Below are 57,671 nucleotides of genomic sequence, written 5' to 3' on the forward strand. Positions count from 1 at the left end.
TATTTTTTCTGTCTATATTTTGAAAAACAGTATTTGATAAGTCAGAAGAAGGAGTATCTATAGATTCACTTTCTGATTGAATGTCAATAATATTATTTTTTATTCCATTGGTAAACGAAGGAAAAATAACAGTATGTCCTTCTGATAACCCACCATCTCCAATACCTGTATTGTCTATAAAATGTTTTATTTGATTCCCATCCCAACTATAGATTGTGTCTCCTCCAGTTTCTCCACAGCTTTCTGCATAATGACAGCCTCCAATTAGTTCTTGAACCTCAGGAATACCTAGGTTGCCTAAAGGAACTAGGTTGTCTATAGAGGCTTTGATTTTGTCTAGAATCTCGCCATTTTTTATTGCCCATATATGGTTGTTATATGCAAGAAACAACAATCCTTTGGTTTTTGTGCTTTCTATGCCATACGTAGAAATAAAATTCCTCCATACATAAGCCTTTTGATTATTATGCTTAATTTGAGTCCAATATCCTTTTTTACCGTTTATTGTATCTAACTGATGTTGTATGTCTAATACTTCAAATTTATCCTGGATATTGCTGTTTTTTACAATCTGAGAAGTTATAGATGGAGCTGAACGAATATTTACATTATTGGCAGTGATAAACCCCCATTGTTTGTTAGATAAAAAGGGTAGAGGTAGATCTTTGGTAAAAGGAATTAGTTTTTTGTTATGCCATTGGTATAGTAAAGCAGTGTTGTTTGTAAATGTAAAAATAATAATCTCCTTGTTGTTGCTATTATATGTTGACCCGATACTAAATACACTATGCAATGATTGAGTTGGTTTTATTTCTATAAGTTGGTGGTGTATTTGTTGCTCTTGATATAATACTTTTACTCCAATTTTATGTTCAGACTCTTGTTTTATCAATATCTTATAATCTGTATCGGTGTGGAACCTAAATGCTGATGTGGCAATAAGATGGTTCCATACATAGGCAATTTTATTTTTATAGTTGATTTCGACCCAATGACCAGCAATTTTATTGATAGTATCTCTTTTTTGAGAGTGTGTTATCTCTAATTCTTCTCCAGGGTTAAAAGTAGCAACTACTTTTGATTGAATAGAGGGAGCAGTTCTTATATTTACCTTGGTATTATAAATTACTGAAGGTGTATGTAAGTGATTTTGAAACTGACTGGGTTGAGAAATTACCTTAATAGATGTGCATAAAAGAATAAAAGTAAAATAACGAAACATGAGTGTGACTTTATAAGTGCTTAAGGTATAGGTACTACTATGAGCTGGTAAGATAAAAATAAAAAACCTGTGTGAAACTGAATCACACAGGTTTTTTTATATACGTATTTTATTGATTATGCTTCGATAATCATATTTAATGTCTTACTTGGTCTCATTGCATTAGCAACTTTGTCTGCATTTGGCCAGTAATACCCACCCATGTCTACAGTGCTACCTTGTGCATTATTTAATTCACTCATAATTGTGGTTTCATTATCTTCTAGTTGTTTTGCAACCGTTGCAAATTCACTTTGAAGATCATTATCCTGAGTTTGTTTTGCAAGCTCTTGTGCCCAATAAAGCGCTAGATAAAAATGACTCCCTCTATTATCAAGTTCATTAACTTTACGAGAAGGTGATTTTTTATTGTCTAAAAACTTAATAGTCGCTTGATCCAAAGCTTCAGCAATAATAGTTGCTTTTGGATTGCTATTTACTTCTCCTAAATGTTCAAGAGAAACAGCAAGAGCAAGAAATTCTCCTAGAGAATCCCATCTTAAATGTCCTTCCTTGTTGAACTGTTGTACATGCTTAGGGGCAGAACCTCCTGCACCAGTTTCAAATAAACCACCACCATTCATTAAAGGAACAATAGATAACATTTTTGCACTTGTACCTAATTCCAGAATAGGAAAGAGGTCTGTGTTGTAATCACGTAATACATTACCAGTTACAGAAATGGTGTCTTTACCTTCTTTGATTCTTTCTAGTGAAAATCGTGTAGCCTCTATTGGAGACATAATTCTAATATCTAAACCAGAAGTATCATGGTTAGGTAAATATGCATTTACCTTTTTTATTAATTCAGCATCGTGTGCTCTGTTTTTGTCTAGCCAGAAAATAGCAGGTGTATCGGTAGCTTTTGCTCTATTTACAGCAAGTTTTACCCAATCCTTAACAGGCGCATCTTTGGTCTGACACATTCTCCAGATATCTCCTTGTTCTACAGAGTGCTCAATAATAACATTTCCTGATGTATCTACAACACGTACAACCCCTGCAGTTTTAATTTCAAAAGTTTTATCATGAGATCCGTATTCTTCGGCTTTTTTAGCCATAAGTCCTACGTTAGGAACTGTTCCCATCGTAGTAGGGTCAAAAGCACCGTGTTTTTTACAGAAATCAACAGTCTCTTGGTAGATTCCAGCATAACTACTATCAGGAATGACAGCTTTTGTATCTTGAGTATTACCTTGCGTGTCCCACATCTGTCCAGAGTTACGAATCATGGCAGGCATAGATGCATCTATAATAACATCACTAGGTACATGCAGATTGGTAATTCCTTCATCAGAGTTTACCATGGCTAATTTAGGCCCTTTTGCATAACAAGCTTGTATGTCTGCTTCTATCTCAGCTCGTTTGGCATCTGATACTTTTTTAAGTTTGTTGATAAGATCTCCAAAACCGTTATTTACCTCTACGCCAATTTCTTGAAGTGTAGCTGCGTGTTTTTGAAACACATCTTTGAAAAATACCTCTACAGCATGACCAAAAATAATAGGATCAGAAACTTTCATCATTGTAGCTTTCATGTGCAAAGAAAATAATACATTTTTTTCTTTTGCATCTGCTATTTGTTCTTCAAGAAAAGTGATAAGTGCTTTTTTACTCATTACAGTAGCATCTATAACTTCTCCTTCTAGTAATGCTATTTTTTCTTTTAGAACAGTTGTCGTTCCGTTTTGATCTAGAAGCTCAATTTTTACATCTCCAGCATTTGCCATAGTAACAGATTTTTCGTTGGAACGAAAATCTCCATCAGACATAGTTGCTACGTGTGTTTTTGAATCAGCACTCCAAGCTCCCATAGAATGTGGGTTTTTTCTAGCATACTGCTTTACTGGTTTAGGAGCTCTACGGTCAGAATTACCTTCTCTTAATACAGGGTTAACTGCACTACCTTTTATTTTGTCATATCTACTTTTGATATCTTTTTCAGTATCATTTTCAGGTTCTTCAGGATAGTTTGGTAGATCATATCCTTGAAGTTGTAATTCTGCAATAGCAGCTTTTAATTGAGGAACAGAAGCACTTATGTTTGGAAGTTTGATGATATTAGCTTCAGGTTGTTGGGCAAGTTGCCCTAATTCTGATAGCGCATCATTTTGTCTTTGTTTTTCTGTTAGTTTTTCAGGAAAACTAGAGAGGATTCTCGCAGCAAGAGAAATATCTTTTGTTTCTATGTTGATATTTGCTGTCTTGGTAAATTTTTTGACAATAGGTAAAAAGGAATATGTTGCCAAAGCAGGTGCTTCATCAGTTTTGGTGTACACAATTTTTGAGTTATCAACTCCCATATTTTTGTTTTTTTGATAGGGGGTCCTGAGGTTTTCTAAGGTCTGAAAAAGGATAGTGGCCCCTATAGTTTATTATATTATTTATCTAGGAAATAACCAGTTGTCTATTTTTTCTTAGTAAAAAATAAAAATAGTACTAAGATTATAATAATTTGTAGTCATAGAATTTCCGAGCGCGAAGATACAAATCTAGTCATCCAAATGCAACCGCTGCATTGTTAGTTTTGCGTTAAAGAAGGTTGAATTACAGTTTCTTAAAAATAGCGGTAAAAAAAATGAAAGATGTAAAAAAATAAACCTTTTTTTGAAGATACTTTCAAAAAGATAAAAAGCCATATCAAGAATATAAATATTTTGATATGGCTTTATCAGAAATAAGTATAATGCTAGCTGTTTTACCCGCTATTAAATAAAAACTTTCGTTAGTTATAACATAATGTCTTATTTCCTAATTTTGAGTAGATTTAAATGTATCGAAGGTTGATATATTTATTTTTCTACTCATTGGGCTAATACAAAGTGCTTATGTTTCTAAATTACTTTTGTAATTTTTCAGTCCTTCACTCGAGTAGCCTGATGCCGTTTATAATTAAAAAGGTGTCAAAACTTAATTTTTTCTTTCGAATTTCATTTTGAAATGATTCTAAAGCGAAGCCCTTATGTGATTTCAAGTATGTACTCAAAAAAATAACTTTCGTTTTATATTTATTTTAATTGTAAACTGGTCTTACAATGTTCAAAGAACGTTTGTTTGTATAAAATGGTAAGGAATCCTTGTGTCATCTCATACCATAATGTGTAATTCTATGCTAAATATAATGAAAATCAATTGTTCTGTGAAGAGAGTGTATTGTTTTAGTTATCAACCGTTTATGAACTAGAGTTGTTAACTTTTGTTCATAAAAAAAGGTTGCCATAAATGACAACCTTTTTTGTGTAAGAAATTATATTTAGTTTCTTTTTTCTTTGATACGAGCTTTCTTACCAGTAAGTTCTCTAAAGTAGAATATACGAGCTCTACGAACTTTACCTCTTTTATTAACTTCAATTTTTTGAAGTGCTGGTAAGTTTACTGGGAAAATACGCTCTACACCGATTGTACCAGACATTTTTCTGATAGTAAATGTTTCAGTAGATCCAGTACCTCTTCTTTGGATTACAACTCCTCTAAAGAACTGTGTACGTGTTTTATTTCCTTCCTTAATTTCATAATAAACAGTGATAGTATCACCTGCAGAGAATTCAGGGAATTCTTTTTTTGCTACAAATTCGTTTTGAACAAATTTTACTAAATCTTCCATTTTTGATATAGTTCTTGGGTTTTATTAAAGCAACATTCGCGATTTTCGCCAGAGGTTGGTCTAATCAGGGTGCAAAAATAAATATTATTTAATGATTTGCAAGTGTTTTGAGATTATTATTCAAATAATTAGAATTAATAGATGTCATAAAAAAAATAGGTTTATATTTTCTTTCAAAAAACTTAAAGCCTTTGATATTTGAACTTCTACTGTCTTTATCGAAATCCCTAATTCTAAAGCAATTTCTTTATATTTCTTTTTTTCAAATTTACTTTTTATAAAAATCTCTTTACAACGAGGTGGTAATTTTTTTATAAGAGAATTTATTTTTTTTAGCCTAATTTCATACCTGGTCTCTTTTTCAAAATATGTTTCAAAAATCAAATCCCATTGTATTTTTTCTAAAGAATCAGATTTTCTTTTCTCCTTTTTTATATGTTGTAAAAAACGATTGTAACAAGATTTGAATAGATAGCTTTTTAGCGAAGTAGTAATTAAGAGAGTATTTCTTTTTTCCCAGATATAAATAAAAGTTTCTTGAACAATATCTTCAGAAAGTGAATGATCGTTACTTAATTTGAAGATATAATTACATAACCAATTATAGTAAGTAGAAAATAAATGCTGATAAGCATCTGTATCTCCTTTTTTTAATTTTTCAAGTAATTTTTCTTCAGACATTTTTAATTAATATGCTTCAAATTTAATAAAAAATCAAAATTGAATAAGGGTTTTTGAGATAAATGTTATCATATAGTTAAAAAAGCGGTATATGCATAAAATAGAATTCCTGATAAATCAATATGTAAAAGGTGAAATTTCTTATGAAGAAAAAGAAGATTTGTGGAATTGGGTAAACCAAAATGAAGATAATCTCAATTATTTTAGAAAATACTTGATAGAGAATGATAGTTTGATTGTAACAGATTTTGATTCTGAATTAGCGTATCAAAAATTTAAAAATACTATCAAGGCGCGAGGTAAGAAGAAAAATAATGTAAGGAGACTTTATAAATATGCCGCTGTTTTTATAGTGCTGTTAAGTGTTGGGTATTTTATGAAAGAAGGTTTTTTTATGAGAAAAAGAATTGTTGAACCAAGTATCGTAAGGTTGGTTGATAAGGAGTTAACTAATAAAAAGGTAGAAATAAGATTAGCAGATGGTAGTGTGAAAAAAATAGAATCTCATCAAGACAAAGAAATAACGAATGGTTTGGGGGATATAGTTGCTGTTAAAAACGGAGATATTATTGATTTTAGTTTGAATAAGAATTCGAATACAGTAGAGCTTGTATATAACGAGGTGTCGATTCCAAATGGAGAAACTTTTAAAATTAAGCTTTCTGATGGTACTTTGGTGTGGCTTAATGCTGGTTCAAAGTTACGTTTTCCACAACGTTTTATAGAAACTTCTCATCAACGATTAGTGTATTTAGAAGGGGAAGCTTTTTTTGATGTGACAAAAAATAAGAACAAACCATTTATTGTGCATGCAGATCAGGTAGATATTAAAGTGTTGGGAACACGTTTTAATATATCTAGTTATACTACAGATACAACTATAAAAACTACACTTGTAGAAGGAGCTGTGATTGTATCTGAAAAAGATAATCCAGAAAAACAACTTCATTTAAGTCCTAGTTATCAGGCTTCGTTTGACAGGAAAAAGAGTGCTATGGTAAAAGAAAAGGTAGATACATCAATATATACCAGTTGGATGCAGGATAGATTGGTAATGGATAATTTGACATTTTCAGAAATCTTAACAAAGTTAGAACGTAGTCATAATGTCATTTTTATAAATAATGCCAAAAAAATAAATACAGAGAAATTTAAGGGAGAGTTTGAAAAAGAACAGCGTATAGAAGATATATTAAAAACTATATCATTAAGTACATTTTTTACGTATGAAATAAATCAAAATAAGATTACCATATCCAAATAAAAAGGAAGGTGAGGCAACACCTTCCTTTAGGATGACCATTAAAAATAGAAGTTTAACGATCAAATTGCATTTCAAAATTATGAAAAAAACTAATCATTGTGATAGTTTTCGGGGTGAAAACTATTATAGTAAAACTGTATGTTGTAAAATGAAACTATCTTTCGTTTTAATATTTATGACAATAGTCGAGTTATCAGCGACTACGGTTTTTTCACAAAACAAAATTGATTTCAACTACAGAGATGTTCCGTTGAAAAAAATATTAGATGAAATTAAGCTACAGACTGATTTTAATTTCTTTTATAATATAAAAGAAATAGATGATAAAAAAAGAATGTCGTTTAAGGCAGAAAAAGAACCATTGAGAGTGGTCTTAAAAAAGTTGGGAGATCAGGAGTATTTGGATTACACTATAAATGGTAAACATATCATTTTGACAAAACGAAAAGTTCTTAATAAGAGTACTCTTCCGCCTGTACAAGAAAAAGAAATAAAAGGAGTGATAAGAGAAGATAGTGGTAACCCTTTACCAGGAGCAAATGTGTTGGTTAAAGGGACTGATATAGGAACACTTTCAGATTTTGACGGAAACTTTTCTATTCAAGTACCAGATGGAAAACAGATATTGATTATATCGTATCTTGGGTTTGCCACGACAGAAGTGAATATCAAAGACAAAACAACTATTGATGTAACTCTTCAAAGTGAGGCTAATCAACTTGAAGATGTAATGTTGGTGGGGTCTCGATCTAATGTTGCTCGTACAAATGTAGAAAGAGCAGCTCCTGTAGATGTATTAAAAACCCAAGACCTAGTATCTACTGGTCAAACAGAACTAGCACAACAAATACATTTTCAGGCGCCTTCGTTTAATTCTACAAAATATGGGATTGTAAATGTGACTTCTTATGTAGATCCTGCTACCCTTAGAGGGTTGGGTACGGATCAAACATTAGTGCTTATTAATGGAAAAAGAAGACATCAATCTGCAGCATTAAATGTAAACCGAGTTGTGGGTAGAGGGTCTGTAGGGACAGATCTTAATGCAATTCCGTCAGCCGCTATAGAACGAATAGAAATTTTAAGAAGTGGAGCAGCAGCCCAGTATGGTTCTGATGCAATTGCTGGTATTGTAAATCTGGTTTTAAAAGATGATTATAATAAAAATTCTATTACTGCAAAAAGTGGAATCTCCTCTAGGAGTGATGGGGCAGTGTATGACTTTTCTGTAAACCTAGGAAACAGGATAGCAGAAAAAGAAAATAGTTATTTGAATACAACTTTCTATTTTCATCATAATGAAGAAACAGATAGAAAAGACACCTATTCAGGATTTGTTTTTGATAGAGATGATGAGGTAAATGATGCGTTACTAGTTGAGCAAAATGGTTTTGATAGAGATAAGGATATAGGAACAAAATTTGGGCAATCAAGAAATACAATGGGAGCTGTAATTTTTAATGGAGCGTATCCTATAAATGAATCATGGGAAATCTATGGGTTTGGTGGAATATCTCATAAGAAATTATTGTCGTTTGGTTTTTTTAGACAACCTGGTAGGACTGAGCGTTCTGTACCAGAGATTTACTCTTTTGGATATTCACCTCTATATCCAGCAACCTCTACAGATGCTCAAGCTTCTTTGGGTGTGCAAAATGATTTGAGAGATGGATGGAATTTTGACCTGAGTGTTACGTATGGTAAAAACTGGCTAGCTACTTATACAGAAAATGCTGCAAATGCCAGTTTTGGTATTTTCACGCCAACTGAATTTTATTTAGGAAATAATAATTTTGGGCATACCTCTGTAAATACTAGTATTTCTAAAACATACAGAGATATGAATGTGTTAAAATCATTATCACTGGCTTTTGGTGCAGAATTTAAAAATGAAGAATATCAAATTACAATTGGTGATAGAGTGTCTTATACAGAAGGACCTTTTGCTGATCAAGGAGAGTTCTCTTCTAGTGGAAAAATAGGTTTTTCTCCTAGAGAGGCGGTCGATAAAAATAGAGCTAGTTATGGGGTGTTTGCTGATATAGAATCAGATATTTCTGAGGCTCTTTTGGTGGGGGCAGCAGCAAGAGTAGAAAACTATGATGGTTTTGGGACTAATGTGTCGGGGAAATTAAATGCACGTTTAAAGTTTACCAAAAATTTCTCATTAAGAGCATCTGTAAATAGGGGATTTAGAGCGCCTTCACTACACCAGTTAAATTTTAGTGCCAATGATCCTCAGTTTGGAATAAACGCACAAGGAGAAGATGATTCTATTAATATATTGCATATACGCAATGATGACCCAACAGTAGGAAAGTTAGGGTATGGTAATCTTGATGCAGAAACATCTTGGGATTATAATATTGGAATTACCGCCAAGCTAGGGCAAAAAATTCTATTGACCTTAGATGCTTATCAAGTAGATGTACAAGATCGTATTATTATCTCAGAATCACTAGATGTTAATGATGTTGGGCTTCCTGAATTATTTACAGAACAAAATATAGCTGAAATTCAATTTTTTACCAATGCGGTAGATACCAAAACAACAGGTATTGATTTCGTTGGAACCTATACAGAACGATTTGGTGCAAATGATGATAAAATATTTACAACAACCCTTTCTGCAACTCTTAATAAAACAGAGTTCAATAGTGAGGTAAGAACATCTCAAGAATTACAAACACTGGGAGTAACAGAAGTAGTCGGAGAGAGAATGAGAGGATTGGTAGAAGTAGCACAGCCTAAGAATAAATTTATCTTATCTCTAGATTATAAATCAAAAAGATTTTTTACTACAGTAAGATTAACTCGATTTGGTGAAGTGTCTGATGTGGATTCTAGAGATGATAATGGAGATTTTCAGGTAAAAGATGCAAAGATTGTAACTGATTTATCATTAGGTTTTAATTTCTCAGAGAAATTTAGTTGGAACGCATCAGTGAATAATTTATTTGATGTTTTTCCTGATAGAAACTTATACGGAGGCACATTTAACGGTCTTTCTCCTTATGGAAGATCAACTAGCCAATTTGGCGTAATGGGAAGTTTTTTTAGCACTGGCTTCAACTTCAATTTTTGATATCTCTTTTTTAGATTTTCTGACTCAGAGATTGTGTATTTGCAATTCTGAGTCAGAATATATACCTGTAAATATTGTTTTATGAATAGAAAAAAAATAGGATTACTCTTGGGGATACTCATTTTTATCATTTTTCTGATACTTCCTGTACCTCAGGGATTAAGTAGAGAGTCTATGATATCTGCTGGTACAGCTTTATTGATGGCTGTATGGTGGATGACTGAGGCAATCCCTGTATTTGCAACCTCTTTTGTACCTCTAGTGTTATTTCCACTTTTTGGGGTTTTGAAATCTAAAGAAGTCGCATTGAGCTATGGGCATAATTATGTATTGATGCTATTGGCAGGTATTATTATTGCCAAAGCAATAGAATCACAAAACTTACATAAGCGAATAGCCTTATTGATTATTAATCTCATTGGAGTAAATAAAAAGAAAATAATTCTGAGTTTTATGATCTCTACAGCGTTTCTGTCTATGTGGATTGCCAATGTTGCTGTTGCATTGATGATGTTACCAATAGGATTGTCAATTATAAAGAAAGAAGAAACAGATAATCCAGATTCAAAATTTAGTCTAGCATTGATGTTATCGATTGCATATGCTGCTAGTATTGGAGGGATTGGATCTTTGATAGGAACACCGCCAAATTTGGTTTTTGCAGGGATTATTGAATCTCTTTATCCAGAAGCTCCTCAGATAACATTTTCTGATTGGATGCTTATCGGGCTTCCTTTGACTGTTGTTTTATTACCTATTACTTGGTTGTATATTATTGGTTTTTTTAAAATAAAAGGAAGTGTTCCAGGATCAGTTGGTATTATCAAAAATGAATTACAAGAATTAGGTAGAGTTACAACTGGAGAAAAACGTGTTTTTATTGTGTTTTTGATTACCTCATTAGGGTGGATTTTTAGAAAAGATTTGGTGTTTGGTGACTTTGTATTACCAGGGTGGGGTTCTATGCTAGGAGTGTCAAAGTATGTGCATGATACAACCATTGCTATGCTTGGGGTTTTGCTTTTGTTTTTGATTCCTAACGGGAATGAAAAAAGTAATAAGAAATCCTTGATTTCATGGAAAGAAGCAGAAAGTGTGCCTTGGGGAGTTGTTATTCTTGTAGGAGGAGGCTATGCAATAGCCAAAAGTTTTATTAGTACTGGATTGGCAGAATGGATTGGTAGTCAGATAACAGTGTTAGAGAATGCGCCTACATTATTAATTGTTTTTCTTGTGGTGTTGGCGATTACTTTTCTTACGGAAATAAATTCTAATACTGCCACGGCTAATATTTTTATGCCAATTTTGGCAACAGTAGCTATTGCAAATAGTACACATCCTTTTTTGTTAATGATTCCAGCAACATTTGCTTGTTCATGTGCATTTATGCTTCCGTCTGGTACAGGTACTAATGCAGCAATTTTTGCCAGCGAAAAAATTAAGATTCCAGAAATGGCGAGAACAGGGGTCTTAATGAATTTTATAGCCATTATTGTGATAACAATAATTTCGTATCTCATTGTTGTTCCCTTTTTTGATTTGGAGCAAATCCCAGATTGGGTAAAGTAAGAGGTTTTTTGTTAATACTTGTTTAAATGTGGAAACGACCGTCTATATACTTATAGATGGTCGTTTTGATGTTATTCATCTAATAAGTCAGGTCGACGATCTTTTGTTCGTTGGTATGCTTGTTCTTCTCGCCAAGTTTCAATTTTAGGAAAATTACCAGAAGTTAATACCTCGGGTACTTTCCAGCCTTTGTATTCTGCGGGCCTTGTGTAGATAGGAGGGGCTAGTAAATTATCCTGAAATGAATCGGTTAAAGCTGAAGTCTCATTACCTAGTACTCCTGGAATAAGTCTAATGATTGCATCACAAAGAATTAATGCACCTAGTTCTCCTCCTGATAGTACATAATCTCCTACAGAGATTTCTTTGGTGATAAAATGATCTCTTACCCGTTGATCTACACCTTTATAATGACCGCAAAGAATAATAATACTCCCTTTTAGTGATAATTGATTGGCAATACCCTGATTTAGCGTTTCGCCATCAGGAGTCATATATATAACTTCTTCGTAATCTCGTTCTGCTTTTAATTTAGATATGCATTTATCTATAGGTTCTACCATCATTACCATACCTGCACCTCCACCAAATTGATAATCATCTACCTGCTTGTAGTTATTAGTAGTGTAATCTCTAAGGTTATGAAGGTGTACCTCTACCAATCCTTTGTCTATTGATCGCTTCATAATAGAAGCTTCAAAAGGACTTTTTAAGATATCGGGTACTACAGTAATTATATCTATGCGCATCTTTTGTTTGGTTTATGTTTTGTAATGATTAGATATAATATTATGTCTACTAAGTATTAAATAGACAAAAGCAACCTTTATCAAATTCATTAATGGATGCAAAGATGCAAAAGAATATAGTAAAAATCTAAAATTTAAATCTACTTAGCACCAGCTTTACGTTGTTTGTTGATTTCATCTTGAAGTTTACGCATTACTTTTTGTTCTCGTTCTAATGCTCTACGTCTATGTTCTTCAAATTCTGCTTCTGTTTCAGCTAGTGTTTTTCTAGCTTGTAGAGTAATTGCATTACTGTTTTTGAATTTATAGACAAAGAAACTTAGTAGGGCCAAAAGAACACCAACTATAACCCACATGATTGTTTTATAGCTTGATTTAGTAAGTCCTGCGCCAAAAAAACTAATACTATCTTTTTCCTGGGTAACGGTAGTTAGGTTTCCGTTCACTTTGGCAAGGGATTCTTCAAGGTTAGTTATAGTAGCTTTTTGTTCGTCAATCTTTTGGTTGGTAGTATTCAGTTTTGATTCTAATGTTTTAATAGAATCTATGGTGTTCGATTTTAATTTATTAAGCCAGATAAGTTTTACTACTTTGTATTCTTGGTACTTACCAGACTTTTTTATTACCATATCAAATTGTCCCTTGATCTTTTCTTTTTTTAATGCATCGGTAACAGTTATGTTTTCTTCCTGCGCATATGAGGTATGGAAAAAAGATAAGAGTAGTGTTAAGACTAGTAGGTATTGCGGTAATTTCATGTTGTTATTCTTAATTTTAATCGTCGGATATAATATCTCTACAATGAGTAGTAGTTAGAGAGCAAAAATAACTAATAGTGTATAAGTAGAGCGATATTATGAGTTGTTTCTTTTTTGAATATTAATTTCTTCTGTAACGATAATAAATGTACGATATTGTAAGTGATTATAAAGTTTTTTCTATAGGAATTTATAGAGATAAGGTTTGTAGGTTGTTTTATTGTAAGAAGATATTTAAGTTGTTTTTTGAATATAGATAGCTGTTCTATTCTATGAATAAGCATAAAAAAAGCTGGTAATCAATGAAAACCAGCTTAGTTTTTTGTAAATAGCTATTTGCTAGTAGTAGGTAAAACGTCTTACTTTTGCAATATATTTTGATAATCGTATTACTTGATGGCTATAGCCATATTCGTTATCATACCAGATGTATAAAATAGCGTTATTTCCTTTTGAATCAACAATAGTTGCGTTGCTGTCGTATATAGAAGGAGCTGAGGAACCAATAATATCACTAGATACTAATTCGTTATCAAGAGAATATTTTATTTGTTCTACCAAATTTCCTTCAAGAGCATATTTTTTAAGGATAGCATTCATACTCTCTTTAGACGTTTTTTTATCTAAATTAAGGTTTAAGATTGCTAAAGACCCATTTGGTACAGGAACACGTATAGCATTAGAGGTTAATTTTCCTTCAAAACTAGGTAATGCTTTAGAAACTGCTTTTCCAGCTCCTGTTTCAGTTATTACCATGTTTAGAGCGGCTGCACGACCTCTTCTATATTTATTATGCATATTATCAACTAGGTTTTGATCATTGGTGTATGCATGTATGGTTTCTAGGTGACCATTGACTACCCCAAAACTTTCGTCTACCGCTTGTAGGATAGGAGTGATTGCATTGGTGGTACATGAGGCTGCAGAAAAAATATCTATTTTATCTGGATCATTCTCTTTGTGGTTAACTCCATGAACAATATTAGGAATTCCTTTTCCTGGAGCGGTAAGTAGTACTTTATCAATACCTTTTGCTGCCAAATGACGACTAAGTGCTTCTTTATCTCTAAAAGCTCCTGTGTTATCAATAAGTAATGCGTCCTTGATACCAAATTCTGTATAATCGATATCTTCTGGGTTGTTGGCACTAATGACTTTTACAGTAGTTCCATTTATAATTAGTGCACTGTTTTGCAAATCTATTTCTACAGTACCAGCAAAATCTCCATGCACAGAATCACTTCTTAGAAGTGATGCTCTTTTTTCTAATACGTCTTGAGTAATAGCTCCTCTGGTAACGATGGCTCTAAGTCTAAGTTGGCTTCCTTTGCCAGTAATGGTCATTAATTCTCTAGCAACCAAACGACCAATTCTTCCAAATCCATATAAAACTACATCTTTTGGAGAAATAGGTTTAAATTTCTTAGCGTCTTTAAGTTTGTCTTGTACAAAACCATTTATAGATCCGTATTCATCACTAGCTAAATGGTATTCATAAGTAAGTTTACCAATATCTAATTTTGATGGAGGTAAATTCATTAATTTGATAGCTTGTGCGATTTCTACAGAATCAAAAATTGAAATAGGTTTTTGTACAAACTCACCTGCATATTCATGTAAATTGATAATTTCGCTTACGTTTTTATCAATTAACTGATTTCGAAAAAGTACCAACTCTATAGAGTTGTCGTACCAAAGATCACTTACAGTCTTTATAAATGCTACAGTTGCGCGACGTCTGTCTGCCTGAAAGGCTAATTCTTTTTCATAAACTTCGTTAGAGCTCATAATATGTTGTGTTTTAAAGTCTTGAAATTTCGTGCAAAAGTATATATTTCAAACGTTTTCGGGAAGCCTTTTGTGAAAAAAATCCCATTACTTTTTAAAAATAATGGGATTGGCTGTTCTAACGATGCTTTTTGTGTCTTTATTGAAATACAAATTCTCTTTTTTGCCCATTGCGACCCACAAGGCTAATCGTTATGTCTTCATCTTTATATTTACTCTCTATAATCTCTTTTACTTGGAGAACATTTTTTACCTTTTTGCCATCTATTTCACTTATGACAAGTCCTTCAAGGTTATACCTTTTCATTCTAGGGCTTAAAGCTTTACTAATTATTACCCCGTGATCTAGATTGAATTTTTTTAAGTAGTCTTCACTAGGAGGGTTTCTAACTTCTACACCAACATCATTTATATTGTATTTTTGAATCTCGTATTTTGACAAGGTAACGGGTAAGGTTACTTCTTTGTTTTTTCTCAATACTTTGACATTAATAACATCCTTAGGTCTTTTACTGTTTACATACCCTGTTAAGTCTGAGAATTTTTTTATTGGTAGGCCATCGATTTCTTTAATAACATCTCCCTCAGAAAGTCCTGCTTTTTTTGCTCCGCTATCATCAGCAACAGATTGTACAAAAACTCCTTGAGAAACAGAAATGTCATATTTTTCCATTACAGTTTCATTAATAGTTCCTCCAGTGATTCCCAAGATACCACGTTGTACTCCTCCAAATTCAATAATGTCTTCCATTATTTTTTTAACGTTGTTTGATGGAACAGCAAATGCATATCCTACATAACTTCCTGTTTGAGAAGTTATGGCTGTGTTTATACCGATCAATTCTCCTCTGGTGTTTACTAATGCTCCACCGCTGTTTCCAGGGTTGATAGCTGCATCAGTTTGTATAAAAGACTGGATAGTATCATCTGATTCGTTTAAGTCTCTGGATTTTGCACTTATAATACCAGCAGTAACAGTAGAGGTTAAGTTAAAAGGGTTTCCTACGGCCAATACCCATTCTCCAATTTTGGCAGTATTAGAGTCTCCAAAAGGGATGTAGGACAGCTCTTCTTCTGCATCTATTTTGAGTAATGCAATATCAGATTCAGGTGCAGTACCTACGATTTCAGCTTTATAAGATTTGTTGTTGTTTAGTGTTATTTCTAAATCAGTAGCTCCATCAATAACATGATTATTAGTTACGATATAACCATCTTTTGTAATGATCACTCCAGATCCAGCACCTTTGATTCTTCTTTCTTGTGTTCCTCCGTTTCTGAAAAATTCCATTAAATTTCTAGGAGTTCTCGAGATACCGTATTGTTTTACATGTACTACTGCATTTACCGTCTTTTCTGCGGCTAAAGAGAAATCAGTGCTAGCGATAGGTGTGCTTATAGCGTTTGTATTGGTAAGCGTATAATTTGTAGGGATCAAATTAGTCTTGTTTTCATCTTCATTAACAGCTATAGTTTTTGATTCAAAAAACATTTTGTAGGCACCAAGAGTAAATGCCCCAGCGATTATAGCTACGACCAATAAGTTCAAAAATCTTTTCATTTTCTTTTCTTTATTTGTTTGACTTAGTTAATTATCAATATAAATAGACTGGTATTAACTTTTAAAATTACAATTATGGTACATTTTTTATGATATTTAACTCACAATTAACAACAGTTTTTTGTGAACATTCTTTGTACCTTTGTCTCTAATAATTAAATGCACAATGACACTTACTTTTTATAAATATCAAGGTACGGGCAATGATTTTGTGATCATTGATAATAGAGAATCTATTCTCTCCAAAAATAATACCAAATTATTTGCTAGACTTTGTGACAGGAAATTTGGCATAGGTGCAGATGGGTTAATGTTATTAGAACTTCCTCAAAATGAAGAAGATGATTTTACAATGGTGTATTTTAATGCAGATGGTAATGAAAGTTCTATGTGTGGTAATGGAGGAAGGTGTTTAGTAGCTTTTGCGGCATTTTTAGGTATTGTAAAAAATAAAGCTGTATTTACTGCAATAGATGGAAAACACGAAGCGGTACTTGATGAAGGGTTGGTTCATTTACAGATGCAAGATGTGTCTACAATAGAAAAATATGAAAATCATTTGTTTTTAGATACAGGTTCTCCTCACCATGTAGAAATGGTAAAGAATATTACTGATTATGATGTTTTTAATGAAGGAAAAAGAATTAGGAGTGGAAATCCATATTATGAGAAAGGGAGTAATGTAAATTTTGTAGAAAAGATAAATGAAAATGAATTTGCAGTGCGTACTTATGAGAGAGGAGTAGAGGATGAAACCCTATCCTGCGGTACAGGAGTTACTGCTGTAGCGCTTTCTATGTATGAAACTAAACTAACTTCTGGACAAGAGATCAGGGTGAATACTCAAGGAGGGGAGCTCAAGGTTACTTTTAAAAAAACAAAAGAAGGATATAGAGAGATCTTTTTGATAGGACCAGCGGAGCAGGTTTTTAAAGGAGAAATATCATGTTGACATTAAAAGGTGAAAAAATATACCTGCGGGCTCTAGAGCCTGAGGATCTCGATTTTATTTATAGTGTAGAGAATGATGAGCAAGTTTGGGAAATGAGTTCTACGCAAACACCATATTCTAGATTTTTGATCAAACAATATTTAGAAAATGCTCACAAAGATATATATGAAGTAAAACAACTGCGATTAGTTATATCTTCTCATGATCATGTTACCTTGGGATTGATAGATTTATTTGATTTTGATCCCATGCATAACAGAGCTGGAGTTGGGATTTTGATTGTAGAGAAAGAGAATAGAGGTAAAGGGTATGGAGCAGAAGCTTTAGAGCTTATTGCAAATTATGGTTTCACACACCTTCATTTACATCAATTATATGCGAATATTGCAGAAGATAATATGGCAAGTATTAAATTGTTTGAAAATAGAGGATTTACAAAAGTAGGAGTCAAGAAAGAATGGAATTTGGTAAAGGACGTTTATAAAGATGAATTTTTATATCAATTAATATATGTACATTAAAAAAATATTATTAGCTATAGCCTTAGTGGGGTTAATTGTAGGAGGGATTTTTGCGTATAACGTATATCAGGCAGTTTTTTCTCCGAATACAAATTTTGATAAAGAAACATCTGTTGTTTATATCCCTTCAGGGGCTACTTATACTGAGCTTATTGAAATTATAAGCCCTGTTGTAAAAGATATTTATAGCTTTGATAAAATTGCCAGAAGAAAAGGATATATAAAAAATATCAAAGCTGGGAAATATGTCCTGAAAAAAGGTCTTAATAATAATGAGATTGTAAATGTTTTACGAAGTAAAAACTCACCAATTCATGTGAGTTTTAATAATCAGGAACGGTTAGAGAATCTTGCTGGTAGAATTGCTGTGCAAATAGAGGCCGATAGTATTTCTTTACTTAAAGCATTTAAAGATTCTTCTTTTTTAGATGCCAATGGTTTTTCAGAAGAAACCGCTTTGGTTATGTATGTTCCTAATAAATACGAATTCTTTTGGAATACATCTGCCATACAATATAGAGATAGAATGTTGGCTGAGTATAAAAGATTTTGGAATAAATCTCGTTTAGCAAAGGCAAAAAAAATTGGGCTAACACAACATGAGGTTGTGACAATTGCATCTATTGTGCAAAAAGAGACAGCTAAGGTTGATGAACGACCAAGAGTTGCAGGTGTGTACATGAATCGACATAATAATGGATGGAAGTTAGATGCAGATCCTACCGTTATTTATGCTATAAAAAAGCACCGTAATGATTGGGATACTGTTATAAAACGAGTTTTGTACAAAGATTTAGAATTGGATAGTCCTTATAATACATATAAAAATATATCATTACCTCCTGGGCCAATAACGATGCCAGATATTTCATCAATAGATGCTGTTCTTTCTTATGAAAAACATGAGTATTACTTTTTTGTTGCCAATGTAGAGAATTTTGGATATCATAAGTTTGCTAAAACTATGGCGCAACATAATCGCAATAAAAAACAGTATATAGACTGGATCAATAAAAAAGGAATAAGACGATAATTAGACTCTTTTTTTGTAGGAAAAATCAAAGGAAATTTTCTTTGATTATAGAAGAATGCGATAAACTTATTAACAAAAAGCCATTTTTTTGTGAATAATAACATAATTAAGCTTTTTAGTTTTATTCGGTTAAAAGACTTGATTTGACGTTTAAGTGTTTTTTTTTAACATAAAAGTGTTCCTTTTTTATGGTTTTAGACTTCTTTTTTTGTGTAAATACCTGTTTTTCAGTAATATAATTGTTTTAACACTTCTTTCTTCTTATTTTTTAAAAAAGTTGTACATTTGCACGGCAAAAATTTAAGTAGTGGGGGACGTTTTTATGATGGCTACTTAGAAATTTTTTATATGATAAAAAGGATAGTGGGATTATCTGGAATACTTACAATTGGGGGTATATTCTTATTGAGTTTTACAACAGAAGAAAGTATTGATCTTAGTTCTTATAGTACTGAAGGTTTAGACTTGTATTATGTTGCTCCTAATTTTAGTGAAATAGAGGAAGAGGAGTTGTTTTTTGCTCCTGAACTTGGAAGATCTTATGTAGGGTTTAAAGAAGCTCTTGCGTTTAAGGAGTCTAGAGGTGATTATGGTGTTGTAAATCAATTTGGTTATTTGGGGAAATACCAATTTGGGATAAATACTTTAGCTTTAATTGGTCTTAAGAAGATCGGTAGGAATGAGTTTCTTAATGATCCTGCTTTGCAAGAAAAAGCGTTTTATGCCAATCTTTCTAGAAATAAATGGATTTTACGTAGAGATATTCAGTGGTTTGATGGTAAAGTGATTAATGGGGTTAAGGTTACTGAATCGGGGATTCTTGCTGCAGCTCATTTATCAGGCCCTGGTTCTGTGAAGAAATATGTGCGTAGTGGTGGAGTAGAAGGTTTTTCTGATGCCTTTGGTACTACAATTCGTTATTATATGAAGCGTTTTGGTGGGTATGACACTTCTTTTGTTGTTCCTGATAGGAGAGCAAAAGTGATTTTTTGATTATATAAAAGCATTAATCTTTTTGTATAATATATATGGTAGGTCTTTTGTGAAGGTCTACTGTTTCTTCTTTTTTCCATTCTTTTATTGTTTTGGTTACTATGAACTCTGTAGTAAGTGTGATATCACATGCAATACATAATCGGGTGTTGTCATGTAGTATTGTTATGAGGTCAAGAAACATTTTGTCGTTTCTGTAGGGGGTTTCTATAAATATCTGTGATTGATTTTTTTCAAAAGAAGTTCTTTCGAGGTGTTTGATGGTGGATTTTCTCTCGTTTTTGTCTATCGGTAAGTATCCGTTAAAAGTAAAGTTTTGTCCATTCATTCCACTACTCATCATTGCTAGTAAGATAGAGGAGGGGCCAACAAGTGGAGTTACTTTTATTCCTTTTTCATGAGCAATTCTTACAACTTCTGCTCCAGGATCTGCAATTCCAGGGCATCCAGCGTCAGAAAGAAGTCCGATTGATTCTCCGTTAAGACATGGAGTTAGGTATTCTGGAATCTCAGAAATATCAGTATACTTATTGACTGTATTTATGATTAGAGAGCGTTGAGATTTACTGGGGCTTACTTTTTTAATAAACCTTCTTGCTGGTTTCTCGTTCTCTGCTATATAGTGGTTAACTTGTTCTAGTACCTTTTTGATTGATATAGGAAGTACTTCTAGTGGGACATCGTCTCCTAATCGTGTAGGGATTAGGTATAGTCTTCCTTTGGGATCTAGGGGGTTGGGTTCCATAGGTTGTGTTGTAGCTTATTTTGATAAAGATTTTCTTGTTGTATACGCTAGTTTTACTGTGTTAAAAGTTAAAAAAGGAATACTGAATTTGAGTTAATCTTTATGGGTTGAAAATATTTTTTATATGTGTTGTTTACTAAAATAGTGTTATTTTTCTATACTAACGTTATTATTTGTGATGATAGTATGAGGTAGGTATTAGTAATTGGTTAATTTGTAGAGTTGAGTTTTGATGTGATAATATCACAAGCTTTGTCTAGCATTTGGAAGACATCTTCAAAACCTTTGTCTCCTCCGTAGTATGGGTCGGGGACATCAAGATTCTCGTTTGGGTAAAGTTCGTTAAGTATAAGCTGTACTTTGTTTTTGTCTTTATTATTAGATGCTATGTTGATTATATTTTGATAATTAGAGTTGTCCATAGCATATATGTAGTCGTATGTGTTGAAATCACTTGACTTGAATTGTGCTGCTTTTTGAGATGTAATATCTATCCCGTTTTTTTTAGCAACTTCAATAGAGCGCAGGTCTGGTTTATTGCCAATATGGTAATTGCTGGTGCCAGAAGAAGATACACTGAATTTTGAGGAATCTAATTTGGATTGTAGTATACCTTCGGCTAATGGTGATCTGCATATATTGCCAAGGCATACCATTAAGATTTTTGTTTTCATCTGTAATGCGGTATTAGGCTAATAATTGATTTTGTAAGTTGTGATGTATACAACTTGTTTGGTGAAATATTCTACCTGAGTTTATAGATGTGTGTTGTTATAAAGTGAGTTTTTTTCCTAAGTCTTCTACGTATTTTCTGAATTGCTTATCTGTAGATGATAAGTTGTCTACTGTTTTGCAGGCGTGTAAAACGGTAGCGTGATCCCTTTTTCCTATTTGTGTTCCAATACTAGCTAATGATGCTTTGGTTAGTTTTTTTGCAAAAAACATAGCCAATTGCCTAGCTTGAACAATATGGCGTTTTCGTGTTTTAGATTGTAATGTTTCTACGTCCATTTGGAAATAATCACTAACTACTTTTTGAATGTAGTCAATAGATACTTCACGTTTGGTGTTTTTCACATAATTATCTACAATAGCTTTTGCAAGATCTATTGTAATGTCTTTTTTATTGAAAGAAGAGTGGGCGATTAATGAGATAATAGCTCCTTCTAGTTCACGAATATTTGTTTTGATATTATTGGCTAAAAACTCAACGATATCTTCAGGCATTTCAACGCCATCACGATATAGTTTGTTTTTGATAATAGATATTCTGGTTTCAAAATCAGGTTGATGTAACTCTGCAGATAATCCCCATTTGAAACGAGATAGTAATCGCTGTTCTATGTCTTGCATATCTACAGGGGCCTTATCACTTGTAAGGATTACTTGCTTGCCATTTTGGTGTAAATGGTTGAATATGTGAAAAAATACATCTTGTGTTCCTGCTTTTCCAGATAGAAGTTGGATGTCATCTACAATAAGTACATCTATAATTTGGTAAAAATGAATGAAATCATTTCTATTATTCTTCTTTACAGATTCTATATATTGTTGCGTGAATTTTTCAGCTGAGATATATAAAACTGTTTTTTCTGGATAATTATCTTTGATATTTACACCGATAGCGTGCGCTAAATGTGTTTTTCCTAAACCAACTCCTCCAAAAATTAATAATGGATTAAAAGAAGTTCCACCAGGTTTATTGGCAACAGCCATACCAGCAGAGCGAGCTAATCTGTTAGAATCACCTTCGAGAAAATTTTCAAAATTATAACTCGGGTTTAATTGAGATTCTATTTTTACGTTTCGTATTCCGGGGATAACGAAAGGGTTTTTGAGCTCTGGGTTCTTACTTTTTATAGGAACATCTACTTCTTGAGAGTTGACTGCGGTTCTATTTGCACTTGGTATTTTTTCAGTAAATGGCTTTTTATTGCCATAAGTGTTTTCCATTTTTATAACATAAACCAACTTTGCACCTTCTCCTAATTCACGAGTTAAAGATACTTTAAGTAAGTTGACGTAATGTTCTTCTAGCCACTCGTAAAAAAATTTACTAGGTACCTGAATACTTAGAGCGCCATCTGTAAGTTTTACAGCTTTGATTGGTTCAAACCAAGTTTTATAAGCTTGAGGTGTAATGTTATCTTCTATAAAAGACAGGCAACTATCCCAAACTGATTGCGCGGTTACATTCATTATTGCGGTTAGATTTACTTTTTTTATTATGGTACTATGTGAAAGGATGTTGTTGAAAAAAAATCCTTACTAATTTTGCTTGACAAATATGTGAACAAAAAATGTAAAAAAAAAACGATTTGGGGGTTGAATATTAATTATTTTTTTCGCATAATTTGATAGCATTACTTTTAATTTGCTTTAATCATTCTAAATAGTTAACCTATGTCAATCATTTCTGAAACCTTACTAAAAGTGCGTTACTCTGAAACAGACCAAATGGGGGTGGTACACCATGGTAACTATGCACAGTACTTAGAGTTAGCTCGAATTGACTGGTTATCTCAATTAGGGGTCTCTTATAAAACAATGGAAGAAAATGGTATTATGCTTCCTGTGTTTACATTAGATTTTAAATTTAAGAAATCTGCCTTCTTTGACGATGAATTGACTGTTAAAACTTCGCTAAGGAAAATTCCTACAGCTAAAATAGTTTTTGACTTCGAAATCTTCAATGAAAAACGAGAGTTATTAACAACGGCGTCTGCTACTTTGGTTTTTGTTGATAGCAAAACCCGAAAACCTATTCCATGTCCCCCTTACTTATTAGAAAAAATTAAAAATTCCTAATCTAAATCTTTTACTTTTTTTATTTCTACCTCATACAACGAGGAAAAAGCATTTTTTATTTTATCAATAAACTTTTTTCTTACAGAAATATAAATTTTACAATTAAGTTCAAGGTTTTGTTTTATGATTGAGAGATTATTTTCCTTAATAATTCGCATTACTTTGTTCATGTCTTTATATTCAAAAACAATCTCAAAATGAACATCAATAGTTTTTTCTACAATGGTTGATGCTTCTAGTGCAAGTTGTGCAGAAGTTTTATAAGCATTAATCAATCCTCCTACGCCAAGTTTTACTCCTCCAAAATATCTAACAACTATAATTAGTATGTTGGTAACATCATACGATAGGATTTGACCATAGATTGGTTGACCAGCAGAATTAGAGGGTTCACCATCATCGTTTACACGGTATCTAGTTTGTTCTATCCCTATTTGCCATGCATAGCACCAATGTCTTGCTGAATGGTGTTGTTTTTTTAGTTTGGTGATAATTTGTTTTGTTTCGTCTTCTGTAGTTACAGGGAAAGCATATCCATAGAATTTACTGTTTTTATCTTTGTAGAGGGTTTCTTCTCCTGGAGTATTAATGGTTTTATATGTATCGTCTATTGTATCCAAGTCTAATGTTTAGTTATATAGAAAAGGTAACCAGAATAATACTAGCGATGGCTAGAATAATTCCAATCCAGTTTTTGAGAAGTAATTTTTCTTTAAAAAAAAGAATCCCAGCAAAAGTAGAAACCAAAAGTATGGCTACATTGTTAATAGTAAAAACGGTAGAGCTGTCCATGCTATTATATCGCAATGCTTTTATTAAAAAGAATATCGAAAAATAATTTGGAACACCTAGTACGATTCCTGCTATTATATTTTTGAGTTTAATTTTGAGTGTTCCTGTAATTGCTTTTATAAAAAGTATGATAATACCTATAATAGCAGCAAACCCAAAAATAGTGGCAGAAAAAATGGGGACATCATTTTCTGCTACATGATGTGTTTCAAGAAATTTAATACTTGTGTCAATAATACCGCTACCGATAAAGACGAGTAGGGGGAATATTAGATTTTTTCTGGTAATAGGAACCCCTCCTGTATTTTTTATTGAGGTAAGAAAAACGGCAATAAGGGCAATTAAGATTCCTGTTATTTTTACAACTCCAGTGCTTTCGTGGTAAACAATAATTCCAAATATGATGGGTATCGTTACACTCATCTTGGTGGCTACTGCGGCTACAGAAAGCCCATTTCTTTGAGTCGTTATTGCCATTAGATTAAATACAGATATAAAAATAACCCCTAGTATCATAGTGCCATAAAACCAACCTTCTTTTGATATAGAAACTATATTGATAGGTTCAGTATATGCAATCATTCCAGAAATTGAGGCTACAATATAATTTACAATGATTGCTTGTAGTATATTGATGTCAAATCTAGAGAATAACTTGAAAATTATAAAGATCAGGGTTGAGGCAAGGACACTTAGGAGTAAATAAATCACAATATGTCTGATTTTGTAGTGAATAGGCTTGTTACATCCTCGGTCTTAGGGTTGTTGTTCCAAGTGTGAATGCCTAATGATGCGGCAGCGTCTGTATTTTCTTTAGTATCATCAATAAATAATGTTTCTGTAGGGTTCAGTTTATTTTGGTTCAGTACAAATTCAAAAATCTCGGTATTGGGTTTTCTCATTTGGATTTGATGAGAAAGATAGAAAATATCAAAGCATGACTTGAATTCTTCAAAAAATGGAATATGTTCTGCAATCCATTTTATATGTAATTCATTTGTATTGCTTAGTAGTATTAATTTGTATTGCTGTTCAGAGGCTATTTTTTTTATAAACTCAAAACGATGTTTCGGGAAATCTTTTAGAATAGCATTCCAGGCATTAATTATTTCGTTTTTTGATGCTTCTGGAACCAATGTTTGAAAAGATGTTATGAGTTCTTGGGTAGAAATAGCTCCTACCTCATAGCGCTTATTGAGGCGTTGTATTTCTGAAACAGAAGAGATTTCTCCTAGTTTTAAAAATTCTCTTTCTGTGGCAGGTTTGTCTAGATTGATAAAAACATCTCCAAAATCAAAAACTAAAGTTTTAATCATTTTTATAGGTGGTTAAAGTGTCTGTTGTTATTTTTTCTCTCGAAATTAAAACTCCTTTACATATCGGAGCTTTTGTTCCAGATTCAAAAGTAATACTTCCTTCAAAAACCCTAGCTTCATCCCAAAGATTTTTATCGATAAAAGATTGTATGGTATGTGTGCCCCCTTCTATAATTACAGATTGAATTTTATGTTTGTATAAGATGTCACAGATTGATTTTGCAATATTATTGTGTGCATCAACGGCTTCATAAATAAGTGTATCTGTACTTTTTTTTATATGTTGTTCGGTGGTAATTAGTATTGTTTTGGTAATGTTATCTAGGATGTTAGAATTCACGGGAATTTGATTAGACCGATCAATAACAATTCTTATAGGGTGATTGCCTGACCAATTTCTGGTTGTGAGCTTTGGGTTGTCTTTTATAACGGTTTGATTACCTACCAAGATAGCTTGTTCTTCTGCTCGCCATTTGTGAGCAATTTGTTTAGAATGAGTATTGGTTATCCATACAGGTTCTCTTTTTTTGGTATGAGCTGGCGCAATATAACCATCAAGGGTTTGAGCCCATTTTAAAACAATATAAGGTCGCTTTTTATTGTGAAAAGTAAAAAAACGTTTATTCAATTCAAGGCATTCTTTTTCTAAAACACCAAGGACAACATCACACCCTGCATTCATTAGTCTACGAACTCCATTTCCAGATACTTTTGCAAAAGTGTCTATGGTGCCAATAACCACTTTTTTAATCCCCTTTTTTATGATTAAGTCGCTACAGGGAGGTGTTTTTCCGAAATGACTACATGGTTCAAGGCTTACATATATAGTAGCATCTTTGAGTAGAGAGGTGTCTTTTACAGAAGCAATGGCATTTACTTCTGCATGAGGTTTTCCTGATTGATAATGCCATCCTTCTCCTATAATTGTATCGTCAACAACAATTACGCTACCTACCAACGGATTGTTATAGGTTGTTCCTAGCCCATTTTTGGCTAACTGGATGCATCGTTTTATGTATTTTTCGTGTAGTGTCAATGTTTATAAATAATAAAAATAGGTAAAACTATGTATTTAATGTCTTGTTTTAAGATTTATGAATTAATGAGATAGATTTTTGCAGTAAAAAGCACCTATTTTAATCTTACTTTCTGTTCTTTGTCGACAGGATATGAATAAGAAAAGTGCCCAAAGTGATACCTAATGGCACCTTTATATTGAATGTTTAGTGAATCTGCTTGAATTACGTTTAATATATTACCAAGAATAGTTTTTTTATTGTCCTTATAAATCTTAGAAAGAGAAAAAGTTCCTTCTAAGGGAATGGTGAATTCATTTTTGGTAGGAACATTAAACTCTTGAGCAGAAACTTTTCCTACATGTATATGATCTACAAAAATTTGAATACTATCTATAGAGAGTTTTCCTTGTAGGTTGTTTGGATTGTTGAAAACAGCATCAGCTTTAAGAGTTATATTACGTAGGCTGATATTTTTAACCATAATATTATCAATGTATCTAAATTCTGGTTTTTTAGAAATAGAACAGTTGGTAGTACATGTGATTATTGTTAATAATAATAGAAATTTACGCATTGATTTCTGGTGAGATTTAATGTATATTTCAGTCTCTATGATAAGAGATTAAACTTTTGTGCTCAAACAAAGAGTCAGAATTGTTTTTCAGGTCTGAAATTTTGTTAAGATGTCACAAAAATAATATTTTAAATATAATATGAGCGATATAAAAATCAGAAAGATAGCAATTGAAGATAATACAAAGATTGCTACTGTGATACGAGATGTGTTGATAGAAATGGGGGTTCCTAAAGTAGGAACAGCTTATGAAGATGAAGCTTTGGATAAAATGTATGAAACTTATGATTACCCAAGAAGGAGGTATTATGTCGTAGAAGAAAAAGGAAATATTATAGGAGGGGCAGGTATTGCAGCATTAGAAGGGGGAGATTCAGAGACTATTTGCGAACTGCAAAAAATGTATTTCTTACCTTGCACCCGGGGAAAAGGAATTGGATTTCAAATGATACAAAAATGTCTTGAATTTGCAAAAGAAGCAGGATATGTAAAATGCTATCTAGAAACAATGCCATATATGGAGGCTGCAAGAAAATTATATAAAAGAGTAGGTTTTTTACCCTTGGAAAAACCAATGGGAGACACAGGACATTATAATTGTCAAGCCTGGATGATTAAAGAGTTATAAAAATACACCTTGAATTGAAAATACAAGACCTGAGAACTAGTTTTATAAATGTTTTATCAGAAATCTATGATGCTGATGAAGTAACATCTTTTTTTTATTTACTTTCTGAAAAAATTTTGGATTTATCGAGGGTAGATATTGCAATAAATTTAAGTAAAGAGCTTACTCTTGAAGAGTTGAACACATTTGATCTGGCTAGAAAACGATTAGAAAAACAAGAGCCTATTCAATATATAATAGGAAGCACCTATTTTTATGGTTTATCATTTGTGGTAAATTCAAATGTTCTTATTCCAAGACCTGAAACAGAAGAATTAGTCGATTGGATTGTAAAAGATTATAAAAATAAGAAAGTGCAGATTTTGGATATAGGAACAGGTAGTGGTTGTATAGCTGTTACTTTGGCTAAAAATTTACCAGAAGCACAGGTCTATGCAATTGATATTTCAGAAGGAGCAATAGAAGTAGCTAGAGAAAATGCAAAACAAAATAAAGTAGATGTCGTATTTATTAAGGCAGATATTTTGAATATGGATGAAATGTTGCAAAATTTTGATGTTATTGTATCAAATCCACCATATGTACGTGAGTTGGAGAAAACAGAGATAAAAGCTAATGTGCTCAACAATGAGCCAGCAAGAGCGTTGTTTGTTTCTGATAATGAGCCGTTGGTTTTTTATAAAAAGATTACGAGTATAGCAGTAGAAAAGCTGAATAGTAATGGAACGTTATATTTTGAAATTAATCAATATTTAGGAAAAGAAACAAAAAAAATGATACAAGAGCAAGGGTTCTTATCGGTAACCTTGCGTAAAGATTTGTATGCTAATGACAGGATGATAAAAGCTTGTTTTGATTAAAGTATTTGTGTAATGAGAGCTTTGAATTCAATTTGTGTATTTTGTGGTAGTAGTGAGGGGGATGATGAGAGAATAGTTGAAGCGGCAGTTACTTTGGGAAAAAAAATGGCGCAGCAACAAATATCTTTGGTGTATGGAGGAGCTAAAATTGGTATAATGGGAAAAGTAGCTGATTCAGTTATGCAATGTAGCGGAGAAGTGGTTGGTGTAATTCCTGAGTTTTTAAAACAAAAAGAAATTGTTCATTTAGGAGTACATAAATTAATTACTACAACTAATATGCATGAACGAAAAATGAAGATGCAGGCACTCAGTGATGGTTTTATAACTCTTCCAGGAGGGTTTGGGTCACTAGAAGAATTGTTTGAGGTTATAACATGGTCGCAGTTAGGGTTGCATCAAAAACCAATTGGGCTTTTGAATGTAGAAGGCTTTTATGATGATCTATTGGCAATGCTTGAACATATGGTGCATAAAGAGTTTTTAAAAAAGGAAGATTATAAGCTCCTTCTTGTGGATAAAGATATAGATAAGTTATTAGAGAAAATGAAGGCTTTTAAGTCACTAAAAGTGTCAAAATGGTTAAAAAAAGATAGAACCTGAAATCATAAATAATTGAATGAGTACAGAACAAAAAATTAATGAATTAAGAGAAGAGTTACGACAGCATAACCACAATTACTATGTGTTGGATGCAGCTGTAATAAGTGACTATGAGTTTGATATGAAGCTAAAAGAGCTACAAAAGCTTGAAGAAAAATATCCTGAATTTTATGACCCTAATTCTCCTACACTCAGAGTAGGAGGTGAGGTTACTAAGAATTTTGAAACAATAGTACATGAACATAGAATGTATTCTTTGGATAATTCATACTCAAAAGAAGATTTATTAGATTGGGAAAAACGTTTAAAAAAGCAAATAGATGGAGATATTAATTACACTTGTGAACTTAAATATGATGGTGCATCAATAAGCCTTACTTATGAAGATGGAGTATTGGCAAAGGCAGTAACAAGAGGTGATGGTATTCAAGGAGATAATGTAACGACAAATATAAAAACAATTAAGTCGGTTCCTTTGAAATTAAAAGGTGATTTTCCTGTTAAGTTTGATATTCGTGGAGAAATTGTTTTGCCTTATGATGGATTTATAAAAATGAATGAGGAGCGAGTTGCGGCAGGAGAAGAGCCGTATGCCAACCCTAGAAATACAGCTTCTGGTAGTTTAAAATTGCAAGATAGTAGTGAGACCGCTAGACGACCATTAGACTGTTTATTGTATAATATAACAGGAAATAGACTGGGGATTATTACTCAATTTGAGAGTCTCCAAAAGGCAAGAGATTGGGGGTTTAAAGTTCCTGCAGAGTCAAAAATGGTGAATTCTATTGATGAGGTGTTAGAATTTGTTGCGTATTGGGATGAGCATCGTCATGATTTACCTTATGAAACAGATGGAATTGTGATCAAGGTAAATAGTTTGCAACAACAAGAAGAACTTGGTTTTACCGCAAAAGCACCTAGGTGGGCTATGGCTTATAAATTTAAAGCAGAACAGGTCTCTACAGAGCTTTATGAAATTACATATCAGGTAGGTAGAACAGGAGCAATAACTCCTGTTGCTAATCTAGAACCTGTCTCTCTTGCGGGAACTACTGTAAAAAGAGCTTCATTGCATAATGCAGATCAGATAGAAAAATTAGATATACGAGTAGGAGATACTGTCTTTGTTGAAAAGGGAGGAGAGATTATTCCTAAAATAATAGGAGTAGATCTCAAAAAAAGGAAAGAGGACTCAGAGCACACAATCTATATTACTGAGTGCCCTGAGTGTCAAACTGAACTTATCAGAAAAGAAGGAGAAGCACAACATTACTGTCCTAATTATGCAGGTTGCTCTCCACAAATCATAGGGAGGATACAGCATTATATTTCAAGAAAAGCTATGGATATAGAAGGGCTTGGGGGAGAAACTGTTGCATTATTAGTAAATGAAGGGTTGATAGTGAATTATGCTGATCTGTATGAGTTAAAAAAAGAGCAGGTTGTTCCATTAGAAAGAATGGCAGAAAAAAGTGCAGAGAACTTAATTGAAGGTATAGAGAAATCTAAAAAAATACCTTTTGAACGTGTTTTGTTTGCATTAGGGATTCGATATGTAGGTGAAACAGTTGCTAAAAAATTAGCGAAATATTATAAGTTTATAGATGCTATTGTCAATGCTTCAGAAGAGGAATTAGTTAATGTAGATGAGATAGGGATAAAAATAGCTCAGAGTGTTGTAGAGTTTTTTACTTCTGAAGAAAATAGAAACTTAGTAAGGCGGTTACAGCAATATGGCATTCAGTTAGAGATTTCTGCAGAGAAATTAGCTAATCAAACCAATAAGTTAGAAGGTGAGACATATGTAGTTTCAGGAGTTTTTGAAAAAGTATCACGTAATGAACTTAAAAAAATGATAGAAGATAATGGCGGTAAAGTTTCTAGTTCAATATCTTCAAAAACGTCGTTTATTATTGCTGGGGCTAATATGGGGCCTAGTAAACTTGAAAAAGCAAATAAATTAGAGATTTCGATTATTAGCGAAGATGAGTTTTTACAAAAGATAGAGAAGGAGTAAAGCCAAAAAAGCTCTTTTTTTGTAATCAGTGATATCTCTGCTTGATTTTATCTGTTATATCATCTTATGTTGTTGCTTTTGTGCAGTGAAAAAAAACATTTAATATATAAGATTTTAAGAAAATTTTAAGTTAAACTAAAATTTAGTATCTTGTGTGTAGGGAATGTTATTTAACTGTATAATAGGTATTTGGGTTTTTTATTTTATTAAATTCTCGATGCAAACTGTATTTGATGAATGGAGGGAAATTACTAAAGATTTTAATCTTTTTTTTGATTATTTTGCAAGTAGCAGGTTTTGTGATTCATAATGAATCTATAACCAGATATGCGTGCTTATTTCTTTTTTTTGCAATTGCTTCCCTTTATTTTATATACACCAAGCAGGTAAGAGTATTCAAAATCATTATTCTTGCGGTATTTTTTATAAAAGAATTGATTGTTTTCTGTGCTTTTGAAAACGGAATTAAATATCACATTGTTATGCATATCGTGATTTATATTCTATTATTTTATTTTTTGTATTTCAACCATAAGTCGTTTATATATAATAAGAGAGATATTTTTACATTGATATTAGGGAGTGTTTTGTTTACTGTTATTCTTGCAATTACTTATTATGAGCTTAAAACACTTATGGGGAATCTGCAGGTATTTGGTTTTTTTTACCTGTTGTTAATTTATGTTTTGTTGATTATAGGAGCGATGCATTATATCAATATAAGGTCAGAAAAATCATTATGGTTTTTTCTATCAATGTTGAATTTTGCATTTAGTGATTTTATGTTTTTAATAGATAGGTTTTATTTAGAATCAAATGAATTAAAAATGTTTATTATGATATGTAGCCCCTTTGGGTTTATTTTTCTAGTAAAATACATGATAACGAAGACATTAGTTCTGAAAGCAGAAGAATTTGAGGGTTTTTAATTTTGGTAAAATGTGGTTGTTTTTAAGAATTGCTGTTTTTTTTACGTTATAAATTAGTATTTTGTATACATTTTTATAGTTTATTGCGATTTCTTTGAGAAAAACAGATGTTACATATTCCTTTTTTCATTTTGCTTGTTTGATCGTTGTATCGATAGCGATTTTTTTTAATAAATGGTTGTTGGTCTATGTAAAACCTGTTGTGCCAATAGCATTGATAGTACTGTATTTAAGATTTATTAAAAAACCAGACTTTTTATTTCCCTTAAGTATGTTGGTGATTACGATAATTAATGTTTTTATCTATTTAGATTTTGAGAAATATTATACTTTTATTGCGATATTGACTGCAATATTTTATGTGTTATGTGTGTTATTGCTTAAGAAATTTATAACTAAACGAGATATAAAACTGAGACTATTACTAACACCTCAAGTATTGCTAAGTATACTGTTGATAGGGTATCTTATTTATTCTTTGATAGAATTGGTGTTACCAAAAATTAGTAGCTCTTTAAAGGAAGTAACTCTTGTAACAATAACGCTTCTCCTTTTTGTTACAGTTTGTTTTTTTATTTATTCGGCGAATCGATTCGAGAAATCAATTTACCTTTTTATAGCTGCTTGTTGCACTTTGTTTGTAGATGGTCTTTTGACTATTAATGAGTTGTATTACTATAATAAGGTGTTTACAGTTCTTATTAATATAACAGAAGTGGTAGGGCTGTATTTTTTGACTATATTTTTTATAGAAACAAAACCGTTAGATGAAAAATATGTAAGTGATAAATATTTTTAAATTTAACAAAAAATACTATGTTGTTTAATTATGTGATTTTTCTTTTTTCTTAAAGTATACGAGATGATTTTAATTTGTAAAATGGCTACATTTGTGGCCTATCAATTTTTTAGTAAATGATTTTAAAAGGCCTTAAAAGGAATGCAATAAAAAAAGGTGTAGAAACGTATCTGAATAAGAGAGACGGAACATCTCAAAGCATTTCTAATCTTAAGACACTAGCAGTTCTTATCGATGCATCCCAATCAATTAATGTTGTTTCATTATTGAAACTAGCTAATGAGTTAGGGGTAAAATCCGATAAATTAAAGATAGTAGGGTATAAAGAAGATTTGAAAGAAATTGAAGATGATAAAGATACTACGTATTATAATGATAAAAGTTTTGGAGTTACTGGTGCTGTAAAAAGTAAATCTTTGCAGGATTTTATAAATGAAGATTATGATGTATTGATTAATTTTTATGAAAAAGATGCAATAGAATTGAACTATGTAGCGGCAGCATCTAAGGCAAAATTCAAAGTAGGTTTTGCAGCAATAGACAATCGTATTAATGATTTGATTATTGGGGCGACCACAAATGATACCAACCTCTTTATTTCAGAACTAAAAAAATATTTAAAAATTTTACAGATTATATAGCATGAGTGATTTTCTAAGAGGTACAGGTGTAGCATTAGCTACCCCTTTTAATAAGGATGGTTCAATAGATTATGAAGGAGTTACGTCATTAGTTAATTTTTGTATAGAAGGTACTATAGAATACCTTGTTGTATTAGGGACCACAGGGGAATCTGTTACGCTCTCTAAGGAAGAAAAGAAGAAATTAATAGCACATATTGTTGCGGTAAATAACAAAAGACTTCCTTTGGTTCTTGGAGTAGGAGGTAATAATACATCAGTAGTATTAGAAGAGGTTAAAGAAGTGAATTCAGATGATTTTGATGCAATTCTTTCTGTAGTACCTATGTATAACAGGCCTACCCAAGAAGGAATATATGAGCATTATAAAGCTATAAGTAACGTGTCTAGATTACCAATTATACTGTATAATGTACCATCAAGAACAGGTGCTAATATGACAGCAGAAACTACTTTGCGTCTAGCGCAATTGGATAATGTAGTAGGAGTCAAGGAAGCGGTGGGTGACTTTACACAGGTTCTTAGGATTATTAAAGATAAACCTGTAGATTTTAAAGTGATTTCAGGAGATGATGCCTTGGCATTGCCTGCAGTGACTGCAGGCGGAGATGGAGTTATAAGTGTAATAGGACAAGGGTTTCCTGCTGAGTTTTCAGAAATGATACGACTAGGGTTGTCAGGAGATATAGAAAAAGCATACAGTATATTGTATAAGCTTATGCCTGTTTTAGAGTACGCATTTGAAGAAGGGAACCCAGCAGGGATTAAAAATATATTAAAAGTAAAAGGAATATGTGATGATCATCTTCGTTTACCTTTGATACCTGTTTCTTCTGCTCTGGCAGAAAAAATTAAAGCATATATTGCGGAGTAGTATTTTTCCTTAAAAAATAATGGCAAAAAAGATAAAAGATCCTGGAGTAGGTAAATCCTCAAATCAATATGCAAAACGATTTATCAACCCAGATGGATCTTTTAATATTAAACACGTTAATAGATCCGTTTCATTATCTGAAAGTTACAACTACCTAATTAGTATTAGTTGGACTCGTTTTTTTCTATGGGTGATATTGGGGTATACTTTGATTAATTCCTTTTTTGCAATTATTTATACATTTTTAGGGATTTCTCAAATTACTGAGCCTACAGGAGATGTTTTTAAAGACTTTTTGAATGCATTTTTTTTCTCTGCACAAACAATTACAACAGTAGGGTATGGGGCAATGGCTCCAAAAGGACTTCTTTTTGGTATTATATCTTCCTTTGAAGCACTTATAGGGTTGTTGAGTTTTTCATTTATTACAGGGCTATTGTATGGTAGGTTTTCTCGACCAAGAGCAAATATTAGGTTTAGTAGCACAATGGTTTTGCGAGCACATAATGAGAATGATTGCATTATGTTTAGATTGATGAGTAGAAATGCTAACGTAATGATTCGGCCACATATAGAAGCTACGCTTATTTTATCTCAAAAGAACGAGGATAAAAAGTATATTAATAATTTTTATAACCTCAAGTTGGAACGAAATTCAATTACATATCTGCCAACAACATGGACAATAGTACATCCAATTAATGAATCAAGCCCTCTAAAAGATTTTGACAGAGAAGAGTTGAAAAAAATAAATGGAGAAGTGTTGATATTGGTAAGTTACTATGATGAATCTTTTGCACAGGAAGTACATCAGGTACATTCTTATGTTTTAAAAAACCTAGAACATGATCAAAGGTTTATTCCAGCGTTTTATTATGATGATGAAGGTTATACGATTCTTGATCATGATAACCTTGATAAGACATACTCAGATAAAACTACTTAAGCTTTTGCAAGTCATTTTTATGTTATAAATATTCATGAGTTTTGCAACAACTGTTTAATTATATAGTTTATTGAAATGAGCTAAAATTGTTAAGACAATAGGTGCTTATCATGTTTATTAATAAAATTTATCAGTCGGTTTTGTGACAGTAATATGTTATGACGGATGAATAGATGAATTAAAGTTTTTGTAATACGGCAGAAATACATACTTTTGCCAGATGTTTTTTAAGATATGAAGAAATTACTGTATTTACTTATTTTTGTATTGTTTTTAGGGTCTTGTAGTGAATACCAAAAAGTATTTAGAGGAGAAGATGTATCGGCTAAATATAAGGTCGCAGAAGAACTCTATAAAGACGGTAAGTACAAAAAAGCTTTAAGGCTTTTTGAGCAGATAGTACCACAGTTTAGAGGAAAGCCTCAAGCAGAAAGAATAATGTATTACTACGCTGATACATACTATCAATTAGAAGATTTTTATCTATCAGGATATCAGTTTGAAAGATTTGCAAAATCGTATCCAAAAAGTCAAAAAAAGGAAGATGCAGCTTTCAAAGGAGCAAAAAGCTATTCTCATTTGTCATTACGATATAGTTTGGATCAGGAGGATACAGATACTGCAATAGAAAAATTACAAGCTTTTATCAATGAATATCCTGAAAGTGAAAAACTCAAAGAAGCCAATGAGTTAGTAGCAAAGCTTAGAGATAAAAAGGAGAAGAAGGCTTACGAAATAGCAAAACAATATCATCATAGAGAAAAGTATAAAGTAGCTATTTATGCATTTGATAACTATTTGGTAGATCACCCAGGTTCATCTTATAGAGAAAAAGTATTGTATTATAAGCTAGAGTCAGAGTATCTTTTGGCGATTGGAAGTTACCAGGTTTTGGTAGAAGAACGTTTGAAAACTGCTCAGGGATATTATAATAACTATAAGAAGTATTATAAAACTGAAGGAGAATATCTGGAAAAAGCAGATAAAATAGGTGAAGACATAAAAAATAGACTAGAACAATTTAAATAAAATATAGTAGAAGATGGATTTGAAAAAAAGTAATGCGCCAGTAAATACGACTACAATTGATAAAAATCGAATTGATCAGCCAACAGATAATATTTATGAGGCAATTTCAATAATATCAAAAAGAGCTACTCAGATCAATACAGATATCAAAAAAGAGCTTCTTGAAAAACTTGATGAATTTGCTACTTATAATGATAGTCTAGAAGAAATCTTTGAAAATAAAGAGCAAATAGAAGTTTCTAAGTTTTATGAAAGATTACCAAAGCCACATGCATTAGCAGTTCAGGAATGGTTAGAAGGTAAAATATACCATAGAAACACAAAAGTAGACACAGAATCACTATAAGTAGATGTCTATTTTAAGCGGTAAAAAAATTCTAATAGGTGTAACCGCTGGTATTGCTGCGTATAAAACAGCAACTTTGGTACGCTTGTTTATTAAGTCTGGAGCAGAGGTAAAAGTGATTATGACCCCTGCGGCAAAAGACTTTGTTACTCCGCTTACCCTATCTACATTGTCCAAAAACCCTGTACACTCTACCTTTTTTGATGAAAAGGATAAGGATGCAGTATGGAACAATCATGTAGATCTTGGGTTATGGGCGGATTTGATGCTTATAGCGCCAGCCACAGCCAATACAATGTCAAAAATGGCAATGGGTACTAGTGATAATTTATTGCTGGCTACCTATTTATCTGCAAAATGCCCAGTATATTTTGCTCCAGCTATGGATTTAGATATGTATAATCATCCTTCTACTCATCAAACATTTAGTAAATTACAAGAATTTGGGAATAGTATGATTCCTTCAGAATCAGGTGAGTTGGCAAGTGGATTAGTGGGGCAAGGGCGTATGGCAGAGCCTGAAAATATCATTGAATTTATAGAAAAAGATATCCTAGAAAAGCTCCCACTAAAAGGGCAGCAAGTCCTTATTACTGCAGGTCCAACCTATGAAGCGATAGATCCTGTACGATTTATAGGGAATCACTCTAGTGGTAGAATGGGAATAGAATTGGCTACAGAGGCGGCAAACTTAGGAGCACAAGTACATTTGATTTTAGGGCCTTCTGCACTAAAAGTGGATCATAGTCAGATACAGGTCGTAAATGTAGTAAGCGCACAAGAAATGTATGAGGCTGTTGTATCATTATATAATAGTTGTACAATCGCTATTGCATCAGCAGCTGTTGCTGATTATAGACCTAAGGATGTTTCAGATCAAAAAATAAAGAAAAAAGATACAGCGTTTTCAATTGAACTGGAACGAACAAAAGATATCCTTAAATGGATGGGGCAAGAGAAAAAAAATCAATTTCTTGTTGGATTTGCTTTAGAAACAGAAAATGAAGAAGAAAATGCTAAAAATAAGCTCAAAAAAAAGAATCTAGATTTAATAGTTCTCAATTCTCTTAATGATAAAGGTGCTGGTTTTAAAGGAAAAACGAATAAAGTGACTTTGATTAATCATAAATTAGAGATTAAAGCGTTTGACTTAAAAACAAAGTCAGAAGTTGCGCATGACATATTTAATGAAATTAAAACATTAAAAGGATGAATAAGTTGTTTCTTGTCATAATACTAGTAATAGGAGTTAATCTTAATGCTCAAGAATTTAACGCAACTGTAGCTGTTAATGCTGAGCAAACAGGAAACCCTAATCTGCAAGTTTTTAAGACCTTGGAGCGATCACTTACAGAGTTTATCAATAATACAAAATGGACAACTGTAGATTATAGAACAGAAGAGCGGATTAACTGTAGTTTTTTTATTACTATAAGTAGTTATGATAACGATGCTTTTTCTGCAACTATACAGGTGCAGGCATCTCGACCTGTGTATGGATCTAGTTATAGTACAACTATTTTTAATATTAATGACAAGCAGTTTAATTTTAATTATTTGGAGTTTCAACCGTTGAATTATAACCCTAATAGTTACGAGTCTAATTTGATTTCTGTTGTGGCATTTTATTTATACACTATTTTAGGAATAGATGCAGATACTTTTGAGTTAAACAGTGGTACACCTTATTATCAAGAAGCTAAGAATATAGTTGGTAATGCCCAAAGTGGTAATACAGTAGGCTGGGCTAGAGAGCAGAATCCTAATAGGTTTAGGCTTAATGATGATTTATTGTCTGGTACTTACGAAGGATATAGAGAGGCTATGTATACATATCATAAAGACGGGCTAGATGTTATGCATAATAATATTAAGCAAGGAAAAGAGACAATTGCAGAAGCAATGAAATCTTTAGAGGGTATGCATGATGCTAGGCCAAATTCGTATATAATGAGAGTCTTTTTTGATGCCAAAGCAGATGAAATTTCAAATGTTTTTTCAGGAGGCCCTTCTGTTAATATTGCTGAGACAATTCAAATACTGAATAGGGTAGCGCCTACATATTCAAAAAGCTGGGAGAATATAAAGTTTTGATAAAGTATATAGTGTGTTTAATGTGCTGTGCTTTTCCAAAATAAATACTATTTTCATGTAATACATCGTAAATTGTAATCTATTTAAAAAAAATAGAAATGAACTGATGTAATCTTTTTAAAACTATAGTATCTTTACTTTTTTATAACAATAAAATTTTACTATCCTTTGCTAAGAGGTCTTTCTATAAAAAACTTCGCATTAATAGAGCAACTACAAGTATCTTTTGATGCCGATTTAATAACGATAACTGGAGAAACAGGAGCGGGTAAATCGTTGCTACTTGGAGCTCTAGGATTACTATTAGGGAAAAGAGCAGATTTGAGTAGTATCAAAGATAGCTCTCAAAAATGCGTGATAGAAGGGGTTTTTGATATCAAAAATTATAAGCTTACTTCTTTTTTTGAAGAAGAAGCGTTAGATTATGAAGATCAAACGATAATCAGGCGAGAAATTTTACCATCTGGTAAGTCTAGAGCCTTTATAAATGATACTCCTGTTACATTAAGTTCGCTAGCTTCGCTAGGAGTTCGCTTAATAGATATTCATAGTCAGCATCAAACATTGGAGGTTACTACCAATGATTTTCAGTTTGAAGTATTGGATGCTTTGGCTGGTGCTGATCGGCAAATTCAATCATATAAAAGAGGACTTGGTTTATTGAAAGAAAAGAAAAAAGAAGTAAACACACTTATTGAAAGTCAAGAAAAGTTCAATAAAGAGTATGATTACAACTCTTTTCTATTACAAGAATTAGAAGAGGCAAAGCTTAAACCAGGAGAGATAAAAGAGCTCGAAGAACACTATGAGCAACTTAATAATATAGAAGAAATACAAGAACGTCTGTCTGGATCAATTGCTATTGTTTCATCAGAAGAAGTTGGTGTAACAGATCAATTAAATACGGTAAAAAATAATCTTTCTAAAATAGAATCATTTTCAGGTTCTTTGCAAGAGTTGTCCAAACGTATTCAGAGTATTTATATAGAGTTAGATGATGTAAGTAATACGCTCCTAGACGAATTAGAGAAACTGGAAGCTGATCCTGAGAGATTAGAACAAATTAGTCAACGACTACAATTATTACACAACCTTCAAATAAAACATAATGTTTCTAGTATAGAAGAGTTGGTTCTAATAACAGATTCTTTGCGAGAAAAAGTTTCTGCAACAGAATCTTTGAGTGAGGATATAGAGCGATTAAATAAAGAAATATCTATCACTGAATCTCAATTGGATGAAGTTGCAAAAACGATTCATAAAAAAAGAAGCAAAGCACTCCCGCAATTAATCAAGGAGTTAGAGGTTATCCTTAAAGCATTGGGGATGCCTAATGCTTCATTTCAGGCTTCGTTGGAGTTGCAAGAAAAATATTTAGCCAACGGAAAAGAGGTATTAGTCTTTTTGTTTTCGGCAAATAAAGGCGGAACATATGGGCAACTTAAAAAAGTAGCCTCTGGTGGTGAATTATCTAGAATTATGATTGCTGTAAAATCTGTTCTGTCTAGATATACGCATTTGCCAACTATTATTTTTGATGAGATAGATACGGGAGTTTCTGGAGAGGTAGCTCATAAAATGGCAGATCTTATGATGAATATGAGTAAGAACTTACAAGTTTTTAGTATTACACACTTACCACAGATAGCAGCCAATGGCCAAAATCACTATAAGGTTTATAAAGAGGATGCCAAAAATACGACTATTACTCGCCTAAAATTACTAGATGAAGAAGAGCGAGTGAAAGAAATTGCCGAAATGATAGGAGGGAAAAATATTTCTGATTCGGCAATAACTCATGCAAAGTCTTTACTGAGTTCAAGATAAGGTTATTAAGTATGTTAAACTAAAACCTATTTAGATTAGTTATGATTTGCCTGTTTTATTATCTTTGCCGCTCGTATAACCATACTTTAATTTATAATTAAATGTCACATAATTTATTAAAAGGTAAAAGAGGAATTATTTTTGGGGCGCTTGATGAAAATTCCATCGCCTGGAAAACTGCAGAACGTGTTTTTGAAGAAGGTGGGAGTTTTGTTCTTACCAATGCACCCGTTGCAATGCGTATGGGGGCTATAAATACCCTTGCAGAAAAGACTAATGCTCAGGTTATACCAGCTGATGCAACTTCATTAGAAGATCTGGATAATCTTGTAGAAAAAGCAATGGAAATTTTGGGAGGCAAAATTGATTTTGTTTTACATTCTATAGGAATGTCTGTAAATGTAAGAAAAGGACGTCATTATACAGACCTTAATTATGACTGGAGCCAAAAAGGTTGGGATGTATCTGCATTGTCTTTTCATAAAACAATGCAAACCTTATATAAGAAAAAAGCAATGAATGATTGGGGAAGTATAGTTGCATTGACCTATATGGCAGCACAACGAGTATTTCCTGATTATAATGATATGGCTGATAATAAAGCGTATCTAGAATCTATAGCACGTAGTTTTGGATATTTCTTTGGTAGAGATAATAAGGTACGTGTCAATACAATTTCTCAATCTCCAACACCTACTACAGCAGGAAAAGGAGTAAAAGGATTTGATGGATTTATTGAGTATGCAGATAAGATGTCACCGCTAGGTAATGCATCGGCAGATGAATGTGCAGACTATACAATCACACTATTTTCTGACTTGACCAAAAAAGTAACACTTCAGAATTTGTATCACGATGGTGGTTTTTCTAATATGGGAGTAAGCCAACTTGTGATGGATAAATTTGTTGACGAAGAGTAATAACTTCACAAAAATAAATAGTATATCATAAAAAATCCCATTCTTTATAGATTATGGGATTTTTTATATATACCGATTACCTATGAGATATGGAAATAAGCTTCTCTTTTATTGTACCTGTCTACAACAGACCCAATGAAATCAAAGAATTATTAGAGAGTATGGCGGTTATGGATTATTCTACACCATATGAGATTGTAATTATAGAAGATGGGTCATCTGAAACATCAGAAGATGTAATAAGCACTTTTACGGATAAACTATCCATAAGTTATTATCAAAAACCAAATACGGGCCCTGGTGATTCTCGTAATTATGGTATGCGAAAAGCAAAAGGGAATTATTTTATTATCTTGGATAGTGATGTTGTATTGCCAAAAGAGTACCTCTCTAAAGCAGAAAGCTTTTTATCTAAAACCTTTGTACATTGTTATGGAGGGCCAGATGATGCTCATAAGAGCTTCTCAAACCTTCAAAAAGCAATAAGTTATAGTATGACTTCTTATTTGACTACTGGGGGGATTAGAGGTAGAAAAAAGACAGTTGGTAAATTTCAACCTCGTAGTTTTAATATGGGACTATCAAAAGAAGCTTTTCAAGCATCAGGAGGGTTTGGTGATATTCACCCAGGAGAAGATCCTGATCTTACCATAAGGCTATGGAAGCTTGGATACGATACTGCATTAATTCCTGATGCAAAAGTGTTTCATAAAAGAAGAATTTCTTGGCATAAATTTTATATTCAGGTAAATAAATTTGGTTTAGTAAGACCAATTTTGAATCAATGGCATCCAGAAACAGCAAAGATGACCTATTGGTTCCCTACATTATTTGTTGGATATACTCTTTTGTCATTTATATCATTATTTTTTGGATGGTGGTATTTTATGGCTTTTCTGATTATGTATCTAGGGGCTATTTTTCTTGGAGCTGCAGTCGAATATAAAAATATCTCCATAGGTTTGCAGTCAATTTTGGCAGTGATGATACAATTTTATGGGTATGGCAAAGGTTTCTTGAAATCTTATTATTATATTCATTTATTGAAAAAAACACCCGAAAAACAATTTAAAAAATTGTTCTTTTCAAAGTAATTCATATGTCAGCTAGAAAAAATAATAAATTTTCTTTAAAAAGAAGTAGTGTAAAAACCTTTTTGTTTTTTCTAATATTTACTTCTCTATTGTGGTTGTTTATACAGTTTTCTAAAAACTATACTCAAGAGGTAGAAGTGATGATACAGTATACTAGTATACCTAAAGATAAAATCTTTAATGAGAGAAGTGATCAAAAATTAAGAATGATACTTAATGGAAATGGTTTTAGATTGATGAATCATAATTGGAGTAAGCCTACTTTAGAATTTGATGTCAAAAAAGCTATTGTTCAAGAAGAGGATCAGTATTTGTTTTATGTTGATAAAGAATCTTCTCTTTTAAAGAAAAAATTAGATTTTAGAGGAAGAATTTTATCGGTACAAAAAGATACTTTACGATTAAAAGTAGATCACAATCTTACAAAAAAAATTCCTGTACAAGTAGATCGAGATATCCAATATGCTGTAGGGTATGGTAGTGGTAAAGGGTTAGAGGTTGTTCCTGATTCTGTACAAATAAGTGGTCCTTCGCAAATTATAGATACTATAAGATATATTCCAACAGAAGATTTAAAACTAGAAGGATTGAATGTTGACTATTCATCAGAATTAAAGGTAAGTCTAGAAGAGTTACCAGAAACAATTACAGTTGTTCCGTCGCAAATAAAAGCATCTATATCGGTTAGTAAATTTACAGAAGGCAGCCAGAAAATTCCAATAACCTTGAATAATGTACCGGAGGGATTAGAAATTAAGATTTTTCCAAAAGAAATTTCAGTGGTTTATAGAGTTGGTTTAGATAAATATAATGAAGTAAATCCTCGAGATTTTATGATTGTTGCTGATTATGCAAAAGCATCTGAAGAGAGTTTGTATCTTACCCTAGAGCTAGTTAATAAGCCAGCGTATATTCATGATGAAAGGTTACAGGTAAAACAAATTCAATTTGTAGTTTTAAAGTAAAAGAAGGGTATGATGATAGTTGGATTAACAGGGGGTATAGGTAGTGGTAAAACAACGGTAGCAAACATGTTTAAAGAACTGGGGGTTGCAGTGTATATAGCTGATGATGAGGCAAAAAAAATAATGAACACAAATAGTGGTGTAAAAGATAAGATAACAAGTTTACTGGGAAACGAAGCTTATATCGATAATGAATTAAATAGATCATATATAGCTAATATTGTGTTTAATGATGCAGAAAAATTGAAACAATTAAATGAGATTGTTCATCCTGCAGTAGCAAATCATTTTGATAGTTGGAAAAACAAACAAAATGGAAGTTATGTGATAAAAGAAGCAGCTATACTTTTTGAAAACAAAGGGTATGAGCAATGTGATTATACCATTCTAGTTTCTGCACCAGAAGAAATAAGGATCCGAAGAGTACTAAAAAGAGATAAAGATAGTTCAGTAAATGATATAAAATCAAGAATGAATAATCAATGGAGTGATACAAAGAAAATACCTATGGCGGATTTTGTGATAAATAATGAGTATTTGGAAAAGACTAAGGATCAAGTGTGTGAAATTCATAAAAAAATATCTTCTCAAGAGCCTTATAATCCGAATCTTTCATTTTGTTAACATTTGGTTAAACCGTAAAGTAGCTAAATGTTAAAGTCTTACTTTTGATATATGAATAAAAGGTTATTCGTGTTGCTGATAATCCTTATGAGTTTGTCGTTAATCGGGATTATTTTTGTTCAGGGATACTGGATAAATAATACGGTAGAAAACAATGAAGAACAGTTTTCTTTTAATGCTAAACAAATACTAACATCTGTATCCAATAGGATTCAGTATAGAGAGTTTGAGGAAATGTTTTTTCCCTTACGAGAAATTTTGGATAGCATTGATGAACCTGATAATAAAACGATACGTCAATTATTGAATATTAGTGTTGATAACACGACAAAGTCATTTGCGAGGGCAAATGATATTTTAGAAGAAGATCATAAATTATTTTCATCTTTTATTAATTTAGATATAGATACAGTACGATTGAAGAATATTTTAAATCGTAATACTGATTCTGCAGAAAGAAGTAATCAAAGTGATTTGGTGAAGCAGAATTCAAAGTCTAAGTTAGAAAGAATACAAGGTTTAACAGATCTAGAGCGGGTAGATTATGAAGTAGTTATAGGAGAGATAGCCAGTTTTATACCAATTCACAGAAGGGTGCAGGAACGTGAAGTAGAGTATCTGTTGAAAAAAGAACTGGAAGAGAGAGATATAAAAGTAGACTTTGAATATGCAATATATAGTAATGCACTTGCAACCAAAGTACGTTCTGATGATTTTAGTTTGGATTATCCAACGACATATGCGATACCCCTTTTTGTAAATGAAAAAGGTGTAAGTGAGTATCAGTTATATGTTAACTTTACTGGAAAAAAACAGTATGTCCTTTCCTCTATAAAAGGAATGGCCATATTATCAATATTGTTCACACTAATTATAGTGGTAGCATATTCCAGTGCTTTGTCACAATTAATGCAACAGCGACAGATATCTCAAATTAAAACGGATTTTATTAATAATATGACGCATGAACTCAAAACACCTATTGCTACCATTAATTTGGCTTTGGATGCTATAAAAAACCCTAAGATTGCAGGTGATTCAGAGAAGATACATCGATATATGAGAATGATAAGAGAAGAAAATAAAAGGATGCATGCGCAAGTTGAAAATGTATTGAGAATATCTCAACTAGAAAAAAATGAACTTAACATTAAAAAAGAAAAGCAAGAATTGCATGATATTATTGAAGACGCGGTGACACATGTGTCTTTGATTGTAGAGAATAGAGAAGGTTATATCAAAATGCATTTTGGAGCACTCAAGACCACAATATTGGCCAATGATAGTCATTTGACCAATGTAATTGTAAATATCTTAGATAACGCAATAAAATATTCTGAAGAAGAACCTAAAATTGATGTATATACAGAAAATGTGAAAAATAGTATAGTCCTCAAAATTAGAGATCAAGGAATTGGTATGAGTAAAGTTGCACAAAAAAAGATTTTTGAAAAGTTTTTTAGAGAGCATACAGGCGACTTGCATAATGTAAAAGGACATGGGTTGGGGCTAACTTATGTAAAAAGAATTATTGATGACCATCATGGTCAAATTTGGGTGGAGAGCGAAAGGGGAAAAGGCTCCACATTTATAATTAAATTACCGTTAATATCTTAAAATATGGAAACAGAAAACAAAAAGATTCTGCTTGTAGAAGACGATCCAAACTTTGGAACAGTGTTGAAAGATTATCTTGTTATGAATGATTATGATGTTGTACATGCTAAAAATGGTATGGAAGGCTTCGAAAAATTCAAAAAAGATGATTATGATATGTGTATATTGGATGTAATGATGCCTTATAAAGATGGATTTACATTGGCAAAAGAGATAAGAGAAAAAAATGAAGAAATACCTATCATCTTTTTGACAGCAAAAGCAATGAAAGAAGATGTGTTAAAAGGATATAAGGTAGGAGCAGATGATTACCTTAATAAACCTTTTGATAGTGAGGTACTATTGATGAAGATACAGGCTATTATGCAACGCAAAAGTACAGAGTCTGTGGCAGATAGTAAGCAATTTGAATTTAGAATTGGTGGGTTTCACCTTAATTCAAAACTTCGTTTTTTAACGTTTAAAGAAGAAGACCCTATTAAGCTTTCTCCAAAAGAGAATGAACTACTACGTTTATTAGCATTGCACCTTAATGATTTGATGCCTAGGGAATTGGCGTTAACAAAAATATGGAGAGATGATAACTATTTTACCTCTCGTAGTATGGATGTATATATTGCTAAGCTTAGAAAGTATCTTAAGAAGGATGAAAATGTAGAGATTCTTAATATACATGGAGAAGGATTTAGGCTTGTTGTAAGAAATCTAGATTCTTAGAAATAGTAACGGTAAAACTGATACAAAGAAGTTCGCTATGGTTTAGTTATAGTGAACTTCTTTCTATATACGTACTAATTTTTTCAATAGGATCTATGTAATCAAACCATTTGGTTTCGGTATCTTTTTTAAACCAAGTGAGTTGTCTTTTGGCAAAACGTCTGGTGTTTTTTTTGATTTCTGAAATAGCGAAATTTACATCCCACTCCTTATCTAAGTACTTGAAAATTTCTTTGTAGCCAACAGTGTTTAGCGCATTTAAATGCTTATATGGGTAAAGTTCTGTTACCTCATCCAATAATCCGTTTTCTACCATTATATCAACCCTTTGGTTTATTCTGTCATAAATGATCTCTCTCGTTGCAGTGATTCCTATTTTTATGATATTAAAAGGTCTTTTCTTTTTTGGTTTAGAAAGAAAAGAAGAATACGGCTGCCCGCTACCAATACACACCTCTAGAGCTCTCATTACTCTATGCGTATTTTGTAAATCAACCTTATCATAATATACAGGATCCAAAAGTTTGAGTTCTTGTTGTAATACTTCTATCCCCAAACTATCATATTTTTCTTGAATTTTTTTACGAACCTCTATATCGATTTCAGGAAAATGATCTAACCCTTTGGTTAGAGCATCTATGTATAAACCAGAACCACCAATAAGAATAGCATAATCTTTGATTTTGAATAGCTCATCGATTTTATTTAAAGCATCTTTTTCAAAATCTCCAACACTATATTCATCATGAATACTTATATGTTGAATAAAATGATGTTGCGCTTGTGCTAATTCTTCTGGAGATGGAGCAGCGGTACCAATATACATTTCCCTATAAAACTGTCTGCTATCTGCTGAAACAATTTCACAATCAAAATGTTGAGCAAGACGAATACTCAAATTTGTTTTTCCTATACCAGTTGGTCCTGTGATTACAATCAGGTTTTTATTCATGATCGTTAAATAAGTGTTCTCCGCATTTGTGACAAAACTTAGCACTGTCTGAGTGCTCATCCTCATTACAGTTGCTACATGATTGAGTGTTTAGGTGTACTTTGTTGATTTGATGTTGCGTATATTCTGCACTTACAATACCAGTTGGTACTGCGATAATACCATATCCCATAACCATAATAATGGCAGCAATAAATTGCCCCAATGGAGTAATAGGTGCGATGTCTCCATAACCAACGGTTGTTAACGTAACAATACACCAATAGACACTAATAGGAATGCTTTTAAAACCACTTTCTTCTCCTTCTACAATATACATCAGAGTACCCATGATAATACATAGAACCAACACAGCGAATAAGAATACGAGTATCTTGGCTCTACTATCTTTGATTGCTTTGGCAAGTCTATTAGACTCACTGATGTAGCGAGATATTTTTAAAATTCTAAAAACACGAAGGAGTCGTAATGCTCTTACTGCAAGAAGTGCACTGGTACCAGTTATAAAAAAAGAAAGATATAAAGGCAGTGTAGACAAAAGATCAATTATACCATAGAAACTAAAAACATATGAAGATGGTTTTTTTATAGAAATAATACGTGCTACATATTCTAAAGTAAAAAATACGGTGATTACCCATTCAGCATAATTTAATAATCTATACGTTTCTAGAGGTAACCCTTTGACGCTCTCTAGCATTACAAAAATGATGCTCAATACGATCAAAATAAGTAAAATAACATCAAATAATTTTCCTATACGAGTATCAGCTTCATAGATAATGCTATGCAACTGATTTTTCCAGGTAATATCGGGTGAATTGTTCTCCAATTTTTTTGATTTTTATTAAAAATAATAAAACTTAGATATTAAACTTTAGGAATAGGAATAATCTTCAGTTTTTTATGTGTTCTTACATAACTCTGGATGATATGTTGAGCATCTCTATTATGTGTCATAGGGGTAATAATAGTTCGTAAGATATCAATGTTGTTAATTTGATGATTGAGGTTGAAATACCCAATACCTTTAAACTTCCCTTCCTCGATCAATATGATACTTTGTTCATCGATATCTCTACCTTGATCTACTATAATCATATCTTGACTATGAAAAGAGTGATTAAAAATGAGTTTTTGAGCACGAATATTATACTCTTCACTAGTTTCATCAAGAATACAGGCTCCCTGGCATTGTTTTATGGTATAATTAAAACAATTACTTTTTCCGTTATCTAGTCCCATCAATTTTTGACATAGATTGTATTCTTCTGTCCATCGATGCATAAAAGATTTAGCTTGTTGCCTGTTGGAAAAAGTGGTAATACTTTTTTTACGACTATCAGCTTTTGCGACTTTAAAATTTATATACCCATTTTCGTCTGTAAATTGATATAATGCCTGATCAAATTTTGTTTTTCGTAATGCTCTGTTGTATTTAGGTTTAGTACGTTTTATTTCTTCATTTTCCTTCAATAAGGCTAAAAGTTCACTGCCCGTAGTTTCGTAAGTTACATTGACAACTTCTTCCTGAATTTTTTTTGACTTTCTATTATCATTGGTAAAATGCTGATTAAGTCTTTTTTTGATGTTTTTGCTTTTACCAATATAGATAATCTTTCCATCTTCTCTATGCATATAATATACTCCAGTAACACTAGGAGCCATTTCAATCAGTCCCAAAAGTTTGCTATCTACTTGTCGCTTGGTTTCCGTGCGAACTGTTTCTGTAATAATCTTTTTTTCTAGATCCTTTGCCAAAAGGAGCTTGAATAGTTTTACTGTTGCAAGAGCATCACCATTGGCTCGATGTCTGTCAGAAATAGGAATACCTAACCCACGAGTTAGCTTACCAAGACTGTATGATTCTTGATCAGGAATTAATTTTTTAGAGAGTTCTACAGTACATAGAGATTGTCTTGAGAATTCAAACCCTAATCTAGAAAACTCTGTTCTTAATATTCGGTAGTCAAAACTGGCATTATGAGCAACAATCACGCAATCGGTGGTGATTTCTACGATTCTCTTAGCTACTTCATAAAACTTTGGAGCATTACGTAGCATGTTATTATTTATTCCTGTAAGATTGACTACAAAGGGTTGTATGGGGCGCTCAGGGTTAACCAAACTTATAAATTGATCAACTACGGTATGCCCATCAAATTTATAAACAGCAATTTCAGTAATTCCTTCTTCATTATACTTTCCTCCAGTTGTTTCGATATCTAAAATTGCGTACATAGTGTGGTATCAGTATAGCTACTATTTTTTTGGTTGTGTAAGATATAATTTATTTTACTAGTTGTAATTTCTGGCTCCAAAGATAGAGCTTCCTATTCTCACCATGGTACTACCTGAATCAATTGCAGTTTTGTAATCACCACTCATGCCTATAGATAGTGTTTGTAAATAAGGGTGTTTGGGTTGTAGTTCTTTATAAAAAGTTGATATCTTTTCAAACTCATTTTTAATTTGTTGCTGGTCACTAGTAAAAGTAGCCATGCCCATGAGGCCTTGGATATGAATATTAGTTAACGATTTAACCTCTTCAGAGTTTAATAATGTAATAGCATCGTTTTGAGTTAAGCCAAATTTACTTTCTTCTTCGGCAATTTTGACTTGTAGTAAGCAATTAATAACTCTATTATGCTTTTTTGCCTGTTTATTGATCTCTTTTAATAATTTGTAACTATCTACAGCATGTATTAAATCTACAAAGGGAGCCATGTATTTAACCTTATTGGTTTGTACATGCCCAATCATATGCCAGCTAATATCTTTTGGTAGCGCTTCCCATTTTTCTGTCATTTCCTGTATTTTGTTTTCTCCAAAGACACGTTGCCCTGCATTATATGCATTTATAAGGTCATTAATAGGTTTGGTTTTGGATACAGCAACTAAAGTAATTTCTTGGGGAATCGATTTTTTTATAGCTAGTAGATTCTTTTCAATATCATTCATAGTCAACAAAGATATTTAAATTCCGTTAGTTTGTTACAATAGATTTTATCATTGCATTATAGAATGTTCTTTGTATTCATTGTTTTTAAAACTCATATATGGTAATGCCGCTTCTTAATTTAGGTTCTATGTAGGTGCTTTTTGGTGGCATTGTAAGTCCTTGGTCAGCAATTTTTTTGATTTGATCTACAGATGCAGGAAAGAGTCCAAAACCTACTTTATACTCTCCTTTGTCTACCATGCTTTTTACATAAACAATATCATTTTTGCCATGAGAATACTCTATACGAGTATCTGTTCTTAGATCTTCTATATTCAGAATAGGTTTAAGTACTGTTTTGTACAAAATTTGAGCATCTAATTCTTCTAATGCATCTGCAAATTGATATGCTGTTTTTCTTAGGTACAGTGAATAAAATTCACCATCCAAGTACATGCTAAAATGATGAGGTTTTGAAGGCTTATAAACCTCTAAACCTCTATTTTCTATACGAAACCATTCATCTAATAGGATAAGAAATTCCTCTTTAGTTAATCCATTGAGATCTTTTATTAGCCTGTTAAATTCATAAATTTTTAAATCTGATTCAGGTATAAGGTAGCTCATAAAGAAATTATAAGATTCATTACCTTGATGTTTAGGGTTATTTTCTTTTAGGTCTTTAGATAATAAATAAGACGAGGCAGAACGGTGATGGCCATCGGCAATATAAATTGTTTTAATAGAAGAAAAAACCTCTTGAATACTATTTATAGATTGGATATCATCTATTTGCCAGAGGTAATGTGTATCTCTATTGGTAGTGGTAAATTCATATTCTGCTCTTTCTTCTATAGTTTTAGAAATGATTGTGGTAATAGTATCATTATCAGGATACGTAAGCAGTACTGGTTCGGCATTAAACCCTACTGTTTTTAAATACTCTTTAAATGTGTTTTCTCGATACTGAATAGTATCTTCATGTTTTTTGATAATATCATTTTCATAATCTTCTGCACTGGCAGCTGCTATAATACCACAAAAAGACTCTTCTTCCCGGTTTACTATTTTATAAATATAATATGAGGGTACATCATCTTGTATAAAAATCTGATCTTCTTTGAATTCCAAATATCTATTTCGAACTAGTTTATAGCGTTCTTCGCCAGATATTTCTTTTTGGTATTTATAACCAGGATTTACAATATGTAAAAAAGAGTAGGGATTATAATCCATTCGAGAATCTCGTTCAAAAGGTGTGTAACTTTGATAAGATCGAGAGGCAATCAAGCCTACTTTGTCTCTTGTTGGTCGTATAGCTTTGAACGGATGAATTTTTGCCATTATAATATCGTATTGTTTTTGTGGACTTCAAAAATAGAAAATTCATATGTATCTACTTGATGAATTATGTATTCTGATTACAGAATATAAAAAAATCTACAAATTTTCTTCTTAGATTTTGAATTTAGAGTAATAAAACTCCCTTTTTCTTACGCAGTAAATTCAAAATTATAATAGGTATTTGAAAAAAAGCACCAAAACTACATGTTTTGGTGCTTTTGAAGTACGTTTTTTTAGATGAGAGTTTCTGTCTCAATTTTTCTTTATAAAATCAGTAGGGTCTAGATACCCACCAGTTTCTATTGCATACCCGCCACCAATATCCATAAAAATACTATCTCTAATTTCTAGGTGTAAGTGGGCTTTGTATATGCCATTAGCATTACCAATGGTTCCTATCTGAATTCCTTTTTTTATTAAATCTCCTTCTTTTACGAATATTGAATTACAGTGTGCATATACAGATTCATAATATTTTCCTTTGAATTTATGTATAACTCTGATTACTTTACCCCAACCTCCTTGGATATCTTTTGCAAAAGAGACATATCCATTAGCTATTGTATAAATAGGATCTCCCATATCGGTGTTACCACCTCCAACGCCATTCCAATCATCACCTAAATGATTGTTCTCTTTAAACTTTTGTGCGTTGTAATAGCCTTTTGCATTAGGTTTTCCTACAGGAAAATCAAAACTGGTAGCTATAAAATCAGGATTATTCTTAAAAACAGTAGTATATTTTTGGTATCGATCCTGTGAGGTGTTTGTATGAGTAACAACGGTAGCCTTACTATGTTGAATAGTTGAAACTTTTTGCTTCTCTTTACAAGATAGTATAATTACAAATATGGATACTAGTATAAGCCTAGTCATTGTAAATGGATACAATTGATTTTTTAAACGAATTGTTTTGAAACGTTTTCTGCTTTCCTACTTTCAGAATAGTCATAAAACCCTTCTCCACTTTTTACACCAAGTTTACCGGCCATTACCATATTAACTAATAGAGGGCAAGGAGCATATTTAGGGTTTTTAAATCCTTCATACATTACGTTAAGTATAGATAAACATACGTCTAAACCAATAAAATCAGCTAGTTGTAGAGGTCCCATTGGATGTGCCATTCCTAATTTCATCACTGTATCAATTTCTGCTACTCCAGCAACACCATTATACAATGTTTCTATAGATTCATTGATCATAGGCATAAGGATACGGTTTGCTACAAAGCCTGGGTAATCATTTACTTCTACAGGAACCTTACCTAGTGTTTTAGAGATTTCCATAATAGTATTGGTTACTTCATCAGAAGTATTATATCCTCTGATTATCTCTACCAATTTCATAATTGGCACAGGATTCATAAAATGCATTCCTATAACCATATCAGGACGATTTGTTACAGCAGCTATTTGTGTAATCGATATAGACGAGGTATTTGTAGCTAAAATGGTATGTTCTGAACAAACTTCACTTAATTCTTCAAAGATTTTTAATTTTAGGTTTACATTTTCTGTAGCAGCTTCTACAACCAACTCAGCATATTCTACTCCTTCTTTGATATTAGTATAGGTAGCAATATTATCCAAAGTAGCTTCTTTATCTGCTTCAGATATTTTTTCTTTGGCAATCATTCTATCCAAATTCTTAGTGATAGTGGCTAATCCTTTATCAAGTGATTGTTGTGAGATATCTATGAGTTGTACTTTAAACCCTTTTTGAGCAAAAGTATGTGCAATTCCGTTTCCCATAGTTCCCGCTCCGATTACTGCAATGTTTTTCATATGTGTATTGTTTTTTTGTTAAAGTAAGTGTATTTTGTTTTTATTGTTAATGAGAAAAACAATCAATGATTTTTAAAGCTACCTCTAATGCTTTTTTACCTTGTTCTAGAGAAACAATGGGTGTTGTATTGTTCTTAATGGCTTGTGCAAAGGTATCCAGCTCATCCAGTATTGCATTATTAGATGCAATATCGGGGTTGTCAAAATAAATTTGTTTTTTTATTCCTTCTGCATTTTGTAATATCATAGCAAAATCATCAGGTTTTTCTGGAGCATCTTTCATTTTTACAACTTCGCATTTTTTTTCAAAGAAATCTACAGAGATATACGCATCACGTTGGAAAAATCTGGATTTTCTCATATTCTTTAGTGAGATTCTACTTGCTGTAAGATTCGCGACACATCCATTTTCAAATTCGATACGAGCATTTGCTATATCTGGCGTTTCACTAATTACAGATACACCACTAGCACTAATATGTTTGACTTCAGAATGTACAACATTTAGTATTGCATCAATATCGTGAATCATAAGATCTAAAACGACAGGAACATCAGTTCCTCTGGGGTTAAATTCTGCTAGTCTGTGTGATTCGATAAACATTGGGTTATCAATTTTATCGGCTACAGCTGTATAGGCAGGATTAAACCGTTCTACATGACCAACTTGTCCCTTTACATTATAAGTATTGGCGAGATCAATAAGTTGTTTAGCTTCGTCTACAGTATTTGTAATTGGTTTTTCTATAAAAACGTGTTTACCCGCTTTGATCGCTTGTTTTGCTACTTCAAAATGAGCAAAAGTTGGGGTGACTATATCTACTACATCAACAGCATCTATTAATTCCTGAGCAGAATTAAACAATTGATATCCGAATTCATCAGAGATAGCTTTAGCTTGGGCCTCACTAGCATCGTAGAAACCTATTAGTTCATAATTGTCTGATTGTTGTAGAAGACGTAAATGGATTTTACCAAGGTGTCCCGCACCGAGTACTCCAGCTTTGAGCATAATTCAAGATTTTACACAAAAATAGTATTATTTATAAATTTTGAATCCTAATTATATCTAAAATGCAAAATTTTAGTCAGAACATAAAAATAGTTTATAAATCTTTAAAATGTTTATGTAATTTTATCCGGCTAAATAACCCTTATAATAGTGAAAGATACCCTTAGACATGCTGGAAAAAGAAAACAATTGGTAGATGTACTGATCAAAAAAGGGATCAAGAGCAAAGCCGTATTATCTGCTATAGCCAAGATTCCTAGGCATTTATTTATTGATTCTGGATTCGAAGATCATGCATATCAAGATAAAGCGTTTCCGATTGGTGCAGATCAAACGATTTCTCAACCATATACTGTAGCTTTTCAAAGTGAATTATTAAAAGTAGAAAGAGGAGATCAAGTATTAGAAATTGGTACGGGATCTGGATATCAAACGGCAGTTTTATGTGAACTTGGAGTCAAAGTATATAGTATTGAACGACAAAAAGAGCTCTTTAAAAAAACAAAATTGTTATTGTCAAAATTAGGATATCGACCTAAGTATTTATCATTTGGAGATGGATATAAAGGATTAGTAGAACATGCACCATATAAAGCTATTATTGTAACTGCGGGTGCTCCTTATGTTCCCAAACCATTATTAAGTCAATTGCAAATCAATGGGCGTTTGGTGATTCCTGTGGGAGAAAAAGTGCAGATAATGACCCTTTTTGTTCGTAAAAGCGAAACAGCATTTGAAAAACATGAATTTGGAGAGTTTCGATTTGTTCCTCTGTTAGAGGATAAAAATTGAGTTCAGTGAAAAAAGCAGAAGTTATACTTGGCTTTTTTATTTTCTTAGGAATTGTTTTGTTTATATCGAATTATCCTTTTGGAGCTGTAATACTACTGCTTGCTGGTTTGATGTTGTCTGGGTTTTATATAGGATATGGAGTCTTTCTGTTTAATGATATTAGTTTACGAGCATTACTTACTAAAGGAACATCTTTGTTTAGAGATATAAAGGTACAAGATATTATGCTCTCTATCATTAGTAGTATTAGTATTTCTATTCTTATAATGGGGGTACTTTTTAAAGTGTTGAGGTGGCCTTTTGCTCATGAGAATCTTTTGGTTGGTTTCATTATGGTTGTGATAGCTTTGGGATTTGTTTTGAGAAATCGTTTAGTAAATAAAAGAACGGTTTATAGGAGACTTTTTTTGAGATTAATTGTGTTTGGGGGAATAGGTCTCGCATTGCTAACTCAATCAAACTCTATATTTATAGAATTGAAATACAAAGATTACCCGAATTATATTGAAGCAGTCAAAGAATTAAATGAAGATCCTGATGATATTTTATTACAAGAAAAGGAACAACTAGAATATGATAAAATGAAAGGGAGATAATTAGTAACGATTAATTACTTCTTTGTTATCTGAAATCCTTTTTAATACGATCAAGGTTTCTTTTGTTATCTCTATCTTTTATAGTTTCACGTTTATCATACATCTTTTTACCTCTAGCAAGAGCGATATTAAGTTTTGCCAATCCACGATCATTTACAAAGAGTCGGGTAGGAATGATGGTTAATCCTGAATTTTTTACTTCTTTTTCAAGTTTTTTTAATTCTTTTTTATTTAATAATAGTTTTCGTTCACTTTTTGGATTGTGATTAAAATAGGTAGCATGAGAATATTCTTCAATATTCATGTTGATTACAAATAGTTCATTATTATTAAATTCACAAAAACTCTCTGCAATACCTGCTTTACCTTCTCGTATTGCTTTTATTTCTGTACCAACAAGTTTGATTCCAGCAGTATATTTATCGATGAATTCATATTCAAATTTGGCCTTACGATTGAGTATATTGATCTTATTCTGTTTCATGTCTGGATATTCGGGGTACTTTTAATAAATAAATACAAAAGTACAAAGCTTTCCTGAAAGAAAGCCAAGTACAAAAAATGAATATACAAATACTTTTCTAAGGTTCTTGAAATTGAATGGTAGATATCTTACTATCTGTACTAAGTTGTAAATCCATTATCAATACAGTTTTATCAAATTCAGCTGAGTAACTGTATATGTTTTCAGCTATTTCTATAAATGTTATACTCTTTAGGTTACCAAATTCTTTATAACAACCATTTATAAATAGAGAAACTCCTTTTTTTGTAGTTGCTTCTTGTAGTTCTGTAGTATACATATCATAAATAGCATCTACATCTTGGGCATTATAATTTTGTTGAAATTTCTTTGTTACGCTTTTGTAAGTAATTTCATCTTGAGATACAGTTGTATGAGTAATTGAGCATAGTAAGATTAGAACGACATATCGTATGGTGATCATATTTTGGGTAGTTTTTAATATTATTTTTTCATTCTTAAATTTATAAAAAAATAATAATTGATTGAAATGAAAGCTTAAGTTTATTTTGGTAATAGTTTGATGGTTAGTTTGTTATTAAGAAGTAGGTAATGATTTTGTTATAGAAGTTCTTTAGTTTAACATAATCCTTACACTTATTGATAGGGTAAAGGTTAAATTAGTTTTTTTTAAATTAATTTATATGAGACGCTATTTTGGGATACTATTGGTGACCTTTTCTTTTTTGAATATAACGATTGCTCAATCTTCTGCTACAGAAATAGTTGATAATGCAATTAAAATTTCTGGTGGAACAACATATGATAATGCAGTTGTATATTTTTCTTTTAGAAATAAAACTTATAGAAGTGATAGAAAGAAAGGGATGTATAAGCTAGAGAGGTTTGTAGATACTCCTAATGGTGTAATACATGATGCAGTAGGTAATTCTGGATTAAAACGTGCTATAGAGAATTGCCCTGTAAAAGTTCCAGATTCTTTGGTAACAAGAATAAGCGATGGTGTAAATTCTGTGCATTATTTTGCTAATTTACCCTATGGACTTAATGCTACTGCAGTCAATAAAAAATTAATAGGAGAAGCTACAATCAATGAGATTTCATATTTTAAGATACAAGTAACATTTAACCAAGAGGGGGGAGGTACTGATTATGAAGAT

The 57,671-nt window shown here is 32.2% G+C and carries 56 protein-coding genes (2 of these 56 cut by a window edge); 30 read left to right on the forward strand and 26 right to left on the reverse strand.

Annotated elements, in window-relative coordinates:
• The 4 genes from DG508_RS11395 to DG508_RS11410 all read right to left on the reverse strand — a co-directional run.
• Positions 1–1,222, reverse strand: the 5' portion of a protein-coding gene (locus DG508_RS11395) for an SH3 domain-containing protein (protein ID WP_108868258.1). The gene continues 548 nt to the left of window position 1, outside the view; 1,222 of the gene's 1,770 nt are visible here — the first part of the coding sequence; the start codon lies at positions 1,220–1,222; its stop codon lies beyond the left edge, outside the window.
• 116 nt (positions 1,223–1,338) lie between these two features.
• Positions 1,339–3,564, reverse strand: a complete 2,226-nt coding sequence (locus tag DG508_RS11400) for an NADP-dependent isocitrate dehydrogenase (RefSeq protein WP_108868259.1) — start codon at positions 3,562–3,564, stop codon at positions 1,339–1,341.
• 950 nt (positions 3,565–4,514) lie between these two features.
• Complete coding sequence (gene rplS, locus DG508_RS11405) at positions 4,515–4,865, reverse strand: 50S ribosomal protein L19 (protein WP_108868260.1); 351 nt, start codon at positions 4,863–4,865, stop codon at positions 4,515–4,517.
• 144 nt (positions 4,866–5,009) lie between these two features.
• Positions 5,010–5,546: an RNA polymerase sigma factor gene (locus DG508_RS11410; RefSeq protein ID WP_108868261.1), complete on the reverse strand. Its 537-nt coding sequence runs from the start codon at positions 5,544–5,546 to the stop codon at positions 5,010–5,012.
• 91 nt (positions 5,547–5,637) lie between these two features.
• On the opposite strand from DG508_RS11410, the gene DG508_RS11415 reads away from it, so the two are divergent.
• The 3 genes from DG508_RS11415 (at position 5,638) to DG508_RS11425 (ending at position 11,464) form a co-directional block, all read left to right on the forward strand.
• Complete coding sequence (locus tag DG508_RS11415) at positions 5,638–6,810, forward strand: FecR family protein (RefSeq protein WP_108868262.1); 1,173 nt, start codon at positions 5,638–5,640, stop codon at positions 6,808–6,810.
• A 175-nt stretch (positions 6,811–6,985) separates the two neighbouring features.
• Entirely contained in the window at positions 6,986–9,895 is a 2,910-nt protein-coding gene (locus DG508_RS11420; protein WP_159090799.1) for a TonB-dependent receptor, read from the forward strand.
• 81 nt (positions 9,896–9,976) lie between these two features.
• Positions 9,977–11,464, forward strand: coding sequence for an SLC13 family permease (locus DG508_RS11425; RefSeq protein ID WP_108868264.1), 1,488 nt, complete (start codon positions 9,977–9,979; stop codon positions 11,462–11,464).
• A gap of 71 nt (positions 11,465–11,535) precedes the next feature.
• On the opposite strand, the gene trmD is transcribed toward DG508_RS11425, so the two are convergent.
• The 4 genes from trmD to DG508_RS11445 all read right to left on the reverse strand — a co-directional run bounded on the left by trmD (position 11,536) and on the right by DG508_RS11445 (position 16,320).
• Positions 11,536–12,213, reverse strand: coding sequence for a tRNA (guanosine(37)-N1)-methyltransferase TrmD (trmD, locus tag DG508_RS11430; protein ID WP_108868265.1), 678 nt, complete (start codon positions 12,211–12,213; stop codon positions 11,536–11,538).
• 140 nt (positions 12,214–12,353) lie between these two features.
• On the reverse strand, positions 12,354–12,971 hold the full coding sequence (locus tag DG508_RS11435; RefSeq protein ID WP_108868266.1) for a tRNA (guanine-N1)-methyltransferase: 618 nt from the start codon (positions 12,969–12,971) through the stop codon (positions 12,354–12,356).
• Between the two features lie 339 nt (positions 12,972–13,310).
• Entirely contained in the window at positions 13,311–14,759 is a 1,449-nt protein-coding gene (locus DG508_RS11440) for a glyceraldehyde-3-phosphate dehydrogenase (RefSeq protein ID WP_108868267.1), read from the reverse strand.
• Positions 14,760–14,898: 139 nt separating this feature from the next.
• The gene (locus DG508_RS11445) at positions 14,899–16,320 is read right to left on the reverse strand and encodes a S1C family serine protease (protein WP_108868268.1); all 1,422 of its coding nucleotides are present in this window, start codon (positions 16,318–16,320) and stop codon (positions 14,899–14,901) included.
• A gap of 166 nt (positions 16,321–16,486) precedes the next feature.
• Between DG508_RS11445 and dapF the strand changes: the two genes are divergently transcribed.
• The 4 genes from dapF to DG508_RS11465 all read left to right on the forward strand — a co-directional run bounded on the left by dapF (position 16,487) and on the right by DG508_RS11465 (position 19,819).
• Positions 16,487–17,272 (forward strand): diaminopimelate epimerase, encoded by a 786-nt coding sequence (gene dapF, locus DG508_RS11450; RefSeq protein ID WP_108868269.1) that lies wholly within the window; start codon positions 16,487–16,489, stop codon positions 17,270–17,272.
• A complete protein-coding gene (locus tag DG508_RS11455) occupies positions 17,266–17,793 on the forward strand; it encodes a GNAT family N-acetyltransferase (RefSeq protein ID WP_108868270.1) in 528 nt (175 codons plus the stop codon). The genes dapF and DG508_RS11455 overlap by 7 nt, the downstream gene beginning before the upstream one ends.
• Entirely contained in the window at positions 17,783–18,826 is a 1,044-nt protein-coding gene (gene mltG / locus DG508_RS11460; protein WP_108868271.1) for an endolytic transglycosylase MltG, read from the forward strand. Before DG508_RS11455 ends, mltG begins: the two co-directional genes overlap by 11 nt.
• A 348-nt stretch (positions 18,827–19,174) precedes the next feature.
• Positions 19,175–19,819, forward strand: coding sequence for a peptidoglycan-binding protein LysM (locus DG508_RS11465; RefSeq protein WP_108868272.1), 645 nt, complete (start codon positions 19,175–19,177; stop codon positions 19,817–19,819).
• Positions 19,820–19,832: 13 nt separating this feature from the next.
• Here the strand turns inward: DG508_RS11465 and DG508_RS11470 are convergent, their stop codons facing one another.
• The 3 genes from DG508_RS11470 to dnaA form a co-directional block, all read right to left on the reverse strand.
• A complete protein-coding gene (locus tag DG508_RS11470; protein WP_108868273.1) occupies positions 19,833–20,564 on the reverse strand; it encodes an SAM-dependent methyltransferase in 732 nt (243 codons plus the stop codon).
• A 209-nt stretch (positions 20,565–20,773) separates the two neighbouring features.
• On the reverse strand, positions 20,774–21,238 hold the full coding sequence (locus DG508_RS11475) for a low molecular weight protein-tyrosine-phosphatase (RefSeq protein ID WP_108868274.1): 465 nt from the start codon (positions 21,236–21,238) through the stop codon (positions 20,774–20,776).
• A 97-nt stretch (positions 21,239–21,335) separates the two neighbouring features.
• Positions 21,336–22,763 carry a chromosomal replication initiator protein DnaA gene (gene dnaA, locus DG508_RS11480; protein WP_108868275.1) on the reverse strand — a complete coding sequence of 476 codons (1,428 nt, stop codon included), beginning with the start codon at positions 22,761–22,763 and terminating at the stop codon, positions 21,336–21,338.
• Between the two features lie 204 nt (positions 22,764–22,967).
• On the opposite strand from dnaA, the gene DG508_RS11485 reads away from it, so the two are divergent.
• Positions 22,968–23,372, forward strand: a complete 405-nt coding sequence (locus DG508_RS11485; protein ID WP_108868276.1) for an acyl-CoA thioesterase — start codon at positions 22,968–22,970, stop codon at positions 23,370–23,372.
• Here DG508_RS11485 and DG508_RS11490 read toward each other — a convergent pair.
• The 5 genes from DG508_RS11490 to DG508_RS11510 all read right to left on the reverse strand — a co-directional run bounded on the left by DG508_RS11490 (position 23,369) and on the right by DG508_RS11510 (position 27,073).
• Positions 23,369–23,983, reverse strand: a complete 615-nt coding sequence (locus DG508_RS11490; protein WP_199912786.1) for an IMPACT family protein — start codon at positions 23,981–23,983, stop codon at positions 23,369–23,371. The two genes, DG508_RS11485 and DG508_RS11490, sit on opposite strands and share 4 nt — an antisense overlap.
• A 22-nt stretch (positions 23,984–24,005) precedes the next feature.
• The gene (locus DG508_RS11495; RefSeq protein WP_108868278.1) at positions 24,006–24,875 is read right to left on the reverse strand and encodes an EamA family transporter; all 870 of its coding nucleotides are present in this window, start codon (positions 24,873–24,875) and stop codon (positions 24,006–24,008) included.
• Positions 24,872–25,480 carry an HAD family hydrolase gene (locus tag DG508_RS11500; RefSeq protein WP_108868279.1) on the reverse strand — a complete coding sequence of 203 codons (609 nt, stop codon included), beginning with the start codon at positions 25,478–25,480 and terminating at the stop codon, positions 24,872–24,874. The genes DG508_RS11495 and DG508_RS11500 overlap by 4 nt, the downstream gene beginning before the upstream one ends.
• Complete coding sequence (gene ribD, locus DG508_RS11505; protein WP_108868280.1) at positions 25,473–26,516, reverse strand: bifunctional diaminohydroxyphosphoribosylaminopyrimidine deaminase/5-amino-6-(5-phosphoribosylamino)uracil reductase RibD; 1,044 nt, start codon at positions 26,514–26,516, stop codon at positions 25,473–25,475. Before ribD ends, DG508_RS11500 begins: the two co-directional genes overlap by 8 nt.
• Before the next feature lie 95 nt (positions 26,517–26,611).
• Positions 26,612–27,073: a hypothetical protein gene (locus DG508_RS11510; protein WP_108868281.1), complete on the reverse strand. Its 462-nt coding sequence runs from the start codon at positions 27,071–27,073 to the stop codon at positions 26,612–26,614.
• A gap of 139 nt (positions 27,074–27,212) precedes the next feature.
• Here DG508_RS11510 and DG508_RS11515 point away from each other — a divergent pair, with 139 nt between their 5' ends.
• From DG508_RS11515 to DG508_RS11610, 19 genes are all read left to right on the forward strand, one after another.
• Positions 27,213–27,701 carry a GNAT family N-acetyltransferase gene (locus tag DG508_RS11515; protein WP_108868282.1) on the forward strand — a complete coding sequence of 163 codons (489 nt, stop codon included), beginning with the start codon at positions 27,213–27,215 and terminating at the stop codon, positions 27,699–27,701.
• Between the two features lie 14 nt (positions 27,702–27,715).
• On the forward strand, positions 27,716–28,561 hold the full coding sequence (gene prmC / locus DG508_RS11520; protein ID WP_108868283.1) for a peptide chain release factor N(5)-glutamine methyltransferase: 846 nt from the start codon (positions 27,716–27,718) through the stop codon (positions 28,559–28,561).
• A gap of 12 nt (positions 28,562–28,573) precedes the next feature.
• Positions 28,574–29,164 (forward strand): LOG family protein, encoded by a 591-nt coding sequence (locus tag DG508_RS11525; RefSeq protein ID WP_108868284.1) that lies wholly within the window; start codon positions 28,574–28,576, stop codon positions 29,162–29,164.
• 16 nt (positions 29,165–29,180) lie between these two features.
• Entirely contained in the window at positions 29,181–31,181 is a 2,001-nt protein-coding gene (gene ligA, locus DG508_RS11530) for an NAD-dependent DNA ligase LigA (RefSeq protein WP_108868285.1), read from the forward strand.
• 233 nt (positions 31,182–31,414) lie between these two features.
• A complete protein-coding gene (locus DG508_RS11535; RefSeq protein ID WP_108868286.1) occupies positions 31,415–32,110 on the forward strand; it encodes a hypothetical protein in 696 nt (231 codons plus the stop codon).
• Positions 32,111–33,025: 915 nt separating this feature from the next.
• Positions 33,026–33,550: a DUF6913 domain-containing protein gene (locus DG508_RS11545; RefSeq protein ID WP_234418222.1), complete on the forward strand. Its 525-nt coding sequence runs from the start codon at positions 33,026–33,028 to the stop codon at positions 33,548–33,550.
• A 1-nt stretch (position 33,551) separates the two neighbouring features.
• Positions 33,552–34,424, forward strand: coding sequence for a 4-hydroxy-tetrahydrodipicolinate synthase (gene dapA / locus DG508_RS11550; RefSeq protein ID WP_108868288.1), 873 nt, complete (start codon positions 33,552–33,554; stop codon positions 34,422–34,424).
• Between the two features lie 19 nt (positions 34,425–34,443).
• Positions 34,444–35,370: an ion channel gene (locus tag DG508_RS11555; protein WP_108868289.1), complete on the forward strand. Its 927-nt coding sequence runs from the start codon at positions 34,444–34,446 to the stop codon at positions 35,368–35,370.
• A gap of 234 nt (positions 35,371–35,604) precedes the next feature.
• The gene (locus DG508_RS11560) at positions 35,605–36,399 is read left to right on the forward strand and encodes an outer membrane protein assembly factor BamD (RefSeq protein ID WP_108868290.1); all 795 of its coding nucleotides are present in this window, start codon (positions 35,605–35,607) and stop codon (positions 36,397–36,399) included.
• A 13-nt stretch (positions 36,400–36,412) separates the two neighbouring features.
• Positions 36,413–36,745: a DNA-directed RNA polymerase subunit omega gene (locus tag DG508_RS11565; protein ID WP_101449737.1), complete on the forward strand. Its 333-nt coding sequence runs from the start codon at positions 36,413–36,415 to the stop codon at positions 36,743–36,745.
• A gap of 4 nt (positions 36,746–36,749) precedes the next feature.
• The gene (coaBC, locus tag DG508_RS11570; RefSeq protein ID WP_108868291.1) at positions 36,750–37,958 is read left to right on the forward strand and encodes a bifunctional phosphopantothenoylcysteine decarboxylase/phosphopantothenate--cysteine ligase CoaBC; all 1,209 of its coding nucleotides are present in this window, start codon (positions 36,750–36,752) and stop codon (positions 37,956–37,958) included.
• A complete protein-coding gene (gene porD, locus DG508_RS11575) occupies positions 37,955–38,839 on the forward strand; it encodes a type IX secretion system protein PorD (protein ID WP_108868292.1) in 885 nt (294 codons plus the stop codon). Before coaBC ends, porD begins: the two co-directional genes overlap by 4 nt.
• A 168-nt stretch (positions 38,840–39,007) precedes the next feature.
• Positions 39,008–40,666 (forward strand): DNA repair protein RecN, encoded by a 1,659-nt coding sequence (recN, locus tag DG508_RS11580; protein WP_108868293.1) that lies wholly within the window; start codon positions 39,008–39,010, stop codon positions 40,664–40,666.
• A gap of 101 nt (positions 40,667–40,767) precedes the next feature.
• The gene (locus DG508_RS11585) at positions 40,768–41,586 is read left to right on the forward strand and encodes an enoyl-ACP reductase FabI (RefSeq protein ID WP_103864623.1); all 819 of its coding nucleotides are present in this window, start codon (positions 40,768–40,770) and stop codon (positions 41,584–41,586) included.
• Between the two features lie 89 nt (positions 41,587–41,675).
• A complete protein-coding gene (locus DG508_RS11590; RefSeq protein ID WP_108868294.1) occupies positions 41,676–42,680 on the forward strand; it encodes a glycosyltransferase family 2 protein in 1,005 nt (334 codons plus the stop codon).
• Between the two features lie 5 nt (positions 42,681–42,685).
• Positions 42,686–43,645, forward strand: coding sequence for a CdaR family protein (locus DG508_RS11595; RefSeq protein ID WP_108868295.1), 960 nt, complete (start codon positions 42,686–42,688; stop codon positions 43,643–43,645).
• A gap of 9 nt (positions 43,646–43,654) precedes the next feature.
• On the forward strand, positions 43,655–44,269 hold the full coding sequence (gene coaE / locus DG508_RS11600; RefSeq protein ID WP_108868296.1) for a dephospho-CoA kinase: 615 nt from the start codon (positions 43,655–43,657) through the stop codon (positions 44,267–44,269).
• Positions 44,270–44,320: 51 nt separating this feature from the next.
• Positions 44,321–45,886: a sensor histidine kinase gene (locus DG508_RS11605; protein WP_108868297.1), complete on the forward strand. Its 1,566-nt coding sequence runs from the start codon at positions 44,321–44,323 to the stop codon at positions 45,884–45,886.
• Positions 45,887–45,889: 3 nt separating this feature from the next.
• Entirely contained in the window at positions 45,890–46,603 is a 714-nt protein-coding gene (locus DG508_RS11610; protein WP_108868298.1) for a response regulator transcription factor, read from the forward strand.
• 46 nt (positions 46,604–46,649) lie between these two features.
• On the opposite strand, the gene miaA is transcribed toward DG508_RS11610, so the two are convergent.
• The 8 genes from miaA to DG508_RS11650 form a co-directional block, all read right to left on the reverse strand.
• Entirely contained in the window at positions 46,650–47,555 is a 906-nt protein-coding gene (miaA, locus tag DG508_RS11615; protein ID WP_108868299.1) for a tRNA (adenosine(37)-N6)-dimethylallyltransferase MiaA, read from the reverse strand.
• Positions 47,548–48,387 carry an ion transporter gene (locus DG508_RS11620; protein WP_108868300.1) on the reverse strand — a complete coding sequence of 280 codons (840 nt, stop codon included), beginning with the start codon at positions 48,385–48,387 and terminating at the stop codon, positions 47,548–47,550. The genes miaA and DG508_RS11620 overlap by 8 nt, the downstream gene beginning before the upstream one ends.
• A 38-nt stretch (positions 48,388–48,425) precedes the next feature.
• Positions 48,426–49,796: an exonuclease domain-containing protein gene (locus DG508_RS11625; RefSeq protein WP_108868301.1), complete on the reverse strand. Its 1,371-nt coding sequence runs from the start codon at positions 49,794–49,796 to the stop codon at positions 48,426–48,428.
• Between the two features lie 57 nt (positions 49,797–49,853).
• Positions 49,854–50,516, reverse strand: a complete 663-nt coding sequence (locus DG508_RS11630) for a YggS family pyridoxal phosphate-dependent enzyme (protein ID WP_108868302.1) — start codon at positions 50,514–50,516, stop codon at positions 49,854–49,856.
• 85 nt (positions 50,517–50,601) lie between these two features.
• Positions 50,602–51,840 (reverse strand): DUF1015 domain-containing protein, encoded by a 1,239-nt coding sequence (locus tag DG508_RS11635; protein WP_108868303.1) that lies wholly within the window; start codon positions 51,838–51,840, stop codon positions 50,602–50,604.
• A gap of 252 nt (positions 51,841–52,092) precedes the next feature.
• Positions 52,093–52,716, reverse strand: coding sequence for a M23 family metallopeptidase (locus tag DG508_RS11640; RefSeq protein WP_108868304.1), 624 nt, complete (start codon positions 52,714–52,716; stop codon positions 52,093–52,095).
• 23 nt (positions 52,717–52,739) lie between these two features.
• Positions 52,740–53,627 carry a 3-hydroxybutyryl-CoA dehydrogenase gene (locus DG508_RS11645; RefSeq protein ID WP_108868305.1) on the reverse strand — a complete coding sequence of 296 codons (888 nt, stop codon included), beginning with the start codon at positions 53,625–53,627 and terminating at the stop codon, positions 52,740–52,742.
• Positions 53,628–53,673: 46 nt separating this feature from the next.
• The gene (locus DG508_RS11650) at positions 53,674–54,639 is read right to left on the reverse strand and encodes a Gfo/Idh/MocA family protein (protein WP_103864636.1); all 966 of its coding nucleotides are present in this window, start codon (positions 54,637–54,639) and stop codon (positions 53,674–53,676) included.
• 150 nt (positions 54,640–54,789) lie between these two features.
• Between DG508_RS11650 and DG508_RS11655 the strand changes: the two genes are divergently transcribed.
• Together DG508_RS11655 and DG508_RS11660 are read left to right on the forward strand one after the other, a co-directional pair.
• The gene (locus DG508_RS11655) at positions 54,790–55,431 is read left to right on the forward strand and encodes a protein-L-isoaspartate(D-aspartate) O-methyltransferase (RefSeq protein WP_108868306.1); all 642 of its coding nucleotides are present in this window, start codon (positions 54,790–54,792) and stop codon (positions 55,429–55,431) included.
• 5 nt (positions 55,432–55,436) lie between these two features.
• A complete protein-coding gene (locus DG508_RS11660) occupies positions 55,437–56,027 on the forward strand; it encodes a hypothetical protein (RefSeq protein ID WP_159090800.1) in 591 nt (196 codons plus the stop codon).
• 25 nt (positions 56,028–56,052) lie between these two features.
• On the opposite strand, the gene smpB is transcribed toward DG508_RS11660, so the two are convergent.
• A complete protein-coding gene (gene smpB, locus DG508_RS11665) occupies positions 56,053–56,511 on the reverse strand; it encodes an SsrA-binding protein SmpB (protein ID WP_108868308.1) in 459 nt (152 codons plus the stop codon).
• Between the two features lie 97 nt (positions 56,512–56,608).
• Positions 56,609–56,974: a DUF3887 domain-containing protein gene (locus DG508_RS11670; RefSeq protein WP_108868309.1), complete on the reverse strand. Its 366-nt coding sequence runs from the start codon at positions 56,972–56,974 to the stop codon at positions 56,609–56,611.
• 220 nt (positions 56,975–57,194) lie between these two features.
• On the opposite strand from DG508_RS11670, the gene DG508_RS11675 reads away from it, so the two are divergent.
• A protein-coding gene (locus DG508_RS11675) for a DUF6503 family protein (RefSeq protein WP_108868310.1) crosses the window boundary here: on the forward strand, positions 57,195–57,671 show its 5' portion. Its footprint extends 261 nt past the window's final position; 477 of the gene's 738 nt are visible here — the first part of the coding sequence; its start codon is at positions 57,195–57,197; the stop codon falls past the right edge of the window.

This window comes from Aquimarina aquimarini (genome assembly GCF_900299535.1).
Classification (GTDB): Bacteria; Bacteroidota; Bacteroidia; order Flavobacteriales; family Flavobacteriaceae; genus Aquimarina; species Aquimarina aquimarini.

Coding starts and splice junctions, on each gene's coding strand:
- DG508_RS11525 (WP_108868284.1), top strand. CDS start 28,574: ATGAGAGCTTTGAATTCAATTTGTGTATTTTGTGGTAGTAGTGAGGGG.
- DG508_RS11435 (WP_108868266.1), bottom strand. CDS start 12,971: ATGAAATTACCGCAATACCTACTAGTCTTAACACTACTCTTATCTTTT.
- DG508_RS11465 (WP_108868272.1), top strand. CDS start 19,175: ATGATAAAAAGGATAGTGGGATTATCTGGAATACTTACAATTGGGGGT.
- DG508_RS11590 (WP_108868294.1), top strand. CDS start 41,676: ATGGAAATAAGCTTCTCTTTTATTGTACCTGTCTACAACAGACCCAAT.
- DG508_RS11515 (WP_108868282.1), top strand. CDS start 27,213: ATGAGCGATATAAAAATCAGAAAGATAGCAATTGAAGATAATACAAAG.
- DG508_RS11535 (WP_108868286.1), top strand. CDS start 31,415: ATGAATGGAGGGAAATTACTAAAGATTTTAATCTTTTTTTTGATTATT.
- coaBC (WP_108868291.1), top strand. CDS start 36,750: ATGTCTATTTTAAGCGGTAAAAAAATTCTAATAGGTGTAACCGCTGGT.
- DG508_RS11565 (WP_101449737.1), top strand. CDS start 36,413: ATGGATTTGAAAAAAAGTAATGCGCCAGTAAATACGACTACAATTGAT.
- DG508_RS11585 (WP_103864623.1), top strand. CDS start 40,768: ATGTCACATAATTTATTAAAAGGTAAAAGAGGAATTATTTTTGGGGCG.
- DG508_RS11420 (WP_159090799.1), top strand. CDS start 6,986: ATGACAATAGTCGAGTTATCAGCGACTACGGTTTTTTCACAAAACAAA.
- DG508_RS11640 (WP_108868304.1), bottom strand. CDS start 52,716: ATGACTAGGCTTATACTAGTATCCATATTTGTAATTATACTATCTTGT.
- dapF (WP_108868269.1), top strand. CDS start 16,487: ATGACACTTACTTTTTATAAATATCAAGGTACGGGCAATGATTTTGTG.
- DG508_RS11545 (WP_234418222.1), top strand. CDS start 33,026: ATGATTTTAAAAGGCCTTAAAAGGAATGCAATAAAAAAAGGTGTAGAA.
- DG508_RS11455 (WP_108868270.1), top strand. CDS start 17,266: ATGTTGACATTAAAAGGTGAAAAAATATACCTGCGGGCTCTAGAGCCT.
- DG508_RS11625 (WP_108868301.1), bottom strand. CDS start 49,796: ATGTACGCAATTTTAGATATCGAAACAACTGGAGGAAAGTATAATGAA.
- DG508_RS11475 (WP_108868274.1), bottom strand. CDS start 21,238: ATGAAAACAAAAATCTTAATGGTATGCCTTGGCAATATATGCAGATCA.
- DG508_RS11415 (WP_108868262.1), top strand. CDS start 5,638: ATGCATAAAATAGAATTCCTGATAAATCAATATGTAAAAGGTGAAATT.
- smpB (WP_108868308.1), bottom strand. CDS start 56,511: ATGAAACAGAATAAGATCAATATACTCAATCGTAAGGCCAAATTTGAA.
- dapA (WP_108868288.1), top strand. CDS start 33,552: ATGAGTGATTTTCTAAGAGGTACAGGTGTAGCATTAGCTACCCCTTTT.
- DG508_RS11635 (WP_108868303.1), bottom strand. CDS start 51,840: ATGGCAAAAATTCATCCGTTCAAAGCTATACGACCAACAAGAGACAAA.
- miaA (WP_108868299.1), bottom strand. CDS start 47,555: ATGAATAAAAACCTGATTGTAATCACAGGACCAACTGGTATAGGAAAA.
- DG508_RS11500 (WP_108868279.1), bottom strand. CDS start 25,480: ATGATTAAAACTTTAGTTTTTGATTTTGGAGATGTTTTTATCAATCTA.
- DG508_RS11605 (WP_108868297.1), top strand. CDS start 44,321: ATGAATAAAAGGTTATTCGTGTTGCTGATAATCCTTATGAGTTTGTCG.
- dnaA (WP_108868275.1), bottom strand. CDS start 22,763: ATGAATGTAACCGCGCAATCAGTTTGGGATAGTTGCCTGTCTTTTATA.
- DG508_RS11410 (WP_108868261.1), bottom strand. CDS start 5,546: ATGTCTGAAGAAAAATTACTTGAAAAATTAAAAAAAGGAGATACAGAT.
- mltG (WP_108868271.1), top strand. CDS start 17,783: ATGTACATTAAAAAAATATTATTAGCTATAGCCTTAGTGGGGTTAATT.
- DG508_RS11485 (WP_108868276.1), top strand. CDS start 22,968: ATGTCAATCATTTCTGAAACCTTACTAAAAGTGCGTTACTCTGAAACA.
- ligA (WP_108868285.1), top strand. CDS start 29,181: ATGAGTACAGAACAAAAAATTAATGAATTAAGAGAAGAGTTACGACAG.
- DG508_RS11470 (WP_108868273.1), bottom strand. CDS start 20,564: ATGGAACCCAACCCCCTAGATCCCAAAGGAAGACTATACCTAATCCCT.
- DG508_RS11595 (WP_108868295.1), top strand. CDS start 42,686: ATGTCAGCTAGAAAAAATAATAAATTTTCTTTAAAAAGAAGTAGTGTA.
- DG508_RS11630 (WP_108868302.1), bottom strand. CDS start 50,516: ATGAATGATATTGAAAAGAATCTACTAGCTATAAAAAAATCGATTCCC.
- rplS (WP_108868260.1), bottom strand. CDS start 4,865: ATGGAAGATTTAGTAAAATTTGTTCAAAACGAATTTGTAGCAAAAAAA.
- DG508_RS11440 (WP_108868267.1), bottom strand. CDS start 14,759: ATGAGCTCTAACGAAGTTTATGAAAAAGAATTAGCCTTTCAGGCAGAC.
- porD (WP_108868292.1), top strand. CDS start 37,955: ATGAATAAGTTGTTTCTTGTCATAATACTAGTAATAGGAGTTAATCTT.
- DG508_RS11555 (WP_108868289.1), top strand. CDS start 34,444: ATGGCAAAAAAGATAAAAGATCCTGGAGTAGGTAAATCCTCAAATCAA.
- DG508_RS11670 (WP_108868309.1), bottom strand. CDS start 56,974: ATGATCACCATACGATATGTCGTTCTAATCTTACTATGCTCAATTACT.
- trmD (WP_108868265.1), bottom strand. CDS start 12,213: ATGCGCATAGATATAATTACTGTAGTACCCGATATCTTAAAAAGTCCT.
- DG508_RS11425 (WP_108868264.1), top strand. CDS start 9,977: ATGAATAGAAAAAAAATAGGATTACTCTTGGGGATACTCATTTTTATC.
- DG508_RS11560 (WP_108868290.1), top strand. CDS start 35,605: ATGAAGAAATTACTGTATTTACTTATTTTTGTATTGTTTTTAGGGTCT.
- DG508_RS11650 (WP_103864636.1), bottom strand. CDS start 54,639: ATGCTCAAAGCTGGAGTACTCGGTGCGGGACACCTTGGTAAAATCCAT.
- DG508_RS11645 (WP_108868305.1), bottom strand. CDS start 53,627: ATGAAAAACATTGCAGTAATCGGAGCGGGAACTATGGGAAACGGAATT.
- DG508_RS11445 (WP_108868268.1), bottom strand. CDS start 16,320: ATGAAAAGATTTTTGAACTTATTGGTCGTAGCTATAATCGCTGGGGCA.
- DG508_RS11400 (WP_108868259.1), bottom strand. CDS start 3,564: ATGGGAGTTGATAACTCAAAAATTGTGTACACCAAAACTGATGAAGCA.
- DG508_RS11610 (WP_108868298.1), top strand. CDS start 45,890: ATGGAAACAGAAAACAAAAAGATTCTGCTTGTAGAAGACGATCCAAAC.
- DG508_RS11510 (WP_108868281.1), bottom strand. CDS start 27,073: ATGCGTAAATTTCTATTATTATTAACAATAATCACATGTACTACCAAC.
- coaE (WP_108868296.1), top strand. CDS start 43,655: ATGATGATAGTTGGATTAACAGGGGGTATAGGTAGTGGTAAAACAACG.